Source organism: Massilia aurea, assembly GCF_040790145.1.
GTDB lineage: Bacteria > Pseudomonadota > Gammaproteobacteria > Burkholderiales > Burkholderiaceae_D > Telluria > Telluria aurea_C.
Genome location: NZ_JBFMMP010000003.1, coordinates 1 through 56,212, shown reverse-complemented (window position 1 = coordinate 56,212; position 56,212 = coordinate 1). Strand labels below are relative to the sequence as shown.

The window sequence follows — 56,212 nt, the reverse complement described above, 5'->3', positions numbered from 1 at the left end:
ATCGAGGATGCAGTCAAGGCGTCCGGCTATGCCTTGCTGATCATGAGCGGTCACTGGCATGCGGACGAAGAAGCCGAGCGCGTCGAGCTGCTGATCGGGCGCCGCGTCGATGGCGTGGCGATCCTGACCGGTAATATGAGCGACCAGCAAATCCTCGATTTTTCGCGCCGGGTGCCCATCGTGGCCTTTGGGCGCGAAGTGCAGGGCGAGCGCACGCAGGCCTTTTGCCTGGATAACTACGGTGGCGCCTGCGAAGCGGTCGAGTACCTGATCGCGCAGGGCCATCGCCGTATCGCCCATATTGCTGGCCCGCCCGATCACCGCGATGCGCGCGAACGCCTGGCCGGCTACAACGACACGCTGGCAAAACACGGCATTGCGTGCGATCCGAAGCTGGTGGTGACGGGCGACTTCAGCGAGTCCAGCGGCCTGCTGGCGCTCAACAGCCTGCTCGTGGCCAATGTGCGCTTCAGCGCGATCTTCGCCGCCAACGACTTGACGGCCTACGGCGCGCGCCTTGCCCTGTACCGCCGCAATATCCGGGTGCCTGAAGACATTTCGCTGGTCGGATTCGACGATCTGGAAAGCTCGATGTACACGACGCCGCCTTTGACCACCGTGCGCCAGCCGTTGTACGAGGTCGGGACCGGGATCGGTCGGCGCATGCTGGCCATGCTGGGGCATCAGCAACCCGCCGCCGATGTGCCGGGCTTGAGTCTGGTGGTGCGTGAGTCGGTGCGGCTGGTGTAGTGGCCGGGCTGGGAGGCGCATCTCTCGCATAAATATCGCTTGCTATTAAATAGCGAGCTATGTAATATGTGCTTCATGGCAGTGCCGAATGCTCTGATCAAAGGATGAGCAGGTCGGCGGGCCAGGGTTTTGCAGCATAAAAATTGTTTTATATTTAATAGTGCACTATTTAATAGTGCTAAACATTCCGGCGGGCTTTCCGTCACCATTACAAGGAGTCTCATCATGGCAATCGAAAACGTTCTCTACCGCGCCAACGCCACTGCAACGGGTGGCCGCGAAGGCCGCGCCGTGTCGTCGGATAGCGCACTGGATGTGAAACTGACTACGCCTAAGGAACTTGGCGGCAATGGCCTGGCGGGTACGAATCCAGAACAATTGTTCGCTGCAGGTTATGCGGCGTGCTTCCTGGGCGCGATGAAATTCGTCGCCAACCGCGACAAGCTGAATATCTCGCCGGACGTCTCGGTGGAAGGCACCGTTGGCATCGGCCCGATCCCGACCGGCTTTGGCATCGAAGTCCTGCTCAAGATCAGTCTGCCAGGCGTGCCGGCCGACGAGGCGCAGACGCTGGTCGACCGCGCGCACATCGTGTGCCCGTATTCGAACGCAACCCGCGGCAATATCGACGTGACGCTGCAGCTGGTGTAATTCAGCGGAGCCTGGAAGGCCAGGCTTGGAAGAATCGATAAATGGGCTGCCTGAGGGCAGCCCTTTTTTTATCTTGAGGCCCAGCAATCGGTGTCGTGTTTCAACGTTGATTTAACAATTGGCGTGATGCTGAGCCGATCCCTGTAACTGTCAGTGTAGTTTCCGGACCGCTACTGTTTGTGCGCGTGTTCAAATTGCAGATCAGCCATTCGAGCCATCGATCTGTCACCAATATTCCCTGCCTTTTAATGCGCTGCAGCAAGTATCTGCCTGCACACAGCAAAAGCGCTGACACCGCAAGATGCGCAATAAACCGTTACATCTCCCGCTATTTGCTTACTTTCGACGGGGTAAGTCATGTGCAATCGTTACCGTTCGATGCGTCGATACCAACGCTCTTGTCTTTTATGTGTCAGCGCAATACAACGGTTTCAAATATTTTTCCGCACGGAAAACACAAGCGAAAAAAGGTGTTTAGAATTGCGCTCCATCAGATGCCTGCCGTCAATATTTCACACACGGCCGGGCGCTGAAGGTCACTTTGGCAATCCTTTGACACCTCAATAAATTTAACATTTCACCGCTTTCATGCACACCTCTGTTTCCGCGCCGCGCCGTTCGTCATTCGTCCTTGCACAAGCCCAGCAATATTCACTGCCACTCGTGTTCGCGCTGTTCGGCCTGATCATGGGTTCGTGGGCCGGCCGTATTCCGGCGCTGGCCGCTGGCGTCAATGTGTCGCATGCAGCGCTGTCGATGGTGCTGGTCTGTGGCGGCCTGGGCGCCGTGCTGTCGTATCCGGTCTCGTCGTTCATGATGGGCCGCTTCGGCGCCCGTAAAACCATCCTGTTCGCGGGCCTGGCGCTGCTGAGCGTGCTGGTGTCGATCGGCATGGCGCCGACCGTGCCGCGCCTGATGATGTCGGTGCTGATGCTGGGCGTGACCGCCAGCATCTTCGATGTGGCGATGAATTCCGCAGCGGCGCGCCGCGAAAAGGTCAGCGGCAAGTCGGAAATGTCGCGCCTGCACGGCCTGTGCTGCGCCGGCGGCCTGGTCGGCGCCACGCTGGGCAGCCTGATGGCCAGCCTGAAAATTGCACCGGCAACCCACTTCCTGATGCTGGCCGGTCCTCTGGCCGTCGTCCTGTGGATGGCGTACAGCGTGCTGGAAGCCGATGAAATCGGCGTCAAGGTCGAGAAAAAATCGTTCGCACTGCCACGTGGTCCGCTGGTGCTCCTGGGCCTGCTGGGCTTCTTCGGGTCGATGGCCGAAGGCAGCATTGCCGACTGGAGTGGCATGTTCCTGAAAGAACACTTCGGCGCGTCGGACGGCCTGGCGCCGCTGTCGCTGTCGGCCTTCTCGGTGATGATGCTGATCTCGCGCATGTTCGGCGACAAGCTCAAGGAACGCCACGGCGCCAAGCGCCTGGTGAGCACCGGCGCCATGGTCGCGGCCGCCGGCCTGTTCTTCGCGGTGCTGGCCCCGAACGCCTACGTGGCGCTGATCGGTTTCGCCGTAGCTGGGGTGGGCCTGGCGCTGGTGTTCCCGTTCGTGTTCAGCGCGGCTGGCGCGCAAGGCCCGGCGGCGCTGGCAGCGGTGGCCAGCATGGCGTACAGCGGCAGCCTGATGGGCCCGCCTGCTATCGGCGCGGTCGCCCACTTCATCGGCATGCAGGCAGCGATTGCCTACATCGGCGGCCTGTCGATCGTGATCGCCATGGTCGCGTGCCGTACCCGTATGCTGAAGTAATCAGTCTACTGTAATGAGTAACGGCCTGAACCGGCCGCATGCTTGACCAACTAGCGAACGAACCAACGCAGACGTAGCCCGCAAGGACCGTCTGCGTTGCTGTTTCAGGCTCAGCCGGTCGCCTGCTTGAGCCACTCGCGCGGCGAGGCGCCCATCATGGTGGTGAACGCGCGCGTGAACGTGGACGGACTCGTGTAGCCGGCACGGCTGCTGACCTGCTTGACCGGCATGCCCTGGCGCAGCAGGCGGCTGCCCACACCGATGCGCCAGCGCGTGAGGTATTCGCCCGGCGGCATGCCCATCACCTCGCGAAAACGTTCGGTGAACGCGGCGCGCGACATGCAGGCCACCTTGGCCAGCGATTGCAGGCTCCACGGCTCATGCGGACGCTCGTGGATAGCCGTCAATGCCAGCGATAACTGGCGGTCGGACAAGCCTGCCAGCAACCCCAGCGACAGGCGGCCGCTGTCGAATTCGCGCCGGATCACCTGGATCAGCAAGACGTCGCACAGGCGGTCGAGGATCACTTCGCGGCCCGGCTCGGCCTGGCTCGCTTCGCTGAACAATAGGTCGAGCGTCGAGCGCAGCCCGGGGATCTCGCTCAGTGGCAAGACCAGGCAATTGGGCAGCACGCGCGACAGCGGATTGCTCATCTCGTCCTGGAACTGGATGTGGGCGCACAGCAGGTTGGCCGTATGCCCCGGATGCACCTGCAAGCGGTGACTCGCGCCGCGCGGATAGAACAGCAGCGACGGTTCGGTAACGGTGATCGTTTCGCCATCATCATGGATGAAATCGACGGGCCCTTCGCGCACCACATGCAATTGACCGGAGACACCGTTTTCGGTGAGTTGATTCGTATCGCAAAATGTACCGTTATAGAAAATACGGGCGTTGAACGAATGGCGACCGACCAGTGATGACAGTTTGTCCATGGCAATAAAAATTCGATAGTGAGCTATCTATTCTGGATGAAAAGCGATATTTCTGCGTGGGAATCGGTGAGAATTCGTCCAGAATACAACGGTTTTTGCGTGCCGCCTTTCCCTCCCTTTTCTCTAATAAATTAATGACTTAGAAGGTGAACAAGCGCAGTAAATGCGGGTGCAACTTGCCACTTTTCAACATAACCTGAACGGCCAACTTCTGGCGTAATAGTTATGTACGGCATCGGTTCAACAGTAGTTCAAGATGCCAGTTTCATGCTGGCAACGCTGGCTCGTGCTTCTTCGTCAACAGGTAGGGCGGCATCGCCAACCCGTGCAACTGCAGGTGCCGGAACGCGGCGACGGCTTCCTGTGGCGTTTCAACGAGTGGCCCGGCGTTGCCGCTCACTTCGCCGCTCACTTCGCCCCTCAGTGACGTATTGAGCAGCACCGGCACCCCTGTGCGCACTTCGAAGCCCGCCAACAAGGCCCGCAGCAGGGGATCGTCAGCCGGCCCAACCGTTTGCACGCGCGCCGTGCCATTGACATGGGTAGCGGCCGCCAGCAGTGGCATCATGCTGCTGCGCACCGGCGCCGTGAACTGCATGAACGGCGAATTGGCCTGCAGGTCGAAATACTGTGCGGCGCGCTCTTCGGCCACGATGGGCGCCAGCGGGTGAAACCAGTCGCGCTCTTTGATGCGGGCATTGATCCAGTCGCGCATGCGCTCGCGGCGCGGGTCGGCCAGGATGCTGCGGTGCCCGAGCGCGCGCGGCCCGAATTCGCTGCGGCCCTGGAACAGACCGACTACCCGGCCTGAACAGAGCAGGTCGAGCATGCGTGCGCACAGGGCGTCGCGTCCGCGCGGGTGCTCGACGATGAGGTCGGTCGCGCCGTCGAGCGCGGCTTCGATATCGGCCAGTTGCGGCGCCGGCCCCAGGTAATCGTGCGCCCAGCGAAACGCGCTGTCGCGGCCGGCCAGCTCGGTCAAGCCCTAGATGGCGCAGCCAAGCGCGGTGCCGGCCGGCCCGGGCGACGGCGGAACGAATACGCGCCGGAACGGGCCCGCACGCAGCAGGCGGTCGTTGGCCGCGCAATTGAGGGCGGCGCAACCGGCAAAGCACAGGTCATCGAGCCCCGTATGTCGGTGCAGCCAGCGCGCCAACCCCAATAACGCTTCTTCAAAGGCGCGCTGGCCCGCCGCCGCCAGGTTGGCCGAGTTGGTAAAACTGGCATGCGGCGCGCCGAAGCGCCAGCGCGCGTGCTCGGCCAGCAGCGCCTGCCACACAGCCGGAATGCCGACCTGCAAGCCTTCGACCTCGAGCGGCGGCATGCCGAGCGCTTGCGGATCGCCATACGGCGCCAGGCCCATGACCTTGCCGTCATTGCCTTCGCCGGGAAACAGCGCCTGGGTGAGCAGGAAATAAAACATGCCCAGGCCGGCGGGACCGTGGGCGTCGCGATGCGCCGTCTGCATGCCGATGCCGCGGATGCGCTCGCGATCGACGTGGAAGAACGATGCCGCCGGCTGCACATCGGACGGCGCGGCCGCAGTGGCCGGGCTGCCCTGCGCATCGATGACCATCACCACCGCCTCGCGCGACGGCGACGTGTGGAAGGCGCTGTAGACGTGGGCCAGGTGGTGCGGGATGCGGGCGCGCCGGGCGTCGTGGCGCAGCGTGAGGGTATGGTCGAGCGCGACGTCGTGCTGCGGCAGCAAGTTGGTGTCGTGCCCGAACGCGGCACACTCGACCATTACGTCGATGGGCCGCTCGAGCCCCGGCAGGCGCGGCAGATAGAGATCGCGCACGTCGCCCGGCCGGCCCCAGTGGTGCCGGTGGCGCGTGAGGCGTTCTTTCTGGATCGCCCACTGCACATGTGCGCCATGCATGAGGCAAATGCTCGCGTCGCGGGCGCGATTAATGCCGAGCACAACGGGTGTATCGTCCATCGGTGTCTCCCTCTTGGCGTGCGCAGCGAAAGGGCGGTCAGTCATCCTTTGAGCGCGGCTGTTCAGGATTAGTTCGGGCAGTCGCGCCGAATCCTTGCGCCGTGAAAGGCGGTATCATCTGGCGATCTCATTGACCGTCATCGACCATGCTGCATACGCCCGCTTCCTTCACGCCACTGTTCGCGCCGCATCCCGACCCGGCCCCGTTGAACTTCCTGTTCCACAAGGGACAACTGCTGGTGCGTGAAGACGGGCCGGCGCTGCCCGACTCGGCCGTGCTTGCTCAGGTCGGCGCGCTGCACGAGCACTTGCAGCCACTGGGGCTGCTCGATGGGCGGTATTGCCAGACCGGCTGGCTCGACGCCGAACCGGTGTTGCCGGCCGGGTATGCCTGGCGCGGCTTGCGCGTGCTGTTCGGCGTGCTGGACGACGCGCTGGTGGGCGTGGCCGGCCGCGCCGCGCAAGTGGCCGAATGGGCGCGTACGCACCGCTTCTGCGGCGTGTGCGGCAGCGGCACGGTGCTGGCCAGCGGCGAGCGCTGCTTCAAGTGTCCCAACTGCGGCCACATGGCCTATCCGCGCATCTCGCCGGCCATGATGGTGCTGATCCGCAAGGGGGACCAGGTGCTGCTCGCCAAGCACGTGCTGCATGCCACGCAGCGCTTCGTGCCGCTGGCGGGTTTTCTGGAAGCGGGCGAGTCGATCGAGGAATGCATCGCGCGCGAAGTGTTCGAAGAGGTGGGCCTGCGCGTGCACAACCCGCGCTACTTCGCCAGCCAGTCGTGGCCGTTCCCGCATTCGCTGATGCTGGCGTTCACCGCCGATTATCTCGATGGCGAGATCCGCGTCGACACGGCCGAGATCGCCGAGGCGCGCTGGTTCGGTCCGAACGACGCGTGGCCGGAACGGGTGCCGCAGATGTCGATCTCGAGCGTGCTGATCGACGCGCACCGGCCGCCGGGTACCTAGAGTCCAGGATTGACACCAGGCCGGCGTCAGCTCTCCACCGGCACGCGGGCCAGGGCGGCGCCCACTGTCACGTCGGCTGTCGGGGCGCCGATGAGTGAGCCATTGAGCGGGCCGTTGAGCCTGCTGGGGGCATGCGCCATGGCTTGCTCGACCGGCACCGGGGCCGGCTTGGCGCCGGTACTGCGCAGGTTGATCGAGCGCTGCAGGATGTCAAACCAGAACGGCGCGCCGAACAGCGTCGTGCTGGCCGTGATCAGCCACCCCGCCGTCTGCAGCGCAAACCCCGCATCGAGCACCGGCGGAAAACTGCCCCAGCCGATCGGCAGCGTCGCCAGCCCATGCACCAGGTTCGCATCGAGCGCAGTGGGCGCGGCGCTGATGGCGGCGGCCAGGGCCGGATGGCGCCACAGCGTCTGGAACAGGTGGACGCTGTCGATATTGAGCAGGATCGCCAGCAGCAGCGAAAGCAGGAACGATACCAGCAGCTGGCGCCGCTTGTACATGCCCGACAGGCGCTCCATCGTGCTGTCGAACCAGCCGCCCAGGGCCGCCTGGAAACGCTGCACGTCGCCGCCGGTCTGCACGTACAGCGTGCTCAGCGTGCGCCGCAATTGCGGATCGGGCACGGCGGCAATCGCGGTCTCGAGCCCCGCGCCGTTGCCGCGGATGGCGTCGATCAGGGCAATCGCGAAGTTGGCCGGTTCGATGTAGGATGGCCCGGGATGGGGCGGCGCCTGTGGATCGTTGAGGTCGGTGCGCGTGCTGATCAAAGGATGGGCGTACAGCGCCCGCGCCGTGCCGGTAAATTGCGGGTCGCTCAGCATGCGCTTGATGCAGGCGCGCAGCATGCCGGCGCGCAGGCGAAACACGGCCGACAAGGCCTCTTGCAACGTGGTGACGACCAGCGCCAGGGAGCCATAGCAGAATGCCATGCCGATGACGACTTCCAGGACCGTGCTGCCGAACATGATGCTCTCCCTGTACCAGTACCGTACTCAACGTTATGAGATATGTCGCATGCAGGCCATGATTTAGCGCAAGAATAGGGCAGGCCACGACCGGCCACAGACGTTTTCTATATACTGGCGGCAATCGTTATTTTAGGGTGCACCATGTCTGACAAAGAAGCTTTCACCGAACACGACTGGCGTCGTCTGTTGACGAGCCTGGGAGAAAATCCCGACCGTCCCGGCCTGATCGAAACGCCGGCGCGCGTCAACAAGGCCTGGAAACACTGGACCTCGGGCTACGACCAGAATCCGGTGGAAGTACTCAAGGCGTTCGAAGATGGCGCCGAAGAATACAACGAGTTGATCGTCGTGCGCGGCATCCCGGTCTACAGCCATTGCGAACATCATCTGGCGCCGTTCTTCGGCAAGGCCACCGTCGGCTACCTGCCGAACGGCAAAATCGTCGGCCTGTCGAAGCTGACCCGCCTGGTCGATATCTTTTCCAAGCGCCTGCAGGTACAAGAACGCATGACGATGCAGATCGCCAATGCGCTGATGGAAGTGCTGGAACCGAAAGCCGTGGGCGTGGTCATCAAGTGCCGCCACCTGTGCATGGAAAGCCGCGGTATCCGCGCCATCGGCGAAGAAACCATCACCTCGACGCTGCTGGGCGAGCTGCAGCCGAACCTGGCGCTGCGTACCGAGTTCCTGGCGCTGGCGCGCGACTAGTTTCAAGCAATCCGGGTAGGCTGTAAGTACAGCGAGGGGAACCTGTTCCAGATCCGGGCCTCCAAGTTGTTTTGGAGGTCAACATGGACCGAGCCGTCTACCCCAGCGATATTCCGCGCGAGCAGTTCGAGGGCGTGCGCGCCATGCTTGAAGCGGCGCGCCGCAAGACGCGCCCGCGCAAGCACGATCTGTACGACGTCTTTTGCGCGGTGTTGTACTTTTTGCATACCGGCACTACCTGGCGCGCAATGCCGCCCGCTTTTCCACCCTGGCGCACGGTGCACGAGTATTTCACGCAGTGGACGATGCAACGCGAAAACGGCCAGTCACTGCTTGAAAGCGTGCTGGAAAAATCCGGCCGCGAGCTCGAGCTGACGCGACTGCGCGCACTGATGCATCGGTACTGAGCGACGCTAACCGATCATTCGCTCGCCGCTTCCGGCTTCTCGAAGTTGAGCTTGTTGTCGCTATCCAGCGTAAAGATGCCCAGCGGCAGGCCGGTGACCGCATCGGGGTCGGGCGCCTTCAGTTCACTGCAGGTGGTGGTGTCGATCTGCCATGCCTGATCGTCCGCGCGCAGCGTGTAGACGTTGTTGCCGTTGCCGAACAGCTCAACCTGCAAGTCCGACAGCCACACCGAACCCAGCTCGTACTGGCGCTGGCAATCCGGCAGGCGCGACATGACCACGCGCAGCGTTCCCTCTTTCGTCCAGAAATTGTCCTTCTCAACCTTCAGCGTGATCGCGTGATCGGTATTGATATCGATCACGTAGGTGGACGTCTCGATAAAGCAGCCGCTCAGCAGCAGCGGAGCCAGGAAGATGAGTGGAAGGCGCATGGGCAAGTCCGTTGTTCATTGATGCAATTGCTGTTGAGTATAGCAACCGGCTATGCGTACGGGGCGATTCCGTGGCGGGCCGGCTAACCCGCCAGCGACAGCAAATCGGCCGGCGCCCCGAACTCGCGCTCCGGCGCCACCCGCCGCAGCGACTCGATCGACGCATAGCCCCAGCTGACCGCCCCGAATGCGATACCGGCCCGGCGCGCGGCGTCGCCATCGGTGGTCTGGTCGCCGACATACAAGGCCTGGATTGCCGGCACCGTGGCACGGCGCACGACCTTGCGGATGCGCGCCGCCTTGCCGAAGATCGACATGCCGCATTCGTACTGACCCATCAGGTTTGCTAGTTCCGGCCCCAGCACTTCGCGCACATTCTCTTCAGCATTGGACGACACCACCGCCAGCCGCACGCCATTGCGGTCGAGCTCGCGCAGCGTGTGAGCGATGCCGTCGAACAGGGCGATGCGGCCGGTGGCGCCGCGCATGCGCTCGATGAACGAGCGCGATGCGATCGGCAGCTTCCAGGCCGGCATGCCGACGTGGCGCATGATGTCGCGCGGGCCGTAGTGGCGCAGCCGCTCGGCCTGTTCGGCATCGACGCGCCTGAAGCCGTGCTGGTCGGCGATCTCGTTGAACACGCTCATGAAAAATGGCCAGGAGTCGGCCAGCGTGCCGTCGAAGTCGAAGATCGCCAGGCGATAGCTCATGCGCGGGTCGGTGCAGTGGATGTCATGCGCCGATTATAGAAGACCTGCAGCGCAGGCACGGCGCGTGTGCAACCGATTGGCATGTATCTTGCTTTACAGTAAGTAGTTTTCACTTCACCTTCTTATGAACCACGCACACGAAACGCGTCTGGTGGAGACCTTCCTGCCTTATATGGCGGATGTGTCGCAGCGCCAGGCGGCGCTGCACGAGCTGCACCAGACCTGGCGCCTGATCGAGGCGTCTGCAAAAATGAATTGCCCGTTCGAAGCACGCCTGCTGCTGCCGGCCGTGCTGGCCACCCGCACCGACCTGGTGCAGCTCGAGCGCGACCTGGTGACCAATCTGGTGGCCGAAAAGGTGCGCCAGGTGCTGGGCGAGGCGGCCACACGCGCGCAGTATGCACTCGACCTGCTGATACGCAACCTGTTCGAGCGCACCGCCGACGTGGGCTTCCTCGCGGCCGACCTGGACCTGTGCCGGTTTGTCGCCGGCCAGGCGCCGGACCGCGATGCGGCGCGCCGGCGCCTGGTGGCGTACCGCGCCAAGTACACGGTCTACGATGACATCCTGCTGCTCGCGCCGGACGGCGCGGTGCTGGTGCAGGCCGATGCCGATGCCGGGCTCGAGCGCACGAACGACCCACTGGTCGCGGCCACGCTGGACGCCGCCGGCTACGTCGAAACCTTCCGTGCCAGCGACCTGCGGCCGGGCCAGGCGCGCGCGCTGCTGTATTCGCAGACGATGCGCGACCCGGACAGCGGCGCCGCGATTGGCGTGCTGTGCCTGAGCTTTCGCTTCGAGCACGAACTGGCCGCCATCTTCGCGGCCTACGGCGCCGCCGACCTGCGCGCCAACATGCTGCTGCTCGACGCCGACGACCACGTGATCAGCAGCGCCGATCCACTCTGGATCGCGCCCGGCGTGCGGGTGCCGGTCAACCTCGATGACACGGCTGAATCGTTCACCGCATCGCGGATGTTCGCCGGCCGCGAGTACCTGGTGGCGACGGTGGCGTCGAGCGGCTTCCAGGGTTATCCGGGCCCGCGGGGCTGGAAGGCGCAGGTGATGGCGCCGCTCGACCTGGCGTTTCGCGGCGCGCGCCCGGACGCGGCGGCGCAACTGGATCCGCGCATGCTGCAGGGATTGCTCTCGCACGCCCACAGCTTCAGTCCCGCGCTGCATGACCTCATGACGTCGGTCACCGGCGCCACCCAGGCCATCAAGCGCATCGTCTGGAACGGCAAGGTGACGGGCATCGGTGCCGATGCGGGCGCCTCGCTGGACAACAGCCGCCTCAATCCCGTGCTCGACCAGATCACCGAAACGGGCGAACGCAGCGACGCCGCCTTTTCGCAATCGATCGAGGGCCTGTACCAGACCGTGCTCGCATCGAGCCTGCAGGCGGCCGGCTTCACCGCGCAGCTCTTGGTGGACATGCTCGATCGCAGCCTGTACGAGCGCGCCAACGATTGCCGCTGGTGGGCGCTGGCCGGCCAGTTGCGCCAGGCGCTGGCCGACGGCGACAGTCCGGCCCGGGCCGCGGTCATCAGCGCGCTACTGGGCCATATCAACAGCCTGTACACGGTGTACAGTCGCCTGGTCGTGTATGACCGCAGCGGCCGCATCGTCGCGGCCACCGGCACGCAGGACGTGATGGGCATGCAGATCGCCGCCGACACGCTCAGCGCCGTGTGCGGCCTGCGCAGCGAGATGGATCACTACGCCGAGCCGTTCGGCCCGTCGCCGTGGTACGACGGCGCGCCGACCTTCGTGTATCACGCGGCGATCCGCCATCCCGAGCGCGAGAGCGCCGTGGTGGGCGGCATCGGCATCGTGTTCGACAGCGCGGTCGAATTGCGCAATATGCTGGCCAGCGGCGTCGCCGGCCGCGCCGGCATGCACGCGTTTCTCGTCAGCCCCGATGGCGGGGTCTTGTGCGGCACCGATCCCGCGTATCCGGCCGGCGCACTGCTGCCGCTCGAGCGTGCATTGCTCGACACCGCGTCGCAGCACGGCGCCGATAGCCGCATCATCGCGCACGGCGGCCAGTACTGCGTGGCGGCCTGCGCGCGCGCCGAAGGCTATCGCGAATTTCGCGCGACCGGGACGCGCGAACAGCCGGTGCTGTCGGTGCTGCTGCAATCGTTCGGGGCGCTGCGCGAAGACGCCGAGCTGGCGGCGCTGGCCGGCGTCGAACGCGTACACGCCGAACATGAGCACGGCCGCGACTACGCATTGTTCCAGGTCGACGGCGCGCTGCTGGCGTTACCGGCAGGGGCGGTGATCGAGGCGCTGCCGTTCGGCCAGGTCAAGCGCACGCCGCCCTCGGACAGCGCGCGCATCGGCATGCTCGATGTCGATCTGGACGGCGGCCGGCGCCACTTCGTGTGGGTGTTTGACCTGGCGCGGCTGGTGTCGCACCGCCCGCACACGCCGCGCGCGGACGGGCAGGTAATCCTGATGCGCCATGGCGGCATGACGATCGGCCTCCTGGTGGACGACGTGCATTCGGTGCAGCGCTTCGACCCATCGGCGTCGACCCCGATTGGCCTGGCCGGCGACGCGGCGGGGCTGTCGCCTGGTCTGATCAAGGCCAATGGCGGCGATATGCTGATCCAGGAACTCGACCCGCAGCGCATCCTGGCGCGGGTATGCGCCCCGATCGGTGGGGCCAACTAGTCAGCGCATGGCCTGCAGGACGTTGGCGCTGCCACCCTGCAGTGACTGGCGCAGCCGCGTCGAATCGCGCCCGGGCGACAGGCCGAAGAAGCGCGCGTACTCGCGCGAGAACTGCGAGCTGCTCTCGTAACCGACGGCGTGGCCGGCACGCGCCGCATCGGTCGCTCCGGTGAGCATCAGGCGGCGCGCCTCTTGCAGCCGCAGCTGCTTCTGGTACTGCAGGGGGCTCATCGAGGTCACGGTCTTGAAGTGCTCGTGCAATGTGGATGAACTCATGCCCACGTCGCCGGCCAGGCGCTCGACGCTCAGTGGCCGGTTGTAGTTATCCTTGATCCAGCAGATCGCCCGCGTGACCTGCGCCATGCGGCCGTCACCGCGCGCACAGTGGCGCACCACGTCGGCGTGTTCGCCGGTGAGCAGGCGATAATGGAATTCTTTCAGCAGCAGCGGCGCCAGCACCGCGATGTCTTGCGGCGTATCGAGCAGGCGCACCAGGCGGTTGGCGACATCGATCAGCGCCGGCGAGGTCTCGCTCAGGAACAGACCGCGCGCGGGCGGCGTGCTGCGTGCGGCTGGCCGCGCCGGCAGTTCGAGGTCGAGCGCGGCCAGCAACTGCGCATCGAGGTCGATCCGCAGGCACAGATAGGGTTCTTCCTTCGTGGCCAGCGTCACGCAACCGGTCACCGGCAGGTCGACCGACACCACCAGGAACTTGGCCGTGTCGTAGCGGTAGTCCGTGCCGCCGAGCGACACCAGCTTGGCGCCCTGCGCGATGATGCACACCGCCGGCGCGTGCACGACGCGCAGCGGCTCGGTGGTCTCGCCGCTGCAGATCAGCCACATGCCGGGGATGGGACTCTGGTGCATGCCGTCGCCCGGGACATGCTGCGCAATCTGGATGGCGAGGTCGCGGATCGCTTGCATGGACTTTCCTCCGGTGGGTGGGTAGCGTGCCATTAGACCACCGGCGGCGCGCGCGATGGTCCGGAATGATTGCACGATCCTCCGGCGCCGGGGCTCAGGTCTCGCAGAGGCTGAATGTACCGCCCGGCTCGACGACCATGCAGACGGTGGCCATGCGCGCGCGTTCCACGTACTCGGCGTTGGCAACACTGGTAGCGTCGGGGCAGCGCGCGGTACTGCCGTTGCAGGCGACGGCGGTGATCTGCACGATGCGCTTGGTTTGCGAGATGCTCGTCTGGCCGGATGCGCGTTCGCCTTCCTGGTAGTTCTTGAACGAGCAGGTGACGCTGACGTTGAAGCCGGTCTCGGTCTTGAATTGGCCCAGATCGGTGACGCCTGCAGTGCTCAAGCAGGTCTTGAAGCCCCACTCGACGCCGGCGCGCGCCGCAAGGCCGGCCTTGGCGCCGAGCAGCGCCTGGTTCACCGTGCTTTGCTGGGTGCCGGTCAGGCGCAGCAGCCCGGCCGCCATCCCTGCCACCACCACCAGCAGCACGATCGCCGCGATATAGGCGAAACCGGATTGTTGATGAAGGCGGTTCATGGCGTATTGTCCACGTGGGCGCCGAGCGTGAGCGGCACCGATTCGCCCTTGCCGCTCAAGGTCAGCTGGAGCTGGACGAAGCCGCTTTGCTGCGATGCGCCCTGGTTGGCGGAAAAGACGAAGTTGCAGGCCGTGACGCCGGTGGCGACTACCGCCGCAGTGCCAGAGGCGGCGCAGCGCGGCGCCGGCGACAGCGACGGATAGGTCACGCGGCGCAGCGTGCCCGCGCCGATATCGCAGACGTAGGCAACCGTTTGCTCGTTGCCCGGCACGACCATGAAGCGTGCGCCCGTGTAGCCGTCCGGGGCGCGCAGGCCGGGGGCGTCGAGCGTGATGCTGTAGGCGGCAATGCCAGGCGTGGACGACACGGCTGCGCTTCGCACGGTACCGATGTTGGCGCCGCCATGCACATCATTTGGATTCTGGTTGCCGATCACGATCTTGTCTCCAGCGATGGGCAGTTTGGTCGGCTGTGTCAACACATCGAACACGGTCTTCTGGGTCGGGTCATCATCGAGAAACGCGCCCGACGGGGCGGCCGCGCTGTAATCCTGGTCGTTGCGATAGCGCCCGCCATCGCTGCTTGGCACCAGTTCCAGGCATTGGCTGCCACTGACCCGCAGCGAGTTGGGCACGGCGCGGCGCACGTCCCACACGATCCGGCGCAGCGCGGTATCGGCCTGACCCGTCAATGCCGCGCGCTGGCCCACCACCAGGTAGGCGCGAATCGCCGGCAACACCTGCATGGCGAAGATGCCGCCGATGATCCCGATCAGCACGATGACGACGATCAGCTCGACGAGCGAGAAACCGCGTTGGGGCTTGATGGACGAACGCTTCACGGCCTGGTTCTCCAGCCGGTCAGCACCAGGCTTTGCTCGCCGTTCCAGACGGTGACGACGATGCGCTTCACATCCGCCGTTTGCACGCCCGGCAGCGTCTGCGCGGCGGCGCCCACCGTCACGGCGACCCGGTAGCGTTCGAGGCCGGCGATGGCATTGCCGTCGACGTCGGTCACGGCCTGTTTTTTGTAGTCGGTGAAATCGTCGAGCTCGTCGTACTGCGCGCGCGTGGCGTCCTGGCCCGTGATCGTGGACTCGTACGGCTTGAGCATCACTTCTTCCATCATCGTCTCGCCGATCGCCAGCATCTGCTGCGTGATCAGGGGATCGGTGCTGGCAATGCTGGCGCGGTTATACACCGTCACCAGGCCCGCCAGCGCGATGCCGACAATGACCATGGCCACCACCAGTTCGATCAGCGTGACGCCGGCCATGCGCCGCTTATTCGACATAGCCGGTGCTCCCTTCCAGCCTGATCGTGCGCTGGGGTTGGCCATCGAGCTGGATCGTGATGTTGACCATGCCAAGCGGCGTACCGGCGGGCGCGCCGGTGATCGTGCCATCCGGCTGGAAGTACAGTTGGGAAGGCGGATCCTTGATGGCGACCGTCGCATCGCTGCTGTCGTACGTGCCGTTCTCGGCGCCTTTCAGATCGGCGTCGCAGCCTGTGTTCGATGCCAGCTCGGAGGTTCGAATGCGCATGTTCACCGTGCGCGCCGTCAGGCCAACGCACACCAGGCGCCGGTGCGCCACGGCCGACTTTTGCGCATGGCGCAGCGCGCTGGCCACCTGATCGCCGAAGACCAGCGCGCCGGTGGTGTTCCCGCCCATCAGTTTGGGAATGCCGATCGCGGCCAGCACGCCGACCATCACCATCACCATGATCAGTTCGACCATCGTGAAGCCGCCCTCGCGCGTCAATTGAACACCTCGCGCACATGGATGATGCGGCGGTTTTCGGCCGGCAAGATGCCGAAGGTGGCGCGCGCCGACGGGTCTGTCGGCTTCGGCACCTCCGCCGGCCCCGAGCACGTGACCTGCGTGCGCATCCAGGGCATCTTGCTGGCGGTGCTGGCGCCCTTGGTGGACAGGCATGACGTGTCCAGCCCGGACGCACCGAGGTTGATGGCCACGTTGATCGAGCCCGGCTGGCTGCTCGTGAGCGGCAGCACGCCTGCGCCTTTCGTCAGTTTCACCGGCTGCTGGATGGCGGGCGGCGTGCTACCCGTTGACGTGGTTTGTGCGAAGGCAGTCGCCGGGATCACCGTAAAGCTGTCCTGATCGTTCAGCACCCAGCTCTTGCCGCTCCAGTATTCGACCGTCACCGGCATCTCGATCGGATTCGTGCCAGTGCGGCCGAAGCGGCTGCCGATGCGCACACGACCGGTGCGGATCCACGGGCGCGCCTGTTCCGTCTCGGCCAGGCCAGTGCCTACCGGCGCGGTGGCGGACGTGATGAACAATTCCGGCTTGGTCTCGCCATTGTCGGCGCGCAGGCGGATTTGCAGCGGCGCCTGCCTGGGGGTCGTGAAGGCCGGCTGTGGAATCGGCTGCTCGGTCAACGGCGTCACGCCGGACGAAAAGCCATTGGCCGCGTACGTGCCGCTCAGCGTGCCGGGTGTGGTCGTGAAGGGCGTGCCGTTCTCTTGCAGCGCGCTGAACCTGATGGTCTGACCGGCGCCGAAGCCTTTCGGATAATTTTTCGTCAGCTCGCCCTTGCGGTTGATGGCCGTGAGCTTGAGCATGATCGGTTCGCCCGCATAGTAGAAGTTGGCGGCCTTGCGCGCCGCGTCGTTCAGCTCGACCTGGAACGCCCACGGCACGAACGGGCCGACCTTCGCCGTGCAGACGGTGCCCACCATGCCGCCGGTCGTGCTGCTGATGCCGATGGCGCTGCCGAGGAAGTTGGCCCGGGTGGCCAACAGGTCAAGGTAGCCCGCTTCGTTGAAGTTCATCGTGGCCGTCGCCACGCCTTGCGTGAACTCCACCGCCACGCTGGGCAGGTTGCCGGTCAGGCCACCGCCGATACAATCGGGGCCGAGCGTCGTCAGCGTCGCGTTCTTGCCCAGCACCGTGTCGGCGTTCAGGCCGGCCGCATGGAAATTCGGCGTGATGTCGCCCGCCAGGTTCTCGGCCAGCAGCTTCACGTTGAAGTCGGCGCCGGCGCGCAGGCCTGCGGTGATCTCGAAATCGACATGGTCCGGCGCCACGATGAATTCATCCTTGCCCGTGATCTTGTCGAACTTGGCGTTGAGCGCCACCTTGCCGGCGTCGGGATAGACCAGCGTGAGCTTGCCCGTGCCGGTGCTGTCGAAGCTGGTGGCCAGGGGCGTCGTGCCGGTCGTGTTGCAGGCAAACGACTTTGTGTCGTTCGCCACGGTTGGCGTGGAATCCAGGCTCATGCTGAGTTTGCCCGACGTCGGCAGCACGTAGTTGCAGCTGTACTCGACGTTCTTCGTTTCGTTGTTAAAGCCCGGGACGCAAGCGGTGGCCGTCGAATTGGCCTTGAGCGCCTGGATCGTGGCGGTGATGGCGTTGCCGGCCTTGTGATCGGCGACCTTGATGTCGAAGTTGACGTCGCCGGTGAAGTTCATGTCGCAGCTGGACGTCCTGGTTGCGCTGTTGAGGCACTGGACCGAGGCCGAGGTGCCGGTCAGCGCGAGCTTGACGACGCCGCTGGCGATGCTCGATACGTTGGCCGTCGTGGTGCCGGTGGCGCCGGTGTTGATCGCGGCGCCGCCCGGTTGCAGCGTCGCGCTGGCGCCGCCGGTGAAGTGCGGCGCGCTGCAGCTGCTGTTGGCGCAGGCAGTGACGGTAACGCTTTCGCCCGTGCAGGTGCCGGCGCTGCCGTCGTGCGTGATCAGCAGGTATTGCAATGCGCCCGTCGCCGGCTTGGCTGACTCGCACGTCGGGCCATTGGCGCTGTTGACCGGATTGCCGCTCTGGTTGTCCACGCAGTCGCACATGCCGGCGCGCGTGCCCGATTTGCAGATGATCTTCTTGGCCACGCGGCCGTTCCACTCCAGCTTCGCGAAGTCGACCGCCGCGTTGCCGGTGATGAGCGCGTTCGAGGTCTGCAGCGTCATCTGGCCGGTGTCGACGTCGCCGTCGATGGTGCTGCCGGAACCGAGGTACAGGCTGGTGGTCGCCTTGACGTTGCCGGTGATTTTGACCGGCGTGCCGATGGTGATGGCGGTGCCGGTGACCGGGCCGGTGATCGTGGTGTTCGACGCGATCTGTACGGCGCCGGTGGAGACCACCGTGCCGGTGATCTGCAGCGTCGAACCGGTACCGAGCATCATGCTCGCGGCAGTGATGTCGGCCCGGATGGTCTGCGGCTGGGCGCCGACCGAGAAGGTCTTGCCCGCGCTGAACGAGCCGCCCGTGATGCTGATGTTACTGGTCGTGATGTCGCCGATGTTCAGGTTGCCGGTACTGGTCAGGCGCGCGGTGCCCGACATGGTCAGGTACTGGGTGTACTGGAACGCGACATCCGACTGTACGTTGACGGTGTAGCCGGTGTCGATGACGACCCGGTCGTCATACGCCAGCCCTGCGGTGCTGGGACAGGTGTATACCTTGCCAGACAGCGAGCAGCCGGAAATCGACGCGCCGCCGAAGCGATACGTCACGCCGGCCTGCGCCGCGCCGCAAGCGATCAGCATCAGCAGCGCGCACAGCACCAGGGCGCAGCGGCGCAGCGCCATGCTCAGGATGTCCGGGAACGCTGATGGGAAATACACAAGGGAGCCTGCACGAAACGGGATGAGCGAAAGTGTGCACCGAATTGCCGTCAGGCCACAATAGATTTTTCGCTCAGGCAACCATTCGACGGTTTTCCACGGCCCGAGTGCGTGCTGTGGACAACGGTGTGTGACTATCGTGCAAACAGTCTTACAATAGTTTCCACCTTATTAACGTAGCGGACACCATGGCCCATATCCAACCAAGCGGCTGGCGCGAGATGTCCGTCACGGGCGCCGCCGCCCGCGAAATCGAGACGCTGGCGTATCTCGAGCAGCGCCTGGCCGACACGCCGTACGTGATCTACCACGGCGTGCACTGGACGAACGTCGAGCAGGGCTACTCGGTGTATGGCGATGTCGACTTCATCGTGCTCGCGCCGAACGGGCGCATCCTGGTGATCGAGCAGGTCGCCGGCTTCCTGAACGAGACGCCGGAGGGCCTGGTGAAAAGCTACCAGGGCAAGCCGCGCAAGATCCGCACGCAGATCCTGGCCACCATCGAAGGCCTGGCCAAGCGCTACCAGGGCGCGCTGTCGATTGACTACCTGCTGTACTGCCCCGACTACATCGTGCGCGACGCGCCTTTGGCCGGCATCGACGCCGACCACATCATCGACGCGTCCAACAAACCCAAGCTGGCGCGCGTGATCCGCGAAGCGCTGCCGGTCACCGAACGCACCGACGACTTCGACAAGGTCACGCGTTTTCTGGGCGACACGCTCAATCTGCGGCCCGATCCGAGCGCCATGATCGGCAATGCAGTGGCCATGGTCACCAAGCTGTCGGGCGGCCTGACGACGTGGGCGCGGCGGCTCGAGTTCTCGCCTTTCCGGCTGCACGTGATCGGCACCGCCGGCAGCGGCAAGACCCAGCTGGCGCTGGCCGAATACACGGCCGCGATCGACGCCGGCCTGCGGCCTTTGTACGTCTGCTTCAACCGGCCGCTGGCCGACCACATCGAACGGCTGGTGCCCAGCGGGGGGCGGGTGGCGACCTTCCACATGCTGTCCGACGCCTGGCTGCGCGCGCAGGACGTCACGCCCGATTACGCCGCGCTCGATGTGTGGGACAAGATCGAAACGTCGATGGCCGACGCCACCTTGCCCGAGACCTGGCAATTCGATGTCGTGATCGTCGACGAAGGCCAGGATTTTTCGGTGGCATGGCGCGACATCGTGCTGCGCATGCTGAAAGAGGGCGGGCGCGCGATCTGGATGGAAGACCCTGACCAGAACCTGTATGGCCGCGCGATGGTGCCGCTGCCGGGCTGGGTGACGCTGCACTCGCACACCAACTACCGCAGCCCGCGCCAGATCGTCGACATGCTCACGTCCATCGGCGCGTCGCACCAGCCGGTGGAGGCGGGCAGCCCGTTCAAGGGCGCCGACATTGAAGAACTGACCTATCCGGAAGGCGACGTGGAAGCGATGCTGGCGCAGACGCGACGCGCGGTAACGTCCTGCCTGGCCGCCGGCTTCGGCCGGCAAGACATCGCGATCTGCGCGTTTCGCGGCCGCGAAAAATCCGCGATCCTGCAGCTTGATCGGCTGAGCGACGCGCACTCGCTGCGCTCGTTTACCGGGGCGTATGATTTGTTTGGCAATCCGGTGTTTCGTGAAGGCGGGCTGCTGGCTGAATCGGTGTACCGGTTCAAGGGGCAGTCGGCGCCGGCACTGATTTTTACCGAGATCGATTTCGAGGAGCTCGACGAGCGGGCGCTGCGCAAACTGTTCGTGGGGATGACGCGGGCGCGATTGAAACTCGTGCTGGTGATGAGTGAGAGGGCGTCGTTGCAGATTGTGGATCGGATGAGCGGGCGGGACTTCGGTTGATGAACTTGGGTCCCCGCCAAGGCGCCCGGCGAGGGCGGGGACGACGGTTTTTAGGCCAACGTGCGTTGCAAACAGTCCGCAACGCCGCCCTTACTGATCACTAAACCAACGTCGCTCCCGCGAAGGCGGGAGCCCAAGTTTCTCACTTATGCCGCCAACGCATCCGAATTCGGCTCCGCACTCACCACATGCCGGTTCACCGCCGACAGCACCGACTTGAACGACGCCGTCACGATATTGCTGTCGATGCCGACACCGAACAGCGTCGGCCCATTCCCCACCCGCAGCTCGACATAGCACGCTGCACGTGCATCGGCGCCCGAGCCGATCGCATGCTCGTGATAATCCATCAGGCGAATCTCCAGGCCCAGCGCCGTGACGAAGGCGTCGATCGGCCCGTTGCCCCGGCCCGAGAACACCTGCGGCGCATGGTGGCGCGCCACGTCGACTTCGAGCTGCACGTCGTGCGCGCTGTCTTCCGTCATGCGGTGCGCGATGTAGTGATACGGCTCTTCTTGATCCAGGTACTCGCGCGCGAACAGTGCGTGCAGGTCCGCCGGGTTGATTTCGCGGCCGCTCTCGTCGGCCTGGCGCTGCACCACGCGCGAGAACTCGATCTGCAGACGGCGCGGCAGTTGCAGGCCGTATTCCTGTTCGAGCAGATACGCCATGCCGCCCTTGCCCGACTGGCTGTTGACGCGGATGACCGCATCGTAGCTGCGACCCAGGTCAGCCGGATCGATCGGCAGGTACGGCACTTCCCAGATGGCGTCGGCCTGCTGCTTGGCGAAGCCCTTCTTGATCGCATCCTGGTGCGAACCAGAGAACGCCGTGAACACCAGATCGCCCGCATACGGATGGCGCGGGTGCACGGGCAGCTGGTTGCAATCCTCGACCAGCTGGCGCACCGCGTCGATGTCCGAGAAGTCCAGGCCCGGGTGCACGCCCTGCGTGTACAAATTCATCGCCAGCGTGACCAGGTCGACGTTGCCGGTGCGCTCGCCGTTACCGAACAGGCAGCCCTCGACGCGGTCGGCGCCGGCCATCACCGCCAGTTCGGCGGCAGCGACGGCGGTGCCGCGGTCGTTGTGCGGGTGGACGCTGATGACGAGCGATTCGCGGTTGTTCAGATTGCGGCACATCCACTCGATCTGGTCGGCGTAGACGTTCGGCGTGGCCGCTTCGACGGTCGATGGCAGGTTGACGATCATCTTGTTCTGCGGCGTCGGCTGCCAGACGGCGCTGACCGCATCGGTGATCTGCTTCGAGAAATCGAGCTCGGTCGTCGAGAACGATTCCGGCGAATACTCCAGACCCCACTGGGTCTGCGGATGCTCGGCGACCAGGTCCTTGATCAGCTGCGTGCCCTTGACGGCAATCTGCACGATCTCGTCGCGCTCCATATTGAACACCACGCGGCGGAACACCGGCGCGACTGAGTTGTAGACGTGGACGATGGCGCGCTTGGCGCCGACCGCCGATTCCACGGTGCGGCGAATCAGCTCATCGCGCGACTGGGTCAGCACGATGATGGTGACGTCGTCCGGAATGTGCTTGTCGTCGACGAGCATGCGCACGAAATCGAAATCGGTCTGCGACGCGGACGGGAAGCCGACCTCGATCTCCTTGATGCCGATCTTGACCAGCATCTTGAAGAAGCGCAGCTTTTTCTCGGGACTCATCGGCTCGATCAAGGCCTGGTTACCGTCGCGCAGGTCGGTGCTCATCCAGATCGGTGGCGTGGTGATGGTGCGGCTTGGCCACTGGCGGTCGGCCAGGTCGATGGCTGGGAAGGGACGGTACTTGGCGGCAGGGTTGTTCAACATGATCGGGTGCTCCTGATGGGTTTGTTCACTGGGCTTTGCGGGCGTGGGTGGCGGAGGCTGCCGGGCGGGCCACGAAACGCGAGGCCCGGCAACCGGTCGGTAGTTTTAGCAGCGCCAGTGCGAATGAAACGCGAGCGCTCGCCGCCAAGATGGACCCGGTGAGGAAAAACGATGGTGCGAATTGTGGCGTGGTAGACATCTGGGCGACTTCCTGCTGCTGTTGAGACCGGCGAGTGCCGGGCGTACGGCCGAACGATCAGGCGCGTAGTAGCAGTGCAGCTAGCGATAGCGCGCCAGCGGCAGGGAGAAAGTTCGACAGATGCAGGGTGAAAGACATAATTTCGACTTTAAGGAACTCGGCGCCGTATGTCAAGCGGACAATTGCCGCATGTGGAAAAGAAAGTACGGGGATTCTGGACAGTCGCCGCCTAGTTAAATCAGCTCTCTCGTTCTTTTGTTAGCCTAAAAACGTCGTTCCCGCGAAGGCGGGAACCCAAGTACGCAGCGCACCACCAATGTATTTTGGCCCGCTCAGGAGGCGGGCAAAACGATGACGTCCGCAACAGTTTATGCGCCTGCCATGGCCAGTAGCACCTGCACGCCCGATGCCGCGTGATAGCATCGTCCGCGATACTTTCTGGAGAATCCAACAATGCGCCGCCCCGTAACCGATGTGTCCCGCCTCCGCCTGAAACTCCTCGGCGCCACCGTCCTGATGGCGCTGGTCGCCGGCTGCGGCGACGGCATCCCGAAGGACAAGGACGACGAAGACGACGACACGCCCCCACCCGCACCAACGGCAGCGCTCTCGGTCTTCGCCGGTGACCCGACCGCCGACGGCACGATGGACGGCACCGGCAGCGCGGCACGCTTCAACAACCCACACGGCCTGGCGATCGACAGCAGCGGCAATGTGTACGTGGCCGACCGCGGCAACTACACCATCCGCAAGATCACGCCGGAAGGCGTCGTCACCACGCTGGCGGGCGGCGCAGGGCAGAGCCGACTCACCAACGGCGCCGCCGCCAATGCGCGCTTCGTCAATCCAGTGGCGTTGACAGTGGGGAGCGGCGGCACGGTGTATGTCGCGGATGATTTGGCTATCCGGAGCATCACGTCGGCGGGGCAGGTCGCGACGGTGACGACGATCCCGATTGGCGGCAACGTCGCGACGGCGAGCCGGCCCGAAGTGACACCAGGCGCGATTGCGGTCGATGCCAATAACAATCTCTACATCACCAACAACTACGGCACGCGCCGGTTCGCCATCGGCGCGGCCACGACGGGGATACTGGAAGGGCAGAACACGGTGGGCGACCTGTTCGGCACGCGCACGATGGCGCCGCGTGGGCTGGCGGTCGATAGCAGCAATGTTGTGTACTTGTTCGACCTCGAGCGCGAGATCAGCCGCTGGAATCCGACGGCGAATTTTGGGTCGGACAATCTGTTTACGATTGCAGGCGCGCAAAATGCTCGCGGCGCGATAAACGGCACCGGCAATGCGGCGCGGTTCGAGCAGGTGGTGGCGCTGACGGTTGATCTGCAGGGCACTGTGTATGCGGCCGATGCGGTGAATAATCTGGTGCGCAGGATTACACCAGCTGGCGTGGTGACTACGGTGGCTGGGACGACGCGGGCGACGACGTTGCGCGTCGGGGATTTGCCGGGGAGCTTGGGCGAAGTGCGCGGTGCTGTTACGGATGGCAAAGGGCTGCTGTATGTGACGTCCGGGAATGCAGTGGTCAAGATTCGGTTGCCGTAAGCGCCCCGGCCGTCCGCGAACCTACCGCCTGCTGGCATCAAACGCGCCAGCAGAAAATCGCTTGAGTTAGGTTGTCAATCGAACGACGGCGCCTCGATGATGAGTCGAGGAATTTTATGACACAAGGCGAGCTTGAATTCATCGCGATCGATGGAAGAATGGCAGCGACGATGACAATTCGGGCACAAGGCGGCGGCATTGGTCGTGGTATCGGAATCGTGGCTCGACAGTGGCATGACGTGATGGACTTCGAGGTAAGGCAAGCCGTCGCCCCCCATGAACGGCACAAGAGCATCACAGCCTTCGCAGCGACCGTTCGCAGCTTGCAGGACCCACGCATTTACTGCCGGGTCACGAACGTATGATGTCGTGATCGTCGACAGCATGGTTGTTGTAAGCTGCCAAGTGGGCGGCCATTCAGGCCTATGAGTGCCCTGACAGATCCTATGGCACTGTTGAGTAGACCCATCAAAAACACCAATTTGATGTCAACAATCTCCTACCTCCCTGTTGCGAGGACTCCTAACCTAAACACTGCGATTTTTGTGTTTCTGTCTGACCAAGACTGGTGCGCCTAAATCAGTTAGCATAGGGTCTCAGCAACATTTATCGGCGGCTATTTTGCACGACCTCTACGTATTCGACTTTCTTCGCACCGTGTCACATCAACTAAAAGACACCCTTGAAATATTACCAGCTTCGGATCTCAATGATGCGGCGATTATGCGGCTGCAAGATTTTCAGTTGGAGTCCCGAACATCTCAAGGTGTTTATGTCTTAATTTATGAAGGTCAGCCGAAATATATCGGTAAAGCTAATAACGTAAAAGAGCGACTCTCACAGCACCTTACAAAATTGCGCGGCCGAAAGAACATAATATTAGATTCTCTCTCTTATAAAGCGCTGTTGCTTGATAAAAGTATGAGTACTGCAGCCAATGAGGATATCCTAATAGGATTGTTTCGTCAGGAATATGCAGGAATGTGGAATGGTGCTGGTTTCGGACCAAAGGATCCGGGGAGGGAAAGAGATACAACCAAGCCAGGAAAATTTGATCAGGAACACCGCATAATTGAAGATTATCTCATCAATGTTAATCTTGATGAAAATCATAAAGTGGGGCTGGGGCATCTACTGTCTGCCATGAAATCTCAGCTGCCATATGTCTTCAGATACGAAGTTGATGCGGAGAATTTGAAAAGTGAGATTGACTTAAAAGCCAGCCGCCATACCGCAAAAGATTTACTTCAAGCCGTAGTAAATCATCTTGGTGAGGGCTGGCGAGGTGCGGTCATTAGTTACGGAATGGTGTTATATAAATCCAATAAAAATTATCCGCACGGAACGGAGTTAAACCCGGTTCAAGATTAAGCGGCAAGTTCGAGATTTTCTTGTCTAGCCGAGCGTAGGGAAATGCAAACACTTTCGGCTATCACAGAGGCCAAACGAACTGGCACCGCATTCCCTAACTGTCGCATTGTTTCGCTCCAAGTCCCTGAGAAAATAAATGAGTCGGGAAATGTCTGTATGCGAGCCGACTCGCGGACAGTAAAATACCTCACAGTACCATCGGGCCTACGCAACATGTTCTCACCTCCCGGTACGCCGTGATCGCCAGCCTTCAACGCTTTCGCGGGCTCGTCGAGCGGACTTCCTGTATGGCCTGCATAAATTCGCGCACCAGGCTGAAATTTATGGGCTTGTATCATTGTTGATGTAGAGTTTCTTTCTGGGTCTGGGAGATCGAAGATAGCGTCTCGCACAGTCAACCAAGGCGTCGATAGCTCAGAAATATCATCCGCTTCAGTGATTTTCTTCAGCACACGATCAATCGTCAGTGGACGTATAGGCCGATCTTTTTTGGCTACTTTATGGTAATCCCAGTAAGATCCCGTTTTCCACTGTGATAATAGCAGTGATTGTAGGCTGTGGGACTCAGAGGGAAATTTGAAATTTATGTTTAAATCTGCGCGAAATCCGACAATAAAAACACGCATGCGTTTCTGAGGGATTCCATAGTTAGCGGCATTGACTAGCTTCCACTGAATATTGTATTCGCTTAGCGCTCCGGACTTTCGATGCTGAGTAAGTCGCGCTAGATGGTTGAGCCATTCTTCACCTTCCCTCGATAATAGCGAAGGATATTCCAATTGCAATAAAATATAGTTAAAGTAATCCGAAAATGCGGCTCGCGTTAGTCCTTGGACATTTTCAAAAACAAACGCGCGCGGCTGATTTTCACGAACAGCACGAATTGCTTGAGGGAACATGTCACGTTGATCTAAAAAACTGCCGTGCTTGCCACCCAGCGAAAAAGGCTGGCACGGAGGACCTCCAGTTACCAAGTCAATTTCTTTAAAGTCTCTGTAATCTAAATTTCGGACGTCACCTTCGATGACGTCCGGCCAGTGCGATATCGGACTCACATTCGACTGCTTATTTATTCGAATCGTATTGCAAGCGTGCGAGTTCCACTCGACGATAGCCTTGTGTGTCACATGTTGACTCGAAAACCCGAGGGCCAAGCCACCGGCGCCGGCAAATAATTCAATCGAGTTAATTGTCATATCAATGTCAAATCAAAAAATGTGTTGTTGGCGAGGTTTTGCTGTTGAGGAGGAGAACTCACCACCATCCTACCAGCGATGATGTATTTTACTGTACGCCCATACAGTATTTCAAATCTTGTTCCACCGATGTGGCCATTCGAGTTTGAAATATCGTTGTATCCCCCCAACTTTGAGCGTGACGCTCATTGAGTCGCATCAATGGTAGCGGAAGCTTCTTGTGATGACGAGTCCTAAGGGGGAGGCAAGATGGTTGACACACTGAGTGCCACGAAGCGCAGCGAAGTGATGTCAAGGGTTCGCGGTAAGGATACGCGGCCAGAACTTCTCGTACGGCGTCTCATATATCATGCAGGGTACCGTTATCGGCTGCATGTCGCACAACTGCCAGGTCGTCCAGATATTGTATTCAACGGACGCAAGAGGGTGATTTTCGTACATGGATGCTTTTGGCATTCTCATACTGGTTGTCGAAATGCTCGAGTGCCGAAGTCTCGTCCTGAATTTTGGCAGTCCAAGCTTAAAGGGAATAAAGCAAGAGACGAGCGCAATCTCCACGAGTTGGTGGAGGCGGGGTGGCAGACTTTGGTGATATGGGAGTGTGAGCTCCGCGATCCCGACCTTGCTGCGAAGATCATTCGATTCTTGGAAGCCTGATCTCGACTTGAAATTCAGATCTCTGCTAGGGAAAAACCAAAGTTTCGCCCTAGCTGGCAAACATATCTACTTACTCAAACGTCAATGTTTCCGGCCCGCAGAGCATTCGCCTCAATGAAATTCCGCCGCGGCTCCACGTCATCCCCCATCAGCGTCGTAAAGATCTGATCCGCCGCGATCGCATCATCGATCTGCACCTTCAGCAGACGACGCACGGTCGGATCCATCGTGGTTTCCCACAACTGCGACGGGTTCATCTCGCCCAGCCCTTTATAGCGCTGCTTGGACACGCCACGCTCGGCTTCTTCACGCAACCACAGCATCGCTGCATGGAAGTCGCGCACCGCAAACTCTTTCATACGCTCGCCTTCGCCGCGGCGCACGATCGCGCCTTCGCCCATCAGGCCCTGGAACGTCGCTGCCGAGTTGGCCAGCACCGTGTAATCGGCGCCTGCCACGAAGTCGGCGTCAATCGACGTCACCTGTACGTTGCCGTGGTAGATACGTTCGATGCGCAGCGCGTGCTTGTCGGACAGGTCGTCCGAGCGCACCTTGACCTTGACGGCCGGATCGTCGATCGCTTTTTCCATCGCCTGCGCCGACACTTCGGCATTCTCGAGCGTGGTCAGGTCGAGCGCGACGCCGCCGCTGAAGATCGCGGTCAGTGCTGCCCGGTCGATCACGCGCGTCAGGCGCATCATGATGGTGTTGGCCAGGTTGTACTGGCGCGCCAGTTCGCCCAGCGCTTCGCCATTGATCGGCTCGGCGCCATCGCGCGGGATGAGCGACGCGGTATTGAGCGCGAACGTCATCATGTAGCTTGCTTCTTCGATGTCATCCTTCAGATAACGTTCGTCGCGGCCGGCTTTTACTTTATACAGCGGCGGTTGCGCGATATAGATGTGGCCGCGCTCGACCAGCTGCGGCATCTGGCGATAGAACAGCGTCAGCAGCAGGGTACGGATGTGGGCGCCGTCGACGTCCGCATCGGTCATGATGATGATGCGGTGGTAGCGCAATTTCTCGACGTTGAATTCGTCCGGGCCGATCGAGGTGCCGAGCGTGGCGATCAGGGTCGTGATCTGCTCCGACGACAGCATCTTTTCGAAGCGCGCCTTTTCCACGTTCAGCACCTTGCCGCGCAGCGGCAAGATTGCCTGGAACTTGCGGTCGCGGCCCTGCTTGGCCGAGCCACCTGCCGAGTCACCCTCGACGATGTAGAGTTCGGCCAGCGCCGGGTCGCGTTCCTGGCAGTCGGCCAGTTTCGACGACAGGCCCAGGCCGTCCATGACGCCTTTACGGCGCGTCAGGTCGCGTGCCTTGCGCGCCGCTTCGCGGGCGCGAGCTGCTTCGACAATCTTGCCGCAGATGATCTTGGCGTCGTTCGGCTTTTCGGCCAGGAAGTCGGTCAGCGTCTTGGCGACGATCTCTTCGACCGGGCCGCGCACTTCGGACGAGACCAGTTTATCCTTGGTCTGCGACGAGAATTTCGGTTCCGGCACTTTCACTGACAGCACGCAGGTCAGGCCTTCGCGCATGTCGTCGCCCGATATCTCGACCTTGGCCTTCTTGGCGAAATCGTGTTCGTCGATGTACTTGTTGATGACGCGCGTCATCGCTGCGCGCAGGCCGGTCAGGTGACTCCCGCCGTCGCGCTGCGGGATGTTGTTCGTGAAGCACAGCACCTGCTCGTTGAAGGCGTCGTTCCACTGCATCGAAACGTCGACCGAGATGTTCGTGTTCTGGTCGGACATGCGCTCGCCGGTCGCCTGGAAGACGGTTGGGTGCAGCACGTTCTTGGCCTTGTTGATGTACTCGACGAAACCGCGCGTGCCGCCTTCGAACGCGAACATTTCTTCCTTGCCCGAACGCTGGTCGGTCAGCTTGATGCTCACGCCATTGTTCAGGAACGACAGTTCGCGGATACGCTTGGACAGGATTTCGTAGTGAAATTCGACGTGGTTGAAGATGGTCTCGTCGGCCCAGAAGTGCACGTCGGTGCCGCGCTTGTCGGTCTCGCCGATGACCTTGATCGGCGATACTTCGATGCCGTTGACCATTGCCAGTTCGCGATTTTGCGGCACGCCGCGCACGAATTCCATCTGGTGCACTTTGCCGTCGCGGCGGATCGTCACGCGCAGCAGTTTTGACAGTGCATTCACGCACGAGACGCCCACGCCGTGCAGGCCGCCCGAGACTTTGTACGAATTCTGGTCGAACTTGCCGCCAGCGTGCAGTTCGGTCAGGACGATCTCGGCCGCCGAGCGTTTCGGCTCGTGCTTGTCGTCCATTTTCAGGCCGACAGGAATGCCGCGGCCGTTGTCGGTAATCGAAATCGAATTATCGGAGTGGATCGTGACGTGGATTTCGGTGCAGTGGCCGGCCAGCGATTCGTCGATCGAGTTGTCCAGCACTTCGAACACCAGGTGATGCAGGCCGGTGCCGTCGGACGTGTCGCCAATGTACATGCCCGGGCGCTTGCGCACCGCTTCCAGGCCTTCCAGGATCTGGATCGAGGAGGCGCCGTAATCATCCACCGGGACGGCGGGGATATTCTCTGCTGGGGTATTCTCGGACATGGACTACTTTCTATAAAACGGGTGGATCCGGTTGCTTGCGGCCTGCAACCGAGAACCGTCGTTCCCGCGGAGGCGGGAACCCAATTTTGCTCGATATGCCGACATACTTGGATTCCCGCCTGCGCGGGAATGACGGTTTCAAGGCTCACTACTGGCGATGCGCCGTCTGGCACTCAACCTTTAAATACGCATCGGCATGACGACATACTTGAAGTCGCCAACTTCAGGAATCGAAATCAGCGCCGACGAGTTCGAGTCGCCCAGTGCGATATTGACCTGGTCGCACTTCAGGTTATTGAGCACGTCGAGCAGGTACGTGACGTTGAAGCCGATGTCGATCGAATCGCCACCGTAGTCAATCTCGAGTTCTTCGACCGCTTCTTCCTGGTCGGCATTGGTCGAGCTGATCTTCATGACGCCCGGCTCGATGATGCAGCGTACGCCTTTGAACTTGTCGCTGGTCATGATCGCGGCGCGCTGCAGCGAGCGCAGCAGTTCATCGCGGCTGATCGTGAAATCGTTCTTGTAACCCTTCGGAATCACGCGCGTGTAGTCAGGGAACTTGCCCTCAACCAGTTTCGAGACCAGCTCGATGTCGGCGAAGGTCAGTTTGACCTGCGACGCCGCGATGTCCAGGCGCACGGTTTCATCGTTTTCTTCCAGCAGGCGCTGCAGTTCGATGATGGTCTTGCGCGGGATGATGACTTCCTGGCGCTCGAACTGCTGTTCGGTTTCCACCGAGCAGAACGCCAGACGGTGGCCGTCGGTCGCCACGGCAATGATGCTGCTGCCGTCGAGCACCAGCAGCAGGCCGTTCAGGTAGTAACGGATGTCCTGCTGGGCCATCGAGAAGTACACCATGTTGAACAGGTGCTTGAGTGTCTTTTGCGGCAGCGTGACCGACGCGTTATAGGTGTCGGCGATCGACACGGTCGGGAATTCCTCGGCCGCGAGCGTCTGCAGCGCGAAGCGCGACTTGCCGCTCTGCACGGCCAGGCGCTTGTTCTGCAACGTCATCGTGACGTCGCCTGATTCCGGCAGCGCGCGCAGGATGTCGAGCAGCTTGCGCGCCGCGACCGTCGTGCCGGCCACGTCGTCGCCGGCGCCGATATTGGCGTGCGTGGTGATCTGCACTTCGGTGTCGGTCGACAGGAACGACACGTTCTGGCCATCTTTGCGAATGAGGATATTGGCCAGAATCGGCATAGTGTGCCGACGCTCGACAATACCACTCACGATCTGCAGTGGCCGGAGAAGCGTATCTCGGGTGGATTTGACCAATTGCATAGATATCCTCAGTACGTTGTTTGGTGAAATAATTACTAATACGACATTGTGCCATTGCCACAGGCAAAGACAAGATTTCCTGACTGATGTGCCCGGATCAGCCCTTCAAGGTCTGTTCCAGCACGTGCAGCTCGTGGTTGCATTCGGGATTCTTCTGACGGTCGCCCGCGATCTTGCGCACCGCGTGCAGCACGGTCGTGTGGTCGCGTCCGCCGAACAGTTCGCCGATCTCGGGCAGGCTCTTTTGCGTCAGTTCCTTGGCCAGGTACATGGCGATCTGGCGCGGGCGGGCAATGTTGGCCGGCCGGCGCTTCGAGTACATGTCGGCGACCTTGATGTTGAAGAAGTCGGCCACCGTCTTCTGGATGTTTTCCACTGAGATCTGGCGGTTCTGCACCGACAGCAGGTCTTTCAGCGCTTCTTTCACGACGTCGATCGTGATGTCCTTGCCGTGGAAACGCGAGTACGCCAGGATCTTGCGCAGCGCGCCTTCCAGCTCGCGCACGTTCGAGCGCAGGTGCTTGGCCACGAAGAAGGCCACGTCGTCCGACAGCGTCACGTCTTCGGATTGCGCTTTTTTCAGCAGGATCGCGACGCGCATTTCGAGTTCCGGCGGCTCGATCGCCACCGTCAGGCCAGAGTCGAAACGCGAGATCAGGCGGTCGTCCATGCCCGTGATCTCTTTCGGATAGGTATCCGAGGTGATGATGATCTGTTTCTTCGCGGCGATCAAAGCCTCGAACGCATAGAAGAACTCTTCCTGCGTGCGGCTTTTGCCGCCGAAGAATTGAATATCATCGATCAGGAGCATGTCGAGCGAGTGATAGTAGTGCTTGAAGTCGTCGAAGCCCTTGCGTTGATAGGCGGTGACGACGTCGCGCACGTACTGCTCGGCGTGGATGTAGCGGATGCGCGCGTTCGGCTGGTCGGCCATGACCTGGTTGCCGATCGCGTGGATCAGGTGGGTTTTACCAAGGCCGACGCCGCCGTAGAAGAACAGCGGGTTGTATGACACGCCCGGATTGTTCGCCACCTGGATCGCGGCGGCGCGCGCCAGCTGGTTGGCCTTGCCGGTCACGAAGCTGTCGAAGGTCAGTTCGGTGTTGATGCGGCTTTGCTCGCGTTTTGGCGAGTTGGCGATGTTCAGGTTCTGGTTATGGTTCGGGCCATTGCCCTGGCCATTGTTCGGGCTCGGGTGTTCGGCGCCGGGCGCAGGGCGCGGGGCGTTGAAGTCGACCGTCGCGGTGGAACCGGACGCACCGGCGCTGACCGTGTTGCGGGACGGGTGCGTTTTAGGGTCGAGCACAAACTGCACCTCGACTGGCGCTTCCCAATACTGGGCGGCCAACTCCGTGATGCGGGTGGCAAACTGTGTCTTGACCCAGTCGAGCTTGAAGCGATTCGGTGCGGCCACGCGCAGCTTGCCGTCTTCGTAGTCGAGGGCGACCAGCGGTTTGATCCACGCGCTATATTGCTGTGGCGTGAGCTCGAGCTCTAGCTGCGCGGAACAGGTCTGCCAAAAATTTTCCATTACTTCGCTTGTTGATACGTAACACGCTATTTTACCCGCACCGGACAAAGTTATCCACAGGCGGCGCACATATTTTCCACCGAAATGGGCTGTCGGGGCGCCTACTTGCCGGGCTGGAATGGGCGTGGAACGCGGCTTGCGAAACAACATCAACCTTGACACTGCGGCGCGAAGTAGAGTCTAATTCAGGGTTCCCCGTCCGTGCACCGTGTCAGGCTGATAATTTCAGCGGCTGGTAGTCGGGCGAAGAGAGGCCTGTGACATGACGCGAGCTTGATCTGCGAAACTGTCATCGGCGCCGAATCTGACACAAGTCAGACCCGATTTTGCATCTTATTTTGCTTTAAGCGAGACCACCATGAAACGTACTTACCAACCTTCCGTCGTCCGTCGCAAGCGCACGCACGGCTTCCGCGCACGTATGGCTACCCGTGGTGGCCGTCAAGTCCTGAACGCTCGCCGCGCCAAAGGCCGCAAGCGTCTGGCTGTCTAAGTCACACACCGCACGTTGCGGTCAGTGATGACAGGCGAAGGTTCGCACGACTTCGCGCGCGTTCGGCGCATCGTTAAAACGGATGAATTTTCATCCGTTTTTCGTTTGCGGCCAGCGCAAAAAACGGCGCATTTCGTGCTCTATACGCGACCGAACGCACTGCCGCATGCGCGGTTGGGCGTCGTTGCGGCCAAGCGCTTTGCGCCGCGCGCCGTCACGCGCAACACGATCAAGCGCATCACGCGCGAACTGTTCCGCACCACCGGCTTGCCGCCTGTCGATTGCATCGTACGCTTGTCGCGTCCGGTCAATGGCAAGGATGGCCCGGCCACGAACCGGGCCCTGAAGGCCGCGTTGAAGGTGGAACTGACGCGCCTGTTCGCGTCGCAGCAACGGCGCCCGGCGCCGGTGGACGCGTCATGAAGACGCTGTTCATCTGGCTGCTGCGCGGCTATCAGCTGCTGATCTCGCCGATGCTCGGGCCGCGTTGCCGTTTCTATCCCAGCTGTTCCAATTACGCGATCGAAGCGTTGCGCGTCCACGGCGCCGCACGCGGTTCCTGGCTGGCCGCGCGCCGCGTGGGCCGCTGCCACCCGTGGAATGCGGGCGGTCTCGACCCGGTGCCGCCTAAAGGCGCCAAGGAATCCCATTCAGCCGCTTGCGGTTGCAACCACTCCTGAAGACTCCAATGGAATTCAATAAACGTACTGTCCTGTGGATCGTGTTCGCCATTTCCCTGATTGTTCTCTGGAACAATTGGATGGTGGCTAACGGCAAACAGTCGATGTTCTCGCCGGCGCGTCCGGCGCAGGTTGCCCAGCAAAAGACGTCCGATGTACCGGCCGCTCCGCAAGCCGGCAGCAATGCCGTGCCGGGCGTGCCCGCTGCGGCAGGCACGCCTGTCGTTCCTGGCGGAGCGCCCGTGGTGGCCGCTGCCAGCCCGGTCGTCACCGTCACCACCGACGTGGTCAAGGTCGACATCGACCCGGTCGGCGGTGTGATCAAGCGCCTGGAAATGCTCAAGTTCCGCGATCACTTCGACAAGACCAAGAACCAGGTCCTGTTCAGCGTGAACGGTCCGAGCGTGTACCTGGGCCAGACTGGCCTGATCGGCACCACTGCCAGCGGCGTGCTGCCGAACCACACCACGCCGTTCGTCGTGCGTGCCGGCGAGCGCACCCTGGGCGCCAATGGCCAAGTGCAGGTGGTGATGGATGCGGAGCAGGGCGGCGTGCGCCTGACCAAGACGCTGACGTTCCGCAAAGGCGACTACCTGATCGGCGTGCGTCATGACGTGACCAATATCGGCACCGCGCCGGTCCAGCCATCGCTGTACCTGCAGCTGCAGCATGACGGTACCAAGCCGGCCACCGATTCGTGGTTCATGCCAAGCTACACCGGCCCGACCCTGTACACGAGCACCGACAAGTACCAGAAGCTGACCTTCGAGCAGATCGAAAAGGGCAGTGCGGATCACTCGGCCAAAGCCGACAACGGCTGGGTCGCGATCTCGCAGCACTTCTTCGTGTCGGCCTTCATCCCGGCCGACAAGGCGCCGCGCGACATCTTCACCAAGAAGATCGCCAACAACCTGTATGCGATCGGCACCGTGCAATCGATGGGCACCGTGGCGCCTGGCGCAACCGTGTCGGTCGACTCCCGCCTGTATTCGGGGCCGCAGGACGAGCAGATCCTGGAAACGATCACGCCGGGCCTGGAGCTGGTGAAGGATTACGGCATGCTGACCGTGATCGCGAAGCCGATCTTCTGGGTCATGACGCAGCTGCACGCGATGCTGGGCAACTGGGGCTGGACCATCGTCGCGCTGACCATCCTGATCAAGCTGGCGTTCTTCCCGCTGTCGGCGGCAGGTTATCGCAGCATGGCCAAGATGCGTGTGGTCACGCCGAAAATGCAGGCGATCCGCGAACGCTTCAAGAGCGATCCGGTCAAGATGCAGCAAGCCACGATGGAGCTGTACAAGACCGAGAAGATCAATCCGCTGGGCGGCTGCCTGCCGATCCTGGTGCAGATGCCGGTGTTCTTCGCCCTGTACTGGGTGCTGCAAGCGTCGGTCGAGATGCGCGGCGCGCCGTGGATCGGCTGGATCCAGGATCTGACGCAGCCTGACCCGTTCTACATCCTGCCAATCATCTACGCGGTATCGATGTTCATCACGACCAAGCTCAATCCGCAGCCGACCGACCCGGTGCAGGCCAAGATGATGCTGTTCATGCCGATCGCGTTCTCGGTGGTGTTCTTCTTCTTCCCGTCCGGCCTCGTGCTGTACTGGGTGGTGAATAACATCCTGTCGATCGCGCAGCAGTGGGTCATCACGCGCAAGTTCGAGACGGCCGCAGCAAAGTAAGCTGCGCTGGTCTTTGCGAGAAACCCGCGCCGTGTGCGCGGGTTTTTTTTGAGGTGGCGGTGTGCGTGCGGACTTGGATTCCCGCCTCCGCGGGAATGACGTGCTGAGGAAGCGGGTCATCGGCGAATTCGCAGCTCGCAGCCGAAAAACCGTCGTTCCCGCGAAGGCGGGAACCCAAGTAAGTCAGCATAGCTTCCACGCTTCCACCACCCGTATCCCTTACAATCCCCCCATGAAACTCGATACCTCACCCATCGCCGCCATCGCCACCGCCCCCGGCCGCGGCGGCATCGGCGTCGTGCGCGCCTCCGGCAAGTCGCTCGGCACCCTGATCGACGCCCTGTTCCCCGGCGTGACACTCGCGCCGCGTCACGCCACCTACATCCCGTTCAAGGCCGCCAACGGCGACATCATCGACGAAGGCCTGGCCCTGTATTTCCCTGGCCCGCATTCGTACACCGGCGAAGACGTGCTGGAACTGCAAGGCCACGGCGGTCCGATCGTGCTGCAGATGCTGTTGGGACGCGTGCTGGAGGCGGGCAGTGCGCTCGATCTGCGCCTGGCCGAACCGGGCGAATTCACGCGCCGCGCTTTTCTCAACGATAAACTCGACCTGGCCCAGGCCGAGGCGGTGGCCGACCTGATCGACGCATCCACCGAAGCTGCCGCCAAGTCGGCGTCGCAGTCATTGTCTGGCGCCTTTTCGCAAGTCGTGCACACGCTGGTCGACCAGACGACCAACCTGCGCATGCTGGTCGAGGCGACGCTTGACTTCCCGGAAGAAGAAATCGACTTCCTTGAAAAATCGAACGCGCGCGGCCAGCTCGCCGGGATCATCACGGCGCTGGAAAACGTGTTTCGCCAGGCGGCGCAAGGCGCGCTGCTGCGCGAGGGCTTGAACGTGGTGCTGGTGGGGCAGCCGAACGTGGGCAAGTCCTCACTTCTCAACGCGCTGGCCGGGGCCGACGTCGCCATCGTCACGCCAATCGCCGGCACCACGCGCGACAAGGTCAGCGAGACGATCCAGATCGAGGGCATCCCGCTCAATATCATCGATACCGCGGGTATCCGGGCAATCAGCGACGAGATCGACGTGGTCGAGCGCATCGGCATCGAACGCACTTGGGGCGAAGTGGGCAAGGCCGACGTGATCCTGCACCTGCTTGACGCGAACCTGGGCCCGAGCGCGGCCGACGAGGCGATCGTCGCGGCCTTCCCGGCCAATGTGCCGGTGGTGCGCGTCTGGAACAAGATCGACCTGTCGGGCCACAAGCCGTCGAAGGACGAAAGCGTGGATGCCGTGCACCTGTATCTGTCGGCCCATGAAAAGCTGGGTATCGACCTGCTGCGCGCCGAACTGCTGCGCATCGCCGGCTGGCAGCAGACGGGCGAGTCACTGTTTCTGGCGCGCGAACGACACCTGATCGCCCTGCGCGCAGCGAGCGAACACCTGGAACTGGCGCGCCAGCATGCGATGCAGGACGATCAGTCGCTGGATCTGTTCGCCGAAGAACTGCGGCTGGCGCAGGATCAGCTGTCCAGCATCACCGGGCAGTTCACGCCGGATGATTTGCTGGGGGTGATTTTTGGGCGGTTCTGTATCGGGAAGTAGACGTCGCGTGCATCAAGGAAAACTAGCCAGAACCAGCCGGTGTCAAACCAGCCGGTGTCAGGTCTGACATTCGGACACGAGCCCTACGCTAGCGCCTATGCCGAATTTGTCAGGCACCTGTCAGGCAAGCTGATTTAATTGACATTCCAGCCGGTGTCAGGTCTGACATTCGGACACGAGCCCTACGCTAGCGCCTATGCCGAATTTGTCAGGCACCTGTCAGGCAAGCTGATTTAATTGTAAGGCTGAGCCCGTGTCCAAATGTCAGACCTGACACTGGCTTTTGGATGATTTGCTGGGGGTGATTTTTGGGCGGTTCTGTATCGGGAAGTAAGCATTGGGTGCGCCAGCGCCGGGCATGCTAGGCTTGGGCCATGGACACCCAACTCACCCATTCCAGGCGCCGCACGGCGCTGCGCTTTGCCGCCATACTCGCCGGCGCCAGCCTGCTCTCATCCTGCGCCAGCGTCCTCGGCCCGCGACAGGTCGAGCTGCCGTTACACAAGCTGCAATCTGGCCTCGACAAGCGCTTCCCCATCAACGAGCGCCTGCTCGAGATCTTCGATGTCCAGCTCACGCGGCCGCAACTGTCGCTGGTGCCGGACCAGGACCGTGTCGCATTGGCTGTGGATGCATCCGTGGCCCCGCCGTTCGCGCGCGCCTGGGCTGGCAACGTGGCGTTCTCGGGTCGCCTGTACGTCGACCCGGGCCGCGCCGCCGTCATGATGGCCGAGCCGCGCGTCGACCGCCTGCAGCTAGGCAATCCCGACGCCGAGCGCCAGTTGATGCGCGTTGCCAATACCCTGATCGACACCGTCGCGCGCGATATGCCGGTGTATGCGTTCGACCAGAAAGACTTGCGCTACGCCGGCGTGCAATTCGTACCGACCCGCATCCAGACCACGCGCACGGGCCTGTTGGTCACGCTCGAACCGGCAAAATAAGTATGGCTGGGTAGGCTTTGCGCGACGCTTTGGCTACTGCGCGCTGGCTCTTGCAACGGAAACGTTGCGGTCGTGTCAAATTGCGCTGACACGTCAGTTCAGGGATTGCACCCGCCCTGCATTGGGCGCACACTAAAAGCCACGAACCGTAGCGATGGGTTCGCTAGTTGGGCTCCGGCTTGCGCTTTCTCATGTGTACGGAGTTCCACTGAAGTAATCTTTCTCTGACTTCAGGTTGCCGTATCAGGGGGTGGATCTTGGAAACGAATTACGAGAGTTTTCCGGACAGTGGACGGCCCTTGGAGCCGCCATCCGTCTCGGCCGCCGCCGCCGTGAGCGCCATGCCCAACCGCGCCAGCCTGCCCGCCAAGGGATCGTGCTGGTATTGCGAAAAGCCGCTCGACAGCGTGCGGCGATTCTGCGGCAAGCCCTGCGCCGACGCCTTCGACGAAGAGGCCGAGTTCACACGTTGATGCCGGTCGCCGGCGCGTCGCCGACGTACCCCAGCAATACCAATGCATGCTCGAAATCGAAGCGCCTGACGGCTGAGTCCAAGGCCGCCATGCGCTCGCTGCCCAGCGTGACCAACAGGCGTGGCCGCAGCAGCGCCACCAGTTCGGGCGCGCCGCCGTCGCCGACATCCAACATCGCGCGCAGCCGCGCCACGTCACGCGCATCGACCGGCAGCGCTGCCAACGCCACCGCTGACTGCGGCGCATCCGACGCCGCAAGTAGCGCATCCACTTCCACCAGCACCCGCGCCAGTTCGGCGTCGAGGGCATCGATCAGTGCCGTCGGCGCGGCGCCGCCGGACTTGAGCGCCAGTTCGACGTCGAGCGCCAGGCCGCGCAGATGGCGCGCCTCGAGCATGCCGGCCGCACCCTTGAGCGTGTGGGCAATGCGCTGCGCCAGCACCGCGTCGCCGACATCGAGAGCGGCGTGCAGGCGCGTGGTCAGGTTGCGGTAGTCGCCGGCGAAGCGCGCCAGCAGGCGCAGGAACATGGCGGTGTCGCCCATGACCCGGTCCAGGCCCGCGGCCAGGTCGATGATGGCTGCGGTGTTGCCGGTCGGGGCGGCCGTCACCGGGTGGTGAACGACCAGGCGCGCGTGACGGCCGCGCCGTTGACCGTGCCGGTGAAGCTGACGTCGTAGGTGGTGGCCGCGCGCAGCGGCTGGAGCGGGACGATGGAGGCGGCCGGCTTGCTGGTCGAGAGCGGATCGACGCGCAGTACGGCCAGGTCACTGCCGCCGCGCGGGCGCACGGTAAAGCTCGTGACCGTGACGTTCGAATCGAGGTTGGTGTGCACGCTGATCGGATAGCCCACTTCGTTGGCGTTCGGGACCGGGTCGGGCTGCTCGGTGTTGCTGAAGAAGTTCGGCACGACCTGGGTCTGGCCATTGAACGGCCAGGTGACGAGCGTGCCGCGCGCGATGCCGGGGCCGTAGCCATCGCGGCTGGCGAAATCGGCGGTAAAGTAGCGGTAGCCGCTGCTGGCGGTGGCCGCGCCGGTGCCGATCTCGCGGAACATCGGTTCGAAGATCACGAAGCGATGGTAGATCGCCGTGATCAGTTCTTCGGCCATGTAGAAGCCCGAGCCGCTGCTGCTGCCGGAGATGACTTCGCCGTAGGCGTAGCCGCGCTCGGCGCTGAGCGTGTAGCCGGCCGCGTTCAGGCGCGCGCCCAGATCGGCGCCGGTAAAGCCCTGGCGCCCGGCGACCTGGTCGTGGCTCATGATGTTATTGAGGCGCAGGTAGTCGGAGTGCCCGAGCGCGGCGTTGTTGATCTGCGCGTTCTCGGGCACGGCCGGCACGCCGATCTGGCCGCGCCGATAGTTGATCCAGTTGCGCCCGTCGACGGCGATGTTGCCGGTCTGCGTCGGCGCCGCGACGCCGGTGGGTTCCGGTGCGACAGATGCGTCGGGGCTGACCGCGGTGCCGCCCATGACCTGGCCGGAAGGGCTGTCGCTATCGCTGCTGCCACAGGCGGTCAGGCTCAACGCCGCGGCCAGGACTGCGGTCAGGGCCGGGGTAGATACATGCCAACGCGGCGTATAGCTCATCTTGCAACTCCTGTCAATACGGGCTTAATTCGATATTCTAGGACAAATCGGCGCGGCATGGCGGGTGGTGACGTCAACGCGCAACCACCATATTTTGCAGCCTGTAGAATAAGCCATCATTTATCTTGTCGAGCCGTCCATTGAAGCCAATTAACCAACAACGCCTCGCACGCGCCAAGTTCGCCTTGCCGAGTTCCGTCACGTTGCTGTCGATCGCCTGCGGCTTCGCCAGTATCGTGATCTCGGTCGACAATGCGCGCGTGGGCGACCCGGCCGATTTTCGCCTGGCCGCCATTTTGCTGGTGCTGGCCGGCGTGTTCGATGCGCTCGACGGCTTCGTGGCCCGCGCCACCAATACCCAGTCCAGCTTCGGCATGCAGCTCGATTCGATCGCCGACGTGATGAACTTTGGCTGTGCACCGGGCCTGCTCCTGTATTGTTACGGCTTCACGCAACTGAACGACATGCATCCGACGCTGGTGCGCATGGGCGGCCTGGCCTGCTTCGTGTTCGTCACCTGCGGCGCGCTGCGCCTGGCGCGCTTCAATATCAGCAAGGACCGCACCGACCCGCGTTATTTCGTTGGCATGCCAATCACCGCCGGCGCGGCCTGCGTGTCGGCCGTGGTCGTGGCCTGGCCCGATCCGGTCACCCAGATGGCGCCGGCCTTCATGGTCGCTGCCTTGATGGTGGCGGTCGGCGCGCTGATGGTCTCGACGATCCGCTTCCCCAGCTCCAAGCACCCGAGCGGCAAGATGATGATCGTGATCGTCGCCGTGTGCGCGGCCTTGCTGGCCGTGCTGCAGACGCGCTTCTTCGTGCTGTTCTTCCTGGTGTATGTGTGCCTGACGCTGCTGCTCAATATCGGCTGGAAGATGGGCTGGCGCGGCGTGGCGCAGCCGAAAGTCTACGAAGACGAGTAGGGTTGGCGAGGAACCCGCCAACCCTACGCCTCGTCCCCACTCAGGCGAATTTGTCGAGCATCGCCGCCAGGTGCGCGGCGCGCGCGCGTGCCTCCGCCAGATCGGCCGCGTCGCCCGTCTGGGTCACGATCGACGCGGTCAGCAACTGCACGAACGAGCGGTCGAGCGCCTTGCGCGCCGCCGCCATCTGCTGCGCCACCGCGTCGCAATCGGATGGCGTGTCGGCCAGCGCGATCAGCTTTTGCACGCCGCGCAGCTGGCCCTCGATCCGCGCCAGCCGGTTCAGCAGATCCTTCTTTTGCGGCGCGCTGAGCGCCTTGCCTTCGACGATCTTGACGTGGGCTTCGAGCATGTCAGGCCACCTCGTGGCCGCGCGCGGCGCGCAGGATGTGGAACCAGTCCTCGCGCGCCAGTTCGAACGTCGTGCCCTTCACCGCATCGGCGATCGCCGCGATGCGGCCGGTGCCGGTCAGCGGAATCGGTCGGCTCGGCAGGCGCATGATCCACGCGAACACCACGCTGGCGAACGGTTGATCGAGGCGCTCGGCGATGCCCTGGATCGTCTGACGCAGCAGGGCCGCGCGCTCGTTGGCCGGGTCGAACAGGCGCCCGCCGCCGAGTGGCGACCAGACCATCGGCGCCACGCCCAGGTCTTGCAGGCCGTCGAAGGTTTCGTCGAACAGCGGCGTCGTCACGAGCGGCGAGAACTCGACCTGATTGGTGCTCAGGGCCACGCGGCGATTGAGCGACTCGAACTGGTGCCGCGTGAAATTGGACACGCCCACGTGGCGCACCTTGCCGGCCTTCTGCAGGCGCGTGAAGGCGTCGGCGACCTCGTCGAAATTCATCAACGGATCGGGGCGATGAATCAGCAGCAGGTCGAGGTGATCGGTATGCAGCCGGCGCAGCGATTCCTCGGCCGACGCGATGATGTGCGCCGCATCGGTGTCGTAGTGCTGGATCGAGTGGCCGGGATGTTTGGCCGACATGAGCCGGATGCCGCACTTGCTCACCAGTTCGATGCGCTCGCGCAGCGAAGGCTGGGCGCGCAGGGCTTCGCCGAACAGCGTCTCGACGCCGTAGTCGCCATAGATGTCCGCGTGGTCGAACGTGGTCACGCCCAGCGCGATGGATTGTTCGATGAAGGCGACGCGCGCCGCGACCGGCATGGCCCATTCGGTCATGCGCCACATGCCGGCGACGATGCGCGACAGCTCCGGGCCACCTTCGCGCGTCAGGATACGGGGGCAGCGCAGGTCGGCAGGCAGCGAGGCGGGCATGTTGATTCTTTCGTCATGACGGGATGTCACGATTATAACGGCAAAAAAAAGCCCGCCAGCGGCAGTACGCAGGCGGGCTTTCCATTGGTTAAGACCGATTTACTGCATCCACAGGCGCATCGAATCCCAGGCGCGGCCAAAGATGCTCGCTTCCTGGACTTCTTCCAGCGCCACCACCGGCAGCACCAGCAGCGGCTTGCCGTCGACCGTCATCTTGAGCGTGCCCACCGCGCCGTTGCGCGCCAGCGGCGCGACCAGCGGATCGCGGCGCTCCAGCACCGGCTTGAGTTTGCCGGCCACGCCCTTCGGCACGGTCACCAGGATGTCGCGCGTGAAGCCGATCTTGACGGTCGGCTGCGTGCCTTTCCAGATCTGCGGGCTCTGGATCGCCTGGCCTTTCGAGTACAGCTTGACGGTGTCGAAGTTCTGGAAGCCCCAGTTCAGCAGCTTCTGGCTTTCTTGCGTGCGCACTTCGGTCGAGCTGGTGCCCAGCACGACGGCGATCAGGCGACGCTCGCCCGTGCTGCCGTTCGGGCGGCGCGCCGACGAGATCATGCTGTAGCCCGACGAATCGGTGTGGCCGGTCTTCATGCCGTCGACGGTCGGGTCGAGCCACAGCAGACGATTGCGGTTCTGCTGGGTGATCTTGTTGTACGTGAACTGCTTGATCGAGTCGATCTTGTAGAACTCGGGGAAGTCGCGGATCACGTGCGAGGCCAGGTTGGCCAGGTCGGCGGCGGTCGAGTAGTTGTTCGCGTCCGGCAGGCCGTGCGGATTGGCAAAGCGCGTGGCTTTCAGGCCGAGGCGCTGGGCTTCGCGGTTCATCAGCGTGACGAAGGTGGCTTCGTCGCCGGCGACGGCTTCGGCGATCGCGACGGCGGCGTCGTTACCCGACTGGATCATCAGGCCGTGCAGCAGGTCGCTGATCGAGACCGGCACGCGCGGATCGATGAACATCTTCGAGCTGCTGCTGTCGACTTTCCAGGCGCGCTCGGACACATTGACCATCTGGTTCATCGACAGGCGCTTGTCGCGGATGGCAGAGAACGCGACATACGCCGTCATGATCTTGGCCAGCGATGCCGGCTCGATGCGCATGTTCTGGTCTTGCGAAGCGATGACCTGGCCGCTCGTGGAGTCGAGCAGCAACCACGACTTGGCTGCGATGGAAGGAGCCGGTACGGTCTGCGCACTGGCCGAGACCATCACCAGGCTGGCGGCGAATGCCGCTAACAGTTTTTTCATGGAAACGTTCGTCATTGTAAAAGGTGAAGCGGTGGTAAAGCGCAAGGCAATGCCGGGGGCATTGCCTCAAGAGAAGGGAATGATTATAGGGGAGTGTGGGCGTTAAATGTCACGGCGCCACAGTTGAACGACCAGATTTTTAATATGGCCGAGCTTGCGATGGAAGAAGTGATCGGCGCCCGGGATGATGGTCACCGGGATATCGAGTGGGCGCGCCCAGTCGAACACTTGCTGCATCGTGATCGTATCGTCGAGCTCGCCGTGGATCAAAATGGTGTCTTGCGGCACGGGCGGCATCGGCCATTTGCCGGCCGCGGTGCCCACCAATACCAGGCGCTCGGGCGCGCGGCCTTCAGCATCCAGGCGCTGTGCGAACTGCGCCTGCACGAAGGTGCCGAACGAAAAGCCACTGAGCGTGATCGGCAGGTCGGGATAGCGTGCGCGCATGTGCTCGTACATGATGGCCATATCGTCCACTTCGCCACGGCCGTCGTCGTACACGCCTTCGGACTCGCCCACGCCGCGAAAGTTAAAGCGCGCCACGGCATAGCCGAGCGTGACGAAGGTGCGCGCCAGTGTCTGGGCCACCTTGTTTTCCATGGTGCCGCCGTACAGCGGGTGCGGGTGCGCGACCAGCGCGATGCCGCGCGGTTCGGCCTCGGGCAGGTCGAGCAGGCACTGCATCTTGCCGGCGTCGCCGTCGAGATAGAATTTTTGCGAGTGGATGTTCATGGTCAGATCTTGAGACGGTCGACGACCTTGCCGCCGACCAGATGGGTATCGATGATGTCGTCGATGTCTTCGTTATCGACGTAGGTGTACCAGACGCCTTCCGGATAGACCACGAGCACGGGGCCTTCTTCGCAGCGGTCGAGGCAACCCGCCTGGTTGACGCGCACCTTGCCCTGGCCGCTGAGGCCCAGTTCCTTGATGCGCTTCTTGGCATGTTTCTGGGCTTTTTCAGCGCCGCACTTGCCGCAGCTCTGGCGCGCGTCTTTACCTTCGCGCTCGTTCATGCAGAAAAATACGTGGTGCTGGTAAAACGGTTGGTCGGTCATGGCGTTCTCGTCGAAAGAGGCGGAAGTATTATCTTACTGGCGATTGAGTTTATGTGACGGCAGCAGCAGGAACCACAGTGCGAAGAAGGGCCAGCTGAGCGACAGGAACCACGCCGCACCATTGAAGTTCAAGAATTTACCCTGTACCCAGCCCTGCAGCGTGGACGAGAAATACGGGTTCACCGGGATCGTATTGACGACCACCAGCGCCAGCACCAGCGTCACCACCGCCAGGCGCCGCTGCGCCACCTGCGGCGCGAACACCAGGCCCGACAGCATGATCAGGCCGATCAGGAAGCCCCCTTCGGCGCCCGGCGTGACCCACACCAGCGCGTTATCGGGCCGGAACAGCAGCGAACTGGCGAACGCCTTGAGCACCAGCGCCGTCGCCAGCAGGGCCGCCATCAGCCAGAAGCGCGGTGCGCCGCGCCGCACGAGGCACATCAGGGTCAGCGCCGCGCCGGTCATGCCGCAGGCGGTGATGATGGTCTCGGACAGCCAGTACTGCTCCACGCTCATCGTCAAGCCGGGGCGCAGCATGGCCACCAGGTCGATCTCGGTATCGAACCACGACGACAGCCAGCCGGAGACAATGGGCAGCACCTGGCCGTGGCCGAACAGGTAACTCTGCGGATAGATCTGCGCCAGCGGCCACATGGCCACCAGCACCAGGCCCTGGCTCGCATGCGGCGCGAACCAGCGCTGGCGCAATTTGAACAGGCGGCTGCGATCGAGCAGGCTTGGCGCCCACACGGCGCCCAGCACCGCGCCGAGCAGCGCGCCGCCGGCATTGGTGACGAAATCGAGGTTCGAGGGCACGCGGCTGGGCAGGAAGTTCTGCACGGTTTCCATCACGCCAGTGGTGAGAATGCCGACCAGCGCAGCCAGCAGCACCGCCCAGACGCCGCGCACGCGCGGATAGAACGACAGCACCAGCAGGATCCCGAACGGGATGTAGCCGGCGATGTTGACGCCCACGTCGAAGCCCGTGTAGTAGCGCTGCTTGACCAGGTTCAGGAACGCCAGGGGCGCCACGCCCGTGTCGCGCCAGCCGGTGAACGGAAACCAGCTGGCGTAGATGATCAACAGCAGATACGCCAGCAGCGCGGCGCGCACGATTGGCGAGCCGCGCGAACGGCCGGCGGCGACTTCGGCGGAAATGGCCGGTTCGCTCATTTGCCCTGCAGGTCGAGGGTCGACAGCCAGTTCTTCAGATCGCCCGCGATGCGGTCGGTGCCGACCGCCAGCGCCGCCACGCCGCCAGCGGCGTCCTGGCTCGGTGCGGGAGCGCTATGCGCAAAGCTGCGCTGGCCCACCAGGCGGTGGTCGTTAAAGACCGACGCGCGCAGCATGATCTCGCCCTGGCTCGCGCTGGTGCTGGAGAAGGCCTGCACGAAGTCGTCGATCTCGATGCGCAGGACCGGCACGCGGTTGGCGGCGTCGGTGGCCGACAGTACCGTGACACCGGCTTGCGACAGGCGCACCTTGATGCGCTGCGTGACCAGGTCGAGCGGCGTGCCGCTCCAGCGGCTGCCAGCGTAGGTGCGGGCCTGCATCGGATCGGCGTAGTTCAGGCGATAGAACATGCGCTCGTTGTCGAGGGCCGCGGCGCCGGTGGCGTCCATCACCACGATCGGGGGCAGTTGCGACGACGGATTGGCGGGCGTGAAGAGTTGGGCCGATGGCGCGCCGAAATCATAGATGGTATTCGGTGCACCCTTGATGCTGGCGCAGCCGGCCAGCATCAAGGCGCAAGCGATGGCGGCGGCGGTAGAAGAAGCTCGGAGATTCACGGTGGTCCTCATTTGGTCGGGGGCGCGAAGCCCGGCTCGCCCGGGCCGGGCGCGTCGCCCGGTGTGCCGAACAGGATGCTTTGCGGGCGGTCGGAGAACGAGTTGGCGGTGCGCCGCACGGCGCGCAGCGAGGCGCGCGCTTCGTCGGTCATCTGCACCACGTGCGGCAGCGTTTCCAGTTCCAGTTCGCTGGTGGCCGCGCCGAGCGCGCCGATGGTGGTGTTCAGGCGTTCGATCGGGCCGTCCGGCGCTTGCAGGCGCGTGGCCAGGTTGTCGTAGTTGCGCGTCATCGCCGTGGCACTGGTGGCCAGGCCGTTGATCGAGTCCATGCTGCGATCGACCTTGGTGACCAGCGCCGGCAGCTGGTCCAGCACGGGGTCGAGCCGCTGCGGGATCGCGGCGTAGGCTTCGGCGGCGCGGTCGACGCTCTCGAACGCGCCGACCATCGTGGCGCGGTTTTCAGGGCTGAGCAGCTCGTCGAGGCTGGCCGTGATCTGTTCGGCCTTGACCAGGATGGCCAGGCCACGGTCTTCCAGCTGGTCGAGCAGGCCAGGCCGCAGCGGGATGCGTGCGATCGCGTCCGGCTCTGTTTTCAGGAGCGGCGACCCGGTGCGCTCGTCATCGAGCTGGATAAAGGCGATGCCGGTCACGCCCTGGTAGCCGAGCGACGCATAGGTGGTGCTGGTGATCGGCGAGGCTTCATCGACCGACAGCCGAATCAGGATCTGGCCGGTGACGCGCGGATCGAACACGATCGTGTCGACCCGCCCGATCTCCAGGCCCCGGTAGCGTACCGTGGCTTGCGGGTTCAGGCCGGGGATCGACTGGGTGGTGACGATCTCGTACGGCACCAGCTCGGTCTTGTCGCGGTTGAACCAGAGGCCGATCAGCACCGTCGCCACCAGCAGGGCAATGGTGAAGATGCCGGTCATCAGGGCATGTGACCTGTTTTCCATGATTAGTGATTCTCCAAATCGTTCGGGTGTCCGTTTTGAGCTTGGCGCTCGTCGAGCACTTCCAGCGCCCGCTGGCCGCGCGGGCCCAGGAAAAAGTGTTTGATGAACGGGTGCTCGACCTTGAGCACATCGCACGACGGGCCCACTGCCAGCACGTGTTTTTCGGCCAGCACCGCGATGCGCGAGGACAGTGCAAACAGCGTGTCCAGATCGTGCGTGACCATCACCACCGTCAGCTTCAGTTCGCGGTGCAGCGTCTGGATCAGCGTGACAAAGGCGTCCGACAGGTCGGGATCGAGGCCCGCAGTCGGTTCATCCAGGAACAGCAACTGCGGCTCGAGGGCCAGTGCGCGCGCCAGCGCGGCGCGCTTGACCATGCCGCCGGACAGGTCGGCCGGCATCTTGGCCGCGTGTTCCGGCCCCAGGCCCACCATGTCCATCTTGAGCAGCACGGCGTCGCGGATCACGTCTTCGGGCAGTGCATGCAGCTCGCGCATCGGCAGGGCGATGTTGTCGAACACGTTCAGCGCCGAGTACAGGGCCCCCTGCTGGAACAGCATACCCCAATGGTTGCGCATGCGTTGCAGCTGCTCGGGCCGGGCCGCGCTGATGTCTTCGCCGAACACGTGCACGCTGCCCTGCGACGGGCGCTCCAGGCCGAGCATCTGGCGCAGCAGCACGGTCTTGCCGGTGCCCGAGCCGCCGACGATGGACAGGATCTCGCCGCTGTAGATGTCCAGGTTCAGGTCCTGGTGCACGACGGTGCGGCCGAAGCGCGTCCACAGGTTGCGGATCTCGACGACCGGCTTGCCCACGTCTTCGTCGGGCCGCAGGTTCAGGCGCTGGGGTGATTGATCGAACGTATTCGCCATCAGAATCCCGTTCCGCTGAAGATGATCGCGTACACCGCGTCGGCCAGGATCACCACCGTGATCGCGGTGACGACCGAGGTCGTGGTGCCGCGCCCGAGGCTTTCGGTATTGGGCTTGATGCGCAGGCCATGATGGCACGCGACCAGCACGATCAGCACGCCGAAGGTCGCGCCCTTGAGCAGGCCAATCAGGTAGTTCACGAACGGCACCGCATCGGGCAGCTTTTGCAGGAAGTAGCGGAACGACATGCCCAGCTCGATCTTGGCCGACACCATGCCGCCCAACAGGGCCATGGCGTCGGTCCAGACCACCAGCAGCGGCATCGAGATCGCCAGCGCGATCACTTTCGGCATGATCAACCGGTAGCCGTGCGAGACGCCCATCACCAGCATCGCATCGAGTTCTTCGGTGACCCGCATCACGCCCAGTTGCGCCGTGATCGACGAGCCGGACCGGCCGGCGACCAGGATCGCGGCCAGCAGGGGACCCAGCTCACGAATCACCGCGATACCCAGCAGATCGACCAGAAAGGCGTCGCCGCCGAACTTGCTCAGCTGCTGCGACGACAGGTAAGAGAATACGACCCCGATCAAAAAGCCGACCAGCGCCGTGATGCCCAGCGCCTGGAAGCCCGAGTGATAGATATTGGCCGAGATTTCGCGCCACGGGCCGGTGGCGGGACGGCGCGCGAAGCGCCACAGGTCCTGGATCACGACGCCGATCAGGCCGATGAAGCTGCGCAGGTGCTCGAAGAAGCCGAGCATGCCGGCGCCGAGCACGATAATCGAGTGGAAGGGGCTGGTGCGCTGGCGCGGCAGGGTGATCTTGCCGGCTTCTTCGATGCGCTTGAACAGATCTTCCTGGCGCGCATCGAGCGTGAGGCGCGGCGGGCGCTGCTTGTTCCAGGTGTTCCAGAACATCTGGGCGCCGATGTGATCGAGGCTCTCGACGCTGGACAGGTCCCAGGTGCACGCCGATTTATCTTTCAGGCTCGCGAGCTGGCGCGTGATCCCTTTTAAAATGCCGCGCTGCGACAGGCCATGCACTTGCCAGACCCCGCTGGCGATGACAGATTGGCCCGACCCCTGGTCGGACTGTTGAATGGTTAATGTTGGCGCATTTTCAATCTGCATTGCGCCAGTGTAAAAGAGATTCGCACCTGCCGCCACAATGTTGGCGCTGTGAATCAGGCGGCCAGATGGCGGGCCTGGCGTGACGGGGCCACGGCGCGCGCCGCATCCGGCGGCAATGGCACGGGGCGCGCCGGCGCGTCGACCTTGCCGGCGTAGTCGCTGGCGAGCAGGTTGGTCGCGTCAATACGGCCCATGCCGCGCACCTGCAGGTACTCGGCCACCAGCTTGGCCAGGCGATCCAGGGCGATGCGGTGGGTCGCATCGGTGCGCGTGAAGATCCAGTCCGAGAACGCCATGAAGTTGTCGAACGGGGCTTCTCCCAGCAACACCGGGATGGTGTTGGCGAAGCGGCCCGAGTTGGCCACCAGGTCCCAGTAGCGCGCGAAGCGCACCAGGCGCTGCATGGTGGCGAAGTCGATTTTATTGGTCGCCAGGACGGTGTAGGGCGGGTACGGATCGTAGACCATGCCGAAGGCTTCGGTGTGGCGGATGATTGGCGTGCCGCGCAGGCGCTTGAGGATGCCGAACTGGATCTCTTCGGCGCCCAGGCCCACCAGTTGATCGAAGCCGCGGGCGAAGCTGGCCACGTCTTCGCCCGGCAGGCCGGCGATCAGGTCGACGTGCAGGTGGGCGGTGGCGTTTTGTGTGAGCCAGCGGATGTTCTCGGCTGCCTTCTCGTTGTTCTGGCGGCGGCTCACGAGCGACTGCACCTCAGGGTTGAAACTCTGGATGCCGATCTCGAACTGCAGCGCGCCGGCCGGGAATCTGGCGATGGTGTCTTTCAGCGCATCGGGCAGGTGGTCGGGCACCAGCTCGAAGTGGGCGTAGATCGGGTCGTCCGGGTATTGCGCGATCTTGTCGAGGAAAAAGTCCATGATGCGCAGGCTGGTCTTGACGTTCAGGTTGAACGTGCGGTCGACGAACTTGAAGAGGCGGGCGCCGCGCGCGTACATCGTCTCCATCTCGGCCAGGAAGGCGTCGAGCGGGAACGGCCAGGCGGTCTTGTCGAGCGACGATAAACAGAATTCGCACTTGAACGGGCAGCCGCGCGAGGCTTCCACGTACAAGGTGCGGTTGGCGATGTCATCGTCGTTGTACAGCGCGTAGGGCAGGGTGATGGCGTCCATCGGCGGCTGCACGCCGGCATGGATCTTCATCAAAGGCTTGGGGCCATTGAGGATCTCGCCGCACAGTTTGGGGAAGGTGACGTCGCCCCAGCCGGTGACGACGTAGTCGGCCAACCCGACGATCTCTTGTTCACCCGTCTCGTGCGAGACTTCCGGGCCGCCCAGCACGATCTTCACATCGGGCGCAACGCGTTTGAGCATCGCCACCAGGCGCGTGGTCTCTTCCACGTTCCAGATATACACGCCAAAGCCGACAATGCGCGGCGCGTGCGCCAGGATGCGTTCGACCAGGTCGGCGGTCTTGGCGCCGGTGACGAACTCCTGGATGCGCGTCTGTTCCTGCAGCGGGCCCATATTGGCCAGCAGGTAGCGCAGCCCAAGCGAGGCGTGCGTGTAGCGGGCGTTCAGGGTGGTGAGCAGGATCGACATGGTGGCGGCAGGCTGAGGGGATTTGAAGGCGGTATTTTACTGTGCTGCTGCTGTCGCCCGCGTGTCTATGCAGTTGACATTGCTTCAAATAAAGATTGGTGTCTACAATCGACCACTCCTCTTTTAGAAAGTGCCATCCATGTTCATGACCAATATCGAAACCATTCCGGGCAAGGCCATCACTGCGTGCCATGGCGTTGTCTCCGGCAGCTCGGTGCGCTCCAAGCACGTGGGCCGCGACATCATGGCCGGTCTGAAGAATATGGTGGGCGGCGAACTGAAGGGCTATACCGAGTTGCTGGAAGAATCGCGTGCCCAGGCGACCGAGCGCATGCAGGCGCAGGCCACGCAGATGGGCGCGAATGCCATTGTCAATGTGCGCTTCTCGACCTCGTCGGTGGCCGCCGGCGCCGCCGAGATCTATGTATACGGCACTGCGGTGACGGTCGGCTGATGGAACTGCTCTTTCTGATCGCGTTCTGGTCGGTACCGATCGCGCTGGGCTATATCTTTGGCCGCATGGCTGAAGCCAAACACTACCGCGCCATTCACGCCCGCGAAAAAGCGTTGCTGGGTTTGCCGGCCACGTCGCTGAAACAATTGCTCGGGTCCGCGCCGGTGGCGCGCAGCGAGCTGGTCACAGGCAGCGTGGTGGTGGCGGTCGATCACTTCAAGAAGGCGGCATCGGCGCTGCGCTCGCTCGTGGGCGGGCCGGTGCAATCGTATGAGTCGCTGCTTGACCGGGCCAAGCGCGAAGCGGTGCTGCGCCCGAAAGAAAGCTGCCCGGGCGCGCACGAAATCGTCAACGTGCGCCTGGAAACCATGCCGCTGACCGGCAACCAGCGGCAGATCAACGGCGTCGAGGTGCTGGCGTATGGCACCGCCATCTATTATATGGAGCACACCGCCACGCCATGAGATACCAGGCCTCGCTGCCGGAGCACAACGATAATGTGACGCCCGGGCACCCGCTGAAGGACTTTGTGCTGATCCTGGCTGGGCTCTCGGCGGCGGTGTTCGTCGGCTATCTGGTGCTGGGCTGGCTGGTCGACGTCGTCGTCGATCGCATGGGGCCGCAGACCGAGGCGCGGCTGACGCAGCTGGTGGCGTGGGCGCCGCCGGCGAGCGAGCCGGCGATGCGCACGCGCGAAGCCTGGGCCCAGGCGCTGGTCGACGGCATGCGCACGTGTGCCGGCGTGAGCGCGCCAGTAACGGTGCGCGTGCACCGCTCGGACACGCCTAACGCGATGGTGGCGCCGGGCGGGGTGGTGATCGTGATGTCGTCGCTGTTCGACAGCGTGCAGTCCGAGAACGGCATGGCCTTCGTGCTGGCCCATGAGCTGTCGCATATGGCCAACCGCGATCACTTGCGCGCGTTTGGCCGGCGACTGGTGCTGATTGCCGCGGCGACTTTACTCACAGGTGATGGCAGCGGGACGGCGGGCGTGCTGGCGCCGGCGCAGCATCTGGGCGAATCGGGCTATTCGCGGGGCCGTGAAGCGGCGGCGGATGCGACCGCGCTCGCCATCCTGCAATGTCGCTACGGCCATGCCGGTGGGGCCACTGAATTGTTTGAAACCTTGCAGCGTGAAGCGGGCGACATGCCGGCGTTGGTGCATTACCTGGCATCGCATCCATCGATGGGCGCGCGCATCGAGGCCGTGCAGGCGGCGATGCGGCAAGCCGGCCTGCAGCGTGGCGCGCTGCAGCCGTTGCCGCGTTTTTGAACGGTTTTCGCAATAAAGCTGGCGCCGCCAGAAATTGCTTGTTAGAATGCGAGCCGGAATTCAGGAAGCCTGTTGCCCAGTAGAGGAACAGTTTTCCAGCAAGTTATGCCTGATGACCATAGCAAATCGGTCCCACCCCTTCCCATCCCGAACAGGACCGTGAAACGATTTTGCGACGATGATAGTGCTGCAACCAGTGTGAAAGTAGTTTATCGTCAGGCTAGTTATATAGAGAAAGCCCACCAGGTGTCTGGTGGGCTTTTTTGCTTTCCGGCGTCGGTGTTGCATCGACGTCAGATTGAGCACGCTGGAACTATTTCAGGGTTAAAGTACCGCATCGGTTTTATCTCGTCATGGTTCGATCGCGCGGCGCCCGCCGCAGAAAGCGTCTCTCATGCAACGTCGTCGTCCTGCCGCGCCCTTTCGTCTTCTGCTTGCAACATTGCTCGTGCTGGCGCTGGGGGCCTGCGGTCGGGATCACGACGATCCGGTCGTGCCACCACCACCAGCCACCGCCTCACGCATCACGGTCGAGCTCGCACGCACCACGCACGGCGTGCCACATGTGCGGGCCGACGACTTCCGCAGCCTCGGCTACGGGCTCGCGTACGCCTATGCCCAGGACAATATCTGCATGTTCGCCGATGCCGTGCTCACCGTGCGCGGCGAGCGGTCGCTGTTCTTTGGCGGCGACGCGCGGCCACGCCAGCGCACGGGCGACGAGTATGGCGGCGGCAGCGGCTTCATGGATTTGAACAATGAGGACAGCGACTTCTTCTTCAAGGGCTACCTCGATATCGAGCAATTGCGCGCCGGGTATGCCGCCGGCAGCAGTCAGCCGCGCGAGCTGCTCGAGGGCTATGTTGAGGGCTATAACCGCTATCTGAAAGATGCCGGCAGCAAGTTGCCGGCGGCCTGCGCCAATACCAGGTGGGTGCGGCCCATTTCGCTCGACGACATGATGTTGGTGGTGGCGGAAAAGGCGCTGCACGCATCGGGCCAGGCCTTTGCCCGTGACTTTGTCGCTGCTGGCAGGGTTCCCGGCACCGCCGTGACGTTGGCCAGAACCGCCCCGCGCAAGATCGACGCATCGTCGCTGGTCGCGCAGCTCGATCTGCTTAACCGGCAAGGCTTTGGCAGCAATGCGCTGGCGGTAGGCAAGGATTTATCGGCCAATGGGCGCGGGCTGTTGCTCGGCAACCCGCACTATCCCTGGACCACGACCGACCGCTTTTATCAGGCCCACTTGACCGTGCCTGGGCGCTACGACGCGATGGGTGTGATCATCGGCGGCGTGCCGGCGGTCGTCATCGGTTTCAACCGCGACGTGGCCTGGAGCCACACGGTCACGTTCGCCAATCACTTCACCACGTTCCGGCTGGCGCTGGACGCTGGCGACGCCACCGGCACCACCTATCTGTATGACGGCGAGCGACGCAAGATGACGGCGAAAACGGTGACGGTCGAGGCACTGCTGCCCGATGGTTTGATCGGCCGGCGTAGCAAGACCTTTTACTTCAGCCATCAGGGCGCCGTTATCAGCCGGCCCGCCGCAGGGCTGACCTGGACGGCGCAGGCCGCCTATGTGCTGGCCGATCCGAACCGCAGCAATACCCGGATGCTCGAGCAATGGCTGGGCATCGGCACCGCTACCAGCGTGCGCACGCTGAAGGATTCGCTCGACCAAGTCGTGGGGCTGCCATGGGTGAACACGGTGGCGGCCGACCGCGACGGCAATACGCTGTATGCGGACGCAAGTGTCGTGCCGCACATGAATGCGGACAAGTTCGTCAATGGCTGCCTGTTGCTGCAGGCGGCGTTGCTGTTCGATGGCTCGCGCGCCGCGTGCGGCTGGGGGCAGGATGCGGGTGCCCCACCGGGTATATATGCGCCCGCCACTGCGCCCTGGATGATGCGCACCGATTATGTCGGCAATTCGAATGACAGCTACTGGCTGACCAATCCGAAAGCGCTGCTCACCGGCCCGGCGCCGCTGGGTTATTCGCCGCTCTACGGGCGCGTGAATGTCGAGCAAAGCCTGCGCACGCGGATCGGGTTCCGCCAGGTGGAGGATCTGCTGGCCCAGAAAGCCAAGTTGAACCTGGCCGATATGCAGGCGCTGGCGTTCTCGAACCGCGTGTATGCGACCGAGCTCGTGCTGCCCGAGCTGCTGACGGCGTGCGCCAGCGCGAGCAATGCGCTCGTGCAGCAGGCGTGCACGACGCTGCAAGCGTGGGACCGGCGCGCCGACCTCGACAGCCGGGGCGCGGTGCTGTTCCGTGAATTCTGGGCGCTGGCCACCGCGATTCCAAATAAATGGGCGCGGCCATTCGATCCAGCGGACCCGGTCAATACGCCGGCCGGCGTGGCGCCGACTGCGATGTCGGCCATGCTGGCGGCGCTGCGCACTGCCGCCGAAAAGCTGCAGTCGCTGGGTGTGCCGCTCGACGGCCGGTTGGGCGACTACCAGGTCGAGCCGCGTAACGGCGTGCGCATTCCCCTTCACGGCGGCAATGGGAATCAGGAAGGCACGTATGGATCACTGACGATGCGCAGTGGCTTGACTGCGCAAGGCTATGTGGGTGCGCACTGGGGGCAGAGCTATATCCAGACTGTAACGTTCGATGACCAGGGGCCGGTGGCGCAGGCGATGCTGACCTATGGCCAGTCGGTCGACCCCACGTCGCCATGGTATGCCGACCAGACGCTGCTGTATTCGCGCAAGAGCTGGTCGAGCCTGCCATTTACCCAAGAGAAGATCAAGGCTGACCCCAGCCACACCACGGTGACGCTGCGGGAGTAGCGGCCTTTGCGTCCGTGCATGAACGAAAATTTGTCATGAGTTTGAAAAATAAGCTGTTGACGTAGCTCAGCAGGTCGAGCATAATCTCATTCCTCTGCTGCAGCGAACAAAACGATTCGAAGCAAGCGGCAGATGAAGCAGCACCGAATAAAGTTCTTTAAAAATTAACAGTCGATAAGTGTGGGCGTTTGATGAAGGTGCCAAAGACTTCGGTCTTTGATTACTTAAATTATCAAATGTTCACAAAAAAGAAATACGTTGTCTCAGCAATGAGATAACGGTCAGTATTTTGAGTGAGCGACCCGCTAGCAATAGCGGTGGCAGAAATGCCAACAAACAGAGATTGAACTGAAG

The 56,212-nt window shown here is 62.9% G+C and carries 53 protein-coding genes, 1 rRNA gene and 1 pseudogene (1 of these 55 cut by a window edge); 23 read left to right on the top strand and 32 right to left on the bottom strand.

Annotated elements, in window-relative coordinates; translation table 11 throughout:
- From AB2N08_RS06960 to AB2N08_RS06950, 3 genes are all read left to right on the top strand, one after another.
- Positions 1–750 carry the 3' portion of a LacI family DNA-binding transcriptional regulator gene (locus tag AB2N08_RS06960; protein WP_367609913.1) on the top strand. 261 nt of this gene lie to the left of the window's left edge, so 750 of the gene's 1,011 nt are visible here — the last part of the coding sequence; its start codon lies beyond the left edge, outside the window; the stop codon is at positions 748–750.
- A 225-nt stretch (positions 751–975) separates the two neighbouring features.
- The gene (locus AB2N08_RS06955; RefSeq protein WP_367609912.1) at positions 976–1,401 is read left to right on the top strand and encodes an organic hydroperoxide resistance protein; all 426 of its coding nucleotides are present in this window, start codon (positions 976–978) and stop codon (positions 1,399–1,401) included.
- Positions 1,402–1,989: 588 nt separating this feature from the next.
- The gene (locus AB2N08_RS06950) at positions 1,990–3,150 is read left to right on the top strand and encodes an MFS transporter (protein WP_367609911.1); all 1,161 of its coding nucleotides are present in this window, start codon (positions 1,990–1,992) and stop codon (positions 3,148–3,150) included.
- Positions 3,151–3,260: 110 nt separating this feature from the next.
- Here AB2N08_RS06950 and AB2N08_RS06945 read toward each other — a convergent pair whose 3' ends face one another.
- The 3 genes from AB2N08_RS06945 to AB2N08_RS06935 form a co-directional block, all read right to left on the bottom strand.
- On the bottom strand, positions 3,261–4,085 hold the full coding sequence (locus AB2N08_RS06945) for an AraC family transcriptional regulator (protein WP_367609910.1): 825 nt from the start codon (positions 4,083–4,085) through the stop codon (positions 3,261–3,263).
- Positions 4,086–4,350: 265 nt separating this feature from the next.
- Entirely contained in the window at positions 4,351–5,067 is a 717-nt protein-coding gene (locus AB2N08_RS06940; protein WP_367609909.1) for a carbamoyltransferase C-terminal domain-containing protein, read from the bottom strand.
- A 3-nt stretch (positions 5,068–5,070) separates the two neighbouring features.
- A complete protein-coding gene (locus AB2N08_RS06935) occupies positions 5,071–5,967 on the bottom strand; it encodes a carbamoyltransferase N-terminal domain-containing protein (protein WP_367609908.1) in 897 nt (298 codons plus the stop codon).
- A 206-nt stretch (positions 5,968–6,173) separates the two neighbouring features.
- On the opposite strand from AB2N08_RS06935, the gene nudC reads away from it, so the two are divergent.
- Positions 6,174–6,995: an NAD(+) diphosphatase gene (gene nudC / locus AB2N08_RS06930; protein WP_367609907.1), complete on the top strand. Its 822-nt coding sequence runs from the start codon at positions 6,174–6,176 to the stop codon at positions 6,993–6,995.
- A 26-nt stretch (positions 6,996–7,021) separates the two neighbouring features.
- Here nudC and AB2N08_RS06925 read toward each other — a convergent pair whose 3' ends face one another.
- A complete protein-coding gene (locus AB2N08_RS06925) occupies positions 7,022–7,963 on the bottom strand; it encodes a hypothetical protein (protein WP_367609906.1) in 942 nt (313 codons plus the stop codon).
- 144 nt (positions 7,964–8,107) lie between these two features.
- On the opposite strand from AB2N08_RS06925, the gene folE reads away from it, so the two are divergent.
- Entirely contained in the window at positions 8,108–8,674 is a 567-nt protein-coding gene (folE, locus tag AB2N08_RS06920) for a GTP cyclohydrolase I FolE (protein ID WP_367609905.1), read from the top strand.
- Positions 8,675–8,757: 83 nt separating this feature from the next.
- Positions 8,758–9,033: pseudogene (locus AB2N08_RS06915) on the top strand (transposase); the annotation flags it as partial.
- A gap of 62 nt (positions 9,034–9,095) precedes the next feature.
- Here the strand turns inward: AB2N08_RS06915 and AB2N08_RS06910 are convergent.
- The gene (locus AB2N08_RS06910; protein ID WP_367609904.1) at positions 9,096–9,512 is read right to left on the bottom strand and encodes a hypothetical protein; all 417 of its coding nucleotides are present in this window, start codon (positions 9,510–9,512) and stop codon (positions 9,096–9,098) included.
- Between the two features lie 83 nt (positions 9,513–9,595).
- Positions 9,596–10,222 carry an HAD hydrolase-like protein gene (locus AB2N08_RS06905; RefSeq protein ID WP_367609903.1) on the bottom strand — a complete coding sequence of 209 codons (627 nt, stop codon included), beginning with the start codon at positions 10,220–10,222 and terminating at the stop codon, positions 9,596–9,598.
- Between the two features lie 124 nt (positions 10,223–10,346).
- Between AB2N08_RS06905 and AB2N08_RS06900 the strand changes: the two genes are divergently transcribed.
- Positions 10,347–12,902: a chemotaxis protein CheW gene (locus tag AB2N08_RS06900; protein ID WP_367609902.1), complete on the top strand. Its 2,556-nt coding sequence runs from the start codon at positions 10,347–10,349 to the stop codon at positions 12,900–12,902.
- On the opposite strand, the gene AB2N08_RS06895 is transcribed toward AB2N08_RS06900, so the two are convergent.
- The 6 genes from AB2N08_RS06895 to AB2N08_RS06870 all read right to left on the bottom strand — a co-directional run bounded on the left by AB2N08_RS06895 (position 12,903) and on the right by AB2N08_RS06870 (position 18,991).
- Positions 12,903–13,826 (bottom strand): AraC family transcriptional regulator, encoded by a 924-nt coding sequence (locus AB2N08_RS06895; RefSeq protein WP_367609901.1) that lies wholly within the window; start codon positions 13,824–13,826, stop codon positions 12,903–12,905. It lies immediately after the preceding gene.
- A 94-nt stretch (positions 13,827–13,920) separates the two neighbouring features.
- Positions 13,921–14,406 carry an MSHA biogenesis protein MshP gene (locus AB2N08_RS06890; RefSeq protein WP_367609900.1) on the bottom strand — a complete coding sequence of 162 codons (486 nt, stop codon included), beginning with the start codon at positions 14,404–14,406 and terminating at the stop codon, positions 13,921–13,923.
- On the bottom strand, positions 14,403–15,248 hold the full coding sequence (locus AB2N08_RS06885; protein WP_367609899.1) for a prepilin-type N-terminal cleavage/methylation domain-containing protein: 846 nt from the start codon (positions 15,246–15,248) through the stop codon (positions 14,403–14,405). Before AB2N08_RS06885 ends, AB2N08_RS06890 begins: the two co-directional genes overlap by 4 nt.
- The gene (locus AB2N08_RS06880) at positions 15,245–15,700 is read right to left on the bottom strand and encodes a type IV pilus modification PilV family protein (RefSeq protein ID WP_367609898.1); all 456 of its coding nucleotides are present in this window, start codon (positions 15,698–15,700) and stop codon (positions 15,245–15,247) included. Before AB2N08_RS06880 ends, AB2N08_RS06885 begins: the two co-directional genes overlap by 4 nt.
- Positions 15,690–16,169, bottom strand: a complete 480-nt coding sequence (locus AB2N08_RS06875; RefSeq protein ID WP_367609897.1) for a pilus assembly FimT family protein — start codon at positions 16,167–16,169, stop codon at positions 15,690–15,692. The genes AB2N08_RS06880 and AB2N08_RS06875 overlap by 11 nt, the downstream gene beginning before the upstream one ends.
- Entirely contained in the window at positions 16,166–18,991 is a 2,826-nt protein-coding gene (locus AB2N08_RS06870; RefSeq protein WP_367609896.1) for a DUF6701 domain-containing protein, read from the bottom strand. Before AB2N08_RS06870 ends, AB2N08_RS06875 begins: the two co-directional genes overlap by 4 nt.
- Positions 18,992–19,179: 188 nt before the next feature.
- On the opposite strand from AB2N08_RS06870, the gene AB2N08_RS06865 reads away from it, so the two are divergent.
- Positions 19,180–20,826: an ATP-binding domain-containing protein gene (locus AB2N08_RS06865; RefSeq protein ID WP_367609895.1), complete on the top strand. Its 1,647-nt coding sequence runs from the start codon at positions 19,180–19,182 to the stop codon at positions 20,824–20,826.
- Between the two features lie 146 nt (positions 20,827–20,972).
- Here the strand turns inward: AB2N08_RS06865 and leuA are convergent, their stop codons facing one another.
- Positions 20,973–22,655, bottom strand: a complete 1,683-nt coding sequence (gene leuA / locus AB2N08_RS06860) for a 2-isopropylmalate synthase (RefSeq protein ID WP_367610143.1) — start codon at positions 22,653–22,655, stop codon at positions 20,973–20,975.
- 649 nt (positions 22,656–23,304) lie between these two features.
- Here leuA and AB2N08_RS06855 point away from each other — a divergent pair.
- Complete coding sequence (locus AB2N08_RS06855) at positions 23,305–24,414, top strand: hypothetical protein (protein WP_367609894.1); 1,110 nt, start codon at positions 23,305–23,307, stop codon at positions 24,412–24,414.
- Between the two features lie 74 nt (positions 24,415–24,488).
- Here the strand turns inward: AB2N08_RS06855 and AB2N08_RS06850 are convergent, their stop codons facing one another.
- Complete coding sequence (locus tag AB2N08_RS06850; RefSeq protein ID WP_367609893.1) at positions 24,489–24,800, bottom strand: HNH endonuclease; 312 nt, start codon at positions 24,798–24,800, stop codon at positions 24,489–24,491.
- A gap of 235 nt (positions 24,801–25,035) precedes the next feature.
- On the opposite strand from AB2N08_RS06850, the gene AB2N08_RS06845 reads away from it, so the two are divergent.
- The gene (locus AB2N08_RS06845; protein ID WP_367609892.1) at positions 25,036–25,785 is read left to right on the top strand and encodes a GIY-YIG nuclease family protein; all 750 of its coding nucleotides are present in this window, start codon (positions 25,036–25,038) and stop codon (positions 25,783–25,785) included.
- On the opposite strand, the gene AB2N08_RS06840 is transcribed toward AB2N08_RS06845, so the two are convergent.
- Positions 25,782–26,981 (bottom strand): DNA cytosine methyltransferase, encoded by a 1,200-nt coding sequence (locus tag AB2N08_RS06840; protein WP_367609891.1) that lies wholly within the window; start codon positions 26,979–26,981, stop codon positions 25,782–25,784. The two genes, AB2N08_RS06845 and AB2N08_RS06840, sit on opposite strands and share 4 nt — an antisense overlap.
- A 249-nt stretch (positions 26,982–27,230) precedes the next feature.
- Here AB2N08_RS06840 and AB2N08_RS06835 point away from each other — a divergent pair, with 249 nt between their 5' ends.
- Positions 27,231–27,638, top strand: coding sequence for a very short patch repair endonuclease (locus AB2N08_RS06835; protein WP_367609890.1), 408 nt, complete (start codon positions 27,231–27,233; stop codon positions 27,636–27,638).
- A gap of 74 nt (positions 27,639–27,712) precedes the next feature.
- Here AB2N08_RS06835 and gyrB read toward each other — a convergent pair whose 3' ends face one another.
- From gyrB to dnaA, 3 genes are all read right to left on the bottom strand, one after another.
- A complete protein-coding gene (gyrB, locus tag AB2N08_RS06830) occupies positions 27,713–30,217 on the bottom strand; it encodes a DNA topoisomerase (ATP-hydrolyzing) subunit B (RefSeq protein WP_367609889.1) in 2,505 nt (834 codons plus the stop codon).
- Between the two features lie 180 nt (positions 30,218–30,397).
- Positions 30,398–31,504 carry a DNA polymerase III subunit beta gene (dnaN, locus tag AB2N08_RS06825; protein ID WP_367609888.1) on the bottom strand — a complete coding sequence of 369 codons (1,107 nt, stop codon included), beginning with the start codon at positions 31,502–31,504 and terminating at the stop codon, positions 30,398–30,400.
- A gap of 97 nt (positions 31,505–31,601) precedes the next feature.
- Positions 31,602–33,035 carry a chromosomal replication initiator protein DnaA gene (gene dnaA, locus AB2N08_RS06820; RefSeq protein ID WP_367609887.1) on the bottom strand — a complete coding sequence of 478 codons (1,434 nt, stop codon included), beginning with the start codon at positions 33,033–33,035 and terminating at the stop codon, positions 31,602–31,604.
- Positions 33,036–33,393: 358 nt separating this feature from the next.
- Between dnaA and rpmH the strand changes: the two genes are divergently transcribed.
- From rpmH to AB2N08_RS06790, 6 genes are all read left to right on the top strand, one after another.
- Positions 33,394–33,528 carry a 50S ribosomal protein L34 gene (rpmH, locus tag AB2N08_RS06815; protein ID WP_040378179.1) on the top strand — a complete coding sequence of 45 codons (135 nt, stop codon included), beginning with the start codon at positions 33,394–33,396 and terminating at the stop codon, positions 33,526–33,528.
- A gap of 27 nt (positions 33,529–33,555) precedes the next feature.
- Positions 33,556–33,951: a ribonuclease P protein component gene (gene rnpA, locus AB2N08_RS06810; RefSeq protein ID WP_367609886.1), complete on the top strand. Its 396-nt coding sequence runs from the start codon at positions 33,556–33,558 to the stop codon at positions 33,949–33,951.
- A complete protein-coding gene (gene yidD, locus AB2N08_RS06805) occupies positions 33,948–34,208 on the top strand; it encodes a membrane protein insertion efficiency factor YidD (RefSeq protein ID WP_367609885.1) in 261 nt (86 codons plus the stop codon). Before rnpA ends, yidD begins: the two co-directional genes overlap by 4 nt.
- Before the next feature lie 8 nt (positions 34,209–34,216).
- A complete protein-coding gene (gene yidC, locus AB2N08_RS06800; RefSeq protein WP_367609884.1) occupies positions 34,217–35,896 on the top strand; it encodes a membrane protein insertase YidC in 1,680 nt (559 codons plus the stop codon).
- Between the two features lie 232 nt (positions 35,897–36,128).
- A complete protein-coding gene (gene mnmE, locus AB2N08_RS06795; RefSeq protein ID WP_367609883.1) occupies positions 36,129–37,508 on the top strand; it encodes a tRNA uridine-5-carboxymethylaminomethyl(34) synthesis GTPase MnmE in 1,380 nt (459 codons plus the stop codon).
- Positions 37,509–37,882: 374 nt separating this feature from the next.
- Entirely contained in the window at positions 37,883–38,452 is a 570-nt protein-coding gene (locus AB2N08_RS06790) for a DUF1439 domain-containing protein (RefSeq protein WP_367609882.1), read from the top strand.
- Positions 38,453–38,720: 268 nt separating this feature from the next.
- Here the strand turns inward: AB2N08_RS06790 and AB2N08_RS06785 are convergent, their stop codons facing one another.
- Genes AB2N08_RS06785 through AB2N08_RS06775 form a run of 3 tightly spaced genes read right to left on the bottom strand, consistent with a single transcriptional unit; the run spans position 38,721 to position 40,512 of the window.
- On the bottom strand, positions 38,721–38,918 hold the full coding sequence (locus AB2N08_RS06785; RefSeq protein WP_367609881.1) for a hypothetical protein: 198 nt from the start codon (positions 38,916–38,918) through the stop codon (positions 38,721–38,723).
- The gene (locus AB2N08_RS06780) at positions 38,915–39,535 is read right to left on the bottom strand and encodes an Hpt domain-containing protein (protein ID WP_367609880.1); all 621 of its coding nucleotides are present in this window, start codon (positions 39,533–39,535) and stop codon (positions 38,915–38,917) included. Before AB2N08_RS06780 ends, AB2N08_RS06785 begins: the two co-directional genes overlap by 4 nt.
- Positions 39,532–40,512, bottom strand: a complete 981-nt coding sequence (locus AB2N08_RS06775; protein ID WP_367609879.1) for a CAP domain-containing protein — start codon at positions 40,510–40,512, stop codon at positions 39,532–39,534. Before AB2N08_RS06775 ends, AB2N08_RS06780 begins: the two co-directional genes overlap by 4 nt.
- Positions 40,513–40,652: 140 nt before the next feature.
- On the opposite strand from AB2N08_RS06775, the gene pssA reads away from it, so the two are divergent.
- Positions 40,653–41,435 (top strand): CDP-diacylglycerol--serine O-phosphatidyltransferase, encoded by a 783-nt coding sequence (gene pssA / locus AB2N08_RS06770; RefSeq protein ID WP_367609878.1) that lies wholly within the window; start codon positions 40,653–40,655, stop codon positions 41,433–41,435.
- A 40-nt stretch (positions 41,436–41,475) separates the two neighbouring features.
- On the opposite strand, the gene AB2N08_RS06765 is transcribed toward pssA, so the two are convergent.
- From AB2N08_RS06765 to AB2N08_RS06715, 11 genes are all read right to left on the bottom strand, one after another.
- Complete coding sequence (locus tag AB2N08_RS06765; RefSeq protein WP_367609877.1) at positions 41,476–41,787, bottom strand: metal-sensing transcriptional repressor; 312 nt, start codon at positions 41,785–41,787, stop codon at positions 41,476–41,478.
- 1 nt (position 41,788) lies between these two features.
- Positions 41,789–42,715: an aldo/keto reductase gene (locus AB2N08_RS06760; protein WP_367609876.1), complete on the bottom strand. Its 927-nt coding sequence runs from the start codon at positions 42,713–42,715 to the stop codon at positions 41,789–41,791.
- A gap of 99 nt (positions 42,716–42,814) precedes the next feature.
- Complete coding sequence (locus AB2N08_RS06755; RefSeq protein ID WP_367609875.1) at positions 42,815–43,960, bottom strand: D-alanyl-D-alanine carboxypeptidase family protein; 1,146 nt, start codon at positions 43,958–43,960, stop codon at positions 42,815–42,817.
- Between the two features lie 102 nt (positions 43,961–44,062).
- On the bottom strand, positions 44,063–44,692 hold the full coding sequence (locus tag AB2N08_RS06750) for an alpha/beta hydrolase (RefSeq protein WP_367609874.1): 630 nt from the start codon (positions 44,690–44,692) through the stop codon (positions 44,063–44,065).
- Positions 44,693–44,694: 2 nt separating this feature from the next.
- Positions 44,695–45,018, bottom strand: a complete 324-nt coding sequence (locus AB2N08_RS06745) for a (2Fe-2S) ferredoxin domain-containing protein (RefSeq protein WP_367609873.1) — start codon at positions 45,016–45,018, stop codon at positions 44,695–44,697.
- 33 nt (positions 45,019–45,051) lie between these two features.
- The gene (locus AB2N08_RS06740; protein ID WP_367609872.1) at positions 45,052–46,194 is read right to left on the bottom strand and encodes a VanZ family protein; all 1,143 of its coding nucleotides are present in this window, start codon (positions 46,192–46,194) and stop codon (positions 45,052–45,054) included.
- On the bottom strand, positions 46,191–46,811 hold the full coding sequence (locus AB2N08_RS06735; protein WP_367609871.1) for an ABC-type transport auxiliary lipoprotein family protein: 621 nt from the start codon (positions 46,809–46,811) through the stop codon (positions 46,191–46,193). The genes AB2N08_RS06740 and AB2N08_RS06735 overlap by 4 nt, the downstream gene beginning before the upstream one ends.
- An 8-nt stretch (positions 46,812–46,819) precedes the next feature.
- Positions 46,820–47,767 (bottom strand): MlaD family protein, encoded by a 948-nt coding sequence (locus tag AB2N08_RS06730; RefSeq protein WP_367609870.1) that lies wholly within the window; start codon positions 47,765–47,767, stop codon positions 46,820–46,822.
- 2 nt (positions 47,768–47,769) lie between these two features.
- On the bottom strand, positions 47,770–48,639 hold the full coding sequence (locus tag AB2N08_RS06725) for an ABC transporter ATP-binding protein (RefSeq protein ID WP_367609869.1): 870 nt from the start codon (positions 48,637–48,639) through the stop codon (positions 47,770–47,772).
- Positions 48,639–49,772: an MlaE family ABC transporter permease gene (locus AB2N08_RS06720; RefSeq protein WP_367609868.1), complete on the bottom strand. Its 1,134-nt coding sequence runs from the start codon at positions 49,770–49,772 to the stop codon at positions 48,639–48,641. Before AB2N08_RS06720 ends, AB2N08_RS06725 begins: the two co-directional genes overlap by 1 nt.
- A gap of 53 nt (positions 49,773–49,825) precedes the next feature.
- Complete coding sequence (locus AB2N08_RS06715; protein ID WP_367609867.1) at positions 49,826–51,328, bottom strand: B12-binding domain-containing radical SAM protein; 1,503 nt, start codon at positions 51,326–51,328, stop codon at positions 49,826–49,828.
- A gap of 139 nt (positions 51,329–51,467) precedes the next feature.
- On the opposite strand from AB2N08_RS06715, the gene AB2N08_RS06710 reads away from it, so the two are divergent.
- The 5 genes from AB2N08_RS06710 (at position 51,468) to AB2N08_RS06690 (ending at position 55,858) form a co-directional block, all read left to right on the top strand.
- Positions 51,468–51,782 (top strand): YbjQ family protein, encoded by a 315-nt coding sequence (locus AB2N08_RS06710; RefSeq protein WP_367609866.1) that lies wholly within the window; start codon positions 51,468–51,470, stop codon positions 51,780–51,782.
- Positions 51,782–52,246 (top strand): YbjQ family protein, encoded by a 465-nt coding sequence (locus AB2N08_RS06705; RefSeq protein WP_367609865.1) that lies wholly within the window; start codon positions 51,782–51,784, stop codon positions 52,244–52,246. Before AB2N08_RS06710 ends, AB2N08_RS06705 begins: the two co-directional genes overlap by 1 nt.
- Positions 52,243–53,055: a M48 family metallopeptidase gene (locus AB2N08_RS06700; protein ID WP_367609864.1), complete on the top strand. Its 813-nt coding sequence runs from the start codon at positions 52,243–52,245 to the stop codon at positions 53,053–53,055. Before AB2N08_RS06705 ends, AB2N08_RS06700 begins: the two co-directional genes overlap by 4 nt.
- A gap of 108 nt (positions 53,056–53,163) precedes the next feature.
- Positions 53,164–53,276, top strand: a 5S ribosomal RNA gene (rrf, locus tag AB2N08_RS06695).
- A gap of 173 nt (positions 53,277–53,449) precedes the next feature.
- Positions 53,450–55,858 (top strand): penicillin acylase family protein, encoded by a 2,409-nt coding sequence (locus AB2N08_RS06690; protein WP_367609863.1) that lies wholly within the window; start codon positions 53,450–53,452, stop codon positions 55,856–55,858.
- The last annotated feature ends 354 nt before the right edge of the window (positions 55,859–56,212 follow it).

What these genes read in the sequence shown, in the direction of transcription:
- AB2N08_RS06790 (WP_367609882.1), top strand. Translation starts at nt 37,883, where the DNA reads ATGGACACCCAACTCACCCATTCCAGGCGCCGCACGGCGCTGCGCTTT.
- AB2N08_RS06705 (WP_367609865.1), top strand. Translation starts at nt 51,782, where the DNA reads ATGGAACTGCTCTTTCTGATCGCGTTCTGGTCGGTACCGATCGCGCTG.
- AB2N08_RS06750 (WP_367609874.1), bottom strand. Translation starts at nt 44,692, where the DNA reads ATGAACATCCACTCGCAAAAATTCTATCTCGACGGCGACGCCGGCAAG.
- yidD (WP_367609885.1), top strand. Translation starts at nt 33,948, where the DNA reads ATGAAGACGCTGTTCATCTGGCTGCTGCGCGGCTATCAGCTGCTGATC.
- yidC (WP_367609884.1), top strand. Translation starts at nt 34,217, where the DNA reads ATGGAATTCAATAAACGTACTGTCCTGTGGATCGTGTTCGCCATTTCC.
- AB2N08_RS06865 (WP_367609895.1), top strand. Translation starts at nt 19,180, where the DNA reads ATGGCCCATATCCAACCAAGCGGCTGGCGCGAGATGTCCGTCACGGGC.
- AB2N08_RS06710 (WP_367609866.1), top strand. Translation starts at nt 51,468, where the DNA reads ATGTTCATGACCAATATCGAAACCATTCCGGGCAAGGCCATCACTGCG.
- folE (WP_367609905.1), top strand. Translation starts at nt 8,108, where the DNA reads ATGTCTGACAAAGAAGCTTTCACCGAACACGACTGGCGTCGTCTGTTG.
- AB2N08_RS06745 (WP_367609873.1), bottom strand. Translation starts at nt 45,018, where the DNA reads ATGACCGACCAACCGTTTTACCAGCACCACGTATTTTTCTGCATGAAC.
- AB2N08_RS06935 (WP_367609908.1), bottom strand. Translation starts at nt 5,967, where the DNA reads ATGCATGGCGCACATGTGCAGTGGGCGATCCAGAAAGAACGCCTCACG.
- AB2N08_RS06855 (WP_367609894.1), top strand. Translation starts at nt 23,305, where the DNA reads ATGCGCCGCCCCGTAACCGATGTGTCCCGCCTCCGCCTGAAACTCCTC.
- AB2N08_RS06835 (WP_367609890.1), top strand. Translation starts at nt 27,231, where the DNA reads ATGGTTGACACACTGAGTGCCACGAAGCGCAGCGAAGTGATGTCAAGG.
- AB2N08_RS06700 (WP_367609864.1), top strand. Translation starts at nt 52,243, where the DNA reads ATGAGATACCAGGCCTCGCTGCCGGAGCACAACGATAATGTGACGCCC.
- AB2N08_RS06950 (WP_367609911.1), top strand. Translation starts at nt 1,990, where the DNA reads ATGCACACCTCTGTTTCCGCGCCGCGCCGTTCGTCATTCGTCCTTGCA.
- AB2N08_RS06900 (WP_367609902.1), top strand. Translation starts at nt 10,347, where the DNA reads ATGAACCACGCACACGAAACGCGTCTGGTGGAGACCTTCCTGCCTTAT.
- AB2N08_RS06880 (WP_367609898.1), bottom strand. Translation starts at nt 15,700, where the DNA reads ATGTCGAATAAGCGGCGCATGGCCGGCGTCACGCTGATCGAACTGGTG.
- dnaA (WP_367609887.1), bottom strand. Translation starts at nt 33,035, where the DNA reads ATGGAAAATTTTTGGCAGACCTGTTCCGCGCAGCTAGAGCTCGAGCTC.
- AB2N08_RS06840 (WP_367609891.1), bottom strand. Translation starts at nt 26,981, where the DNA reads ATGACAATTAACTCGATTGAATTATTTGCCGGCGCCGGTGGCTTGGCC.
- AB2N08_RS06715 (WP_367609867.1), bottom strand. Translation starts at nt 51,328, where the DNA reads ATGTCGATCCTGCTCACCACCCTGAACGCCCGCTACACGCACGCCTCG.
- AB2N08_RS06760 (WP_367609876.1), bottom strand. Translation starts at nt 42,715, where the DNA reads ATGCCCGCCTCGCTGCCTGCCGACCTGCGCTGCCCCCGTATCCTGACG.
- AB2N08_RS06725 (WP_367609869.1), bottom strand. Translation starts at nt 48,639, where the DNA reads ATGGCGAATACGTTCGATCAATCACCCCAGCGCCTGAACCTGCGGCCC.
- AB2N08_RS06925 (WP_367609906.1), bottom strand. Translation starts at nt 7,963, where the DNA reads ATGTTCGGCAGCACGGTCCTGGAAGTCGTCATCGGCATGGCATTCTGC.
- AB2N08_RS06740 (WP_367609872.1), bottom strand. Translation starts at nt 46,194, where the DNA reads ATGAGCGAACCGGCCATTTCCGCCGAAGTCGCCGCCGGCCGTTCGCGC.
- rnpA (WP_367609886.1), top strand. Translation starts at nt 33,556, where the DNA reads ATGACAGGCGAAGGTTCGCACGACTTCGCGCGCGTTCGGCGCATCGTT.
- AB2N08_RS06720 (WP_367609868.1), bottom strand. Translation starts at nt 49,772, where the DNA reads ATGCAGATTGAAAATGCGCCAACATTAACCATTCAACAGTCCGACCAG.
- rpmH (WP_040378179.1), top strand. Translation starts at nt 33,394, where the DNA reads ATGAAACGTACTTACCAACCTTCCGTCGTCCGTCGCAAGCGCACGCAC.
- AB2N08_RS06910 (WP_367609904.1), bottom strand. Translation starts at nt 9,512, where the DNA reads ATGCGCCTTCCACTCATCTTCCTGGCTCCGCTGCTGCTGAGCGGCTGC.
- dnaN (WP_367609888.1), bottom strand. Translation starts at nt 31,504, where the DNA reads ATGCAATTGGTCAAATCCACCCGAGATACGCTTCTCCGGCCACTGCAG.
- AB2N08_RS06850 (WP_367609893.1), bottom strand. Translation starts at nt 24,800, where the DNA reads ATGCTGTCGACGATCACGACATCATACGTTCGTGACCCGGCAGTAAAT.
- mnmE (WP_367609883.1), top strand. Translation starts at nt 36,129, where the DNA reads ATGAAACTCGATACCTCACCCATCGCCGCCATCGCCACCGCCCCCGGC.
- AB2N08_RS06895 (WP_367609901.1), bottom strand. Translation starts at nt 13,826, where the DNA reads ATGCAAGCGATCCGCGACCTCGCCATCCAGATTGCGCAGCATGTCCCG.
- gyrB (WP_367609889.1), bottom strand. Translation starts at nt 30,217, where the DNA reads ATGTCCGAGAATACCCCAGCAGAGAATATCCCCGCCGTCCCGGTGGAT.
- AB2N08_RS06890 (WP_367609900.1), bottom strand. Translation starts at nt 14,406, where the DNA reads ATGAACCGCCTTCATCAACAATCCGGTTTCGCCTATATCGCGGCGATC.
- AB2N08_RS06690 (WP_367609863.1), top strand. Translation starts at nt 53,450, where the DNA reads ATGCAACGTCGTCGTCCTGCCGCGCCCTTTCGTCTTCTGCTTGCAACA.
- AB2N08_RS06755 (WP_367609875.1), bottom strand. Translation starts at nt 43,960, where the DNA reads ATGAAAAAACTGTTAGCGGCATTCGCCGCCAGCCTGGTGATGGTCTCG.
- AB2N08_RS06955 (WP_367609912.1), top strand. Translation starts at nt 976, where the DNA reads ATGGCAATCGAAAACGTTCTCTACCGCGCCAACGCCACTGCAACGGGT.
- AB2N08_RS06945 (WP_367609910.1), bottom strand. Translation starts at nt 4,085, where the DNA reads ATGGACAAACTGTCATCACTGGTCGGTCGCCATTCGTTCAACGCCCGT.
- AB2N08_RS06775 (WP_367609879.1), bottom strand. Translation starts at nt 40,512, where the DNA reads ATGAGCTATACGCCGCGTTGGCATGTATCTACCCCGGCCCTGACCGCA.
- AB2N08_RS06730 (WP_367609870.1), bottom strand. Translation starts at nt 47,767, where the DNA reads ATGGAAAACAGGTCACATGCCCTGATGACCGGCATCTTCACCATTGCC.
- nudC (WP_367609907.1), top strand. Translation starts at nt 6,174, where the DNA reads ATGCTGCATACGCCCGCTTCCTTCACGCCACTGTTCGCGCCGCATCCC.
- AB2N08_RS06905 (WP_367609903.1), bottom strand. Translation starts at nt 10,222, where the DNA reads ATGAGCTATCGCCTGGCGATCTTCGACTTCGACGGCACGCTGGCCGAC.
- AB2N08_RS06765 (WP_367609877.1), bottom strand. Translation starts at nt 41,787, where the DNA reads ATGCTCGAAGCCCACGTCAAGATCGTCGAAGGCAAGGCGCTCAGCGCG.